This window comes from Brevibacillus sp. FIR094, from assembly GCF_050477165.1.
Lineage (GTDB): Bacteria > Bacillota > Bacilli > Brevibacillales > Brevibacillaceae > Brevibacillus.
In genome coordinates this window covers 1-43870 of record NZ_JBEAES010000042.1, presented here as the reverse complement: position 1 = coordinate 43870, position 43870 = coordinate 1, and the positions used below count along the sequence as shown (strand labels likewise).

At 46.8% G+C, this 43870-nt stretch carries 44 protein-coding genes; 5 read left to right on the top strand and 39 right to left on the bottom strand.

Annotated features, from left to right (window positions below):
• Positions 1–252: 252 nt before the first annotated feature.
• Entirely contained in the window at positions 253–933 is a 681-nt protein-coding gene (locus ACQ5DJ_RS26165) for an endonuclease/exonuclease/phosphatase family protein (RefSeq protein WP_429844991.1), read from the top strand.
• Here ACQ5DJ_RS26165 and ACQ5DJ_RS26160 read toward each other — a convergent pair.
• From ACQ5DJ_RS26160 to ACQ5DJ_RS26140, 5 genes are all read right to left on the bottom strand, one after another.
• The gene (locus tag ACQ5DJ_RS26160; RefSeq protein WP_429844990.1) at positions 887–2371 is read right to left on the bottom strand and encodes an alkaline phosphatase family protein; all 1485 of its coding nucleotides are present in this window, start codon (positions 2369–2371) and stop codon (positions 887–889) included. The genes ACQ5DJ_RS26165 and ACQ5DJ_RS26160 overlap by 47 nt on opposite strands.
• A 124-nt stretch (positions 2372–2495) precedes the next feature.
• Positions 2496–3992: a S41 family peptidase gene (locus ACQ5DJ_RS26155; protein WP_429844989.1), complete on the bottom strand. Its 1497-nt coding sequence runs from the start codon at positions 3990–3992 to the stop codon at positions 2496–2498.
• On the bottom strand, positions 3989–5989 hold the full coding sequence (locus tag ACQ5DJ_RS26150) for a tetratricopeptide repeat protein (RefSeq protein ID WP_429844988.1): 2001 nt from the start codon (positions 5987–5989) through the stop codon (positions 3989–3991). The genes ACQ5DJ_RS26155 and ACQ5DJ_RS26150 overlap by 4 nt, the downstream gene beginning before the upstream one ends.
• 56 nt (positions 5990–6045) lie before the next feature.
• Positions 6046–7161, bottom strand: a complete 1116-nt coding sequence (locus ACQ5DJ_RS26145) for a Nif3-like dinuclear metal center hexameric protein (RefSeq protein WP_429844987.1) — start codon at positions 7159–7161, stop codon at positions 6046–6048.
• A complete protein-coding gene (locus ACQ5DJ_RS26140) occupies positions 7137–7871 on the bottom strand; it encodes a tRNA (adenine(22)-N(1))-methyltransferase (protein ID WP_429844986.1) in 735 nt (244 codons plus the stop codon). Before ACQ5DJ_RS26140 ends, ACQ5DJ_RS26145 begins: the two co-directional genes overlap by 25 nt.
• 384 nt (positions 7872–8255) lie before the next feature.
• On the opposite strand from ACQ5DJ_RS26140, the gene ACQ5DJ_RS26135 reads away from it, so the two are divergent.
• The gene (locus ACQ5DJ_RS26135) at positions 8256–9542 is read left to right on the top strand and encodes a S8 family peptidase (RefSeq protein WP_429844985.1); all 1287 of its coding nucleotides are present in this window, start codon (positions 8256–8258) and stop codon (positions 9540–9542) included.
• Between the two features lie 79 nt (positions 9543–9621).
• Here ACQ5DJ_RS26135 and ACQ5DJ_RS26130 read toward each other — a convergent pair whose 3' ends face one another.
• The 25 genes from ACQ5DJ_RS26130 to ACQ5DJ_RS26010 all read right to left on the bottom strand — a co-directional run bounded on the left by ACQ5DJ_RS26130 (position 9622) and on the right by ACQ5DJ_RS26010 (position 30910).
• Complete coding sequence (locus tag ACQ5DJ_RS26130) at positions 9622–10761, bottom strand: acyl-CoA dehydrogenase family protein (protein ID WP_429844984.1); 1140 nt, start codon at positions 10759–10761, stop codon at positions 9622–9624.
• A 140-nt stretch (positions 10762–10901) separates the two neighbouring features.
• Positions 10902–11066 carry a hypothetical protein gene (locus tag ACQ5DJ_RS26125; RefSeq protein WP_017247756.1) on the bottom strand — a complete coding sequence of 55 codons (165 nt, stop codon included), beginning with the start codon at positions 11064–11066 and terminating at the stop codon, positions 10902–10904.
• A gap of 76 nt (positions 11067–11142) precedes the next feature.
• Positions 11143–12057, bottom strand: a complete 915-nt coding sequence (locus ACQ5DJ_RS26120; protein ID WP_429844983.1) for a hypothetical protein — start codon at positions 12055–12057, stop codon at positions 11143–11145.
• 93 nt (positions 12058–12150) lie between these two features.
• Positions 12151–13281: an RNA polymerase sigma factor RpoD gene (gene rpoD, locus ACQ5DJ_RS26115; RefSeq protein ID WP_007727582.1), complete on the bottom strand. Its 1131-nt coding sequence runs from the start codon at positions 13279–13281 to the stop codon at positions 12151–12153.
• Between the two features lie 34 nt (positions 13282–13315).
• Complete coding sequence (dnaG, locus tag ACQ5DJ_RS26110) at positions 13316–15190, bottom strand: DNA primase (RefSeq protein WP_429844982.1); 1875 nt, start codon at positions 15188–15190, stop codon at positions 13316–13318.
• A 203-nt stretch (positions 15191–15393) separates the two neighbouring features.
• A complete protein-coding gene (locus ACQ5DJ_RS26105; RefSeq protein WP_429844981.1) occupies positions 15394–16230 on the bottom strand; it encodes a pyruvate, water dikinase regulatory protein in 837 nt (278 codons plus the stop codon).
• Between the two features lie 11 nt (positions 16231–16241).
• Positions 16242–16886, bottom strand: coding sequence for a helix-turn-helix transcriptional regulator (locus ACQ5DJ_RS26100; protein ID WP_429844980.1), 645 nt, complete (start codon positions 16884–16886; stop codon positions 16242–16244).
• Between the two features lie 123 nt (positions 16887–17009).
• Positions 17010–19079, bottom strand: a complete 2070-nt coding sequence (glyS, locus tag ACQ5DJ_RS26095) for a glycine--tRNA ligase subunit beta (protein ID WP_429844979.1) — start codon at positions 19077–19079, stop codon at positions 17010–17012.
• Positions 19072–19998: a glycine--tRNA ligase subunit alpha gene (gene glyQ / locus ACQ5DJ_RS26090; RefSeq protein ID WP_012685775.1), complete on the bottom strand. Its 927-nt coding sequence runs from the start codon at positions 19996–19998 to the stop codon at positions 19072–19074. The genes glyS and glyQ overlap by 8 nt, the downstream gene beginning before the upstream one ends.
• 318 nt (positions 19999–20316) lie before the next feature.
• Positions 20317–21090, bottom strand: coding sequence for a DNA repair protein RecO (gene recO, locus ACQ5DJ_RS26085; protein WP_429844978.1), 774 nt, complete (start codon positions 21088–21090; stop codon positions 20317–20319).
• A complete protein-coding gene (locus ACQ5DJ_RS26080) occupies positions 21081–21236 on the bottom strand; it encodes a YqzL family protein (RefSeq protein ID WP_012685773.1) in 156 nt (51 codons plus the stop codon). Before ACQ5DJ_RS26080 ends, recO begins: the two co-directional genes overlap by 10 nt.
• Before the next feature lie 104 nt (positions 21237–21340).
• The gene (gene era / locus ACQ5DJ_RS26075; RefSeq protein WP_429844977.1) at positions 21341–22258 is read right to left on the bottom strand and encodes a GTPase Era; all 918 of its coding nucleotides are present in this window, start codon (positions 22256–22258) and stop codon (positions 21341–21343) included.
• Entirely contained in the window at positions 22251–22649 is a 399-nt protein-coding gene (locus ACQ5DJ_RS26070) for a cytidine deaminase (protein WP_144616572.1), read from the bottom strand. Before ACQ5DJ_RS26070 ends, era begins: the two co-directional genes overlap by 8 nt.
• 156 nt (positions 22650–22805) lie before the next feature.
• Positions 22806–23177 carry a diacylglycerol kinase family protein gene (locus tag ACQ5DJ_RS26065; RefSeq protein ID WP_429844976.1) on the bottom strand — a complete coding sequence of 124 codons (372 nt, stop codon included), beginning with the start codon at positions 23175–23177 and terminating at the stop codon, positions 22806–22808.
• A gap of 9 nt (positions 23178–23186) precedes the next feature.
• The gene (ybeY, locus tag ACQ5DJ_RS26060; protein ID WP_429844975.1) at positions 23187–23696 is read right to left on the bottom strand and encodes an rRNA maturation RNase YbeY; all 510 of its coding nucleotides are present in this window, start codon (positions 23694–23696) and stop codon (positions 23187–23189) included.
• Positions 23697–23699: 3 nt separating this feature from the next.
• The gene (locus ACQ5DJ_RS26055) at positions 23700–24671 is read right to left on the bottom strand and encodes a PhoH family protein (RefSeq protein WP_429844974.1); all 972 of its coding nucleotides are present in this window, start codon (positions 24669–24671) and stop codon (positions 23700–23702) included.
• 56 nt (positions 24672–24727) lie between these two features.
• Entirely contained in the window at positions 24728–25912 is a 1185-nt protein-coding gene (gene yqfD, locus ACQ5DJ_RS26050; RefSeq protein ID WP_429844973.1) for a sporulation protein YqfD, read from the bottom strand.
• 28 nt (positions 25913–25940) lie between these two features.
• Positions 25941–26237, bottom strand: a complete 297-nt coding sequence (gene yqfC, locus ACQ5DJ_RS26045; RefSeq protein WP_007727617.1) for a sporulation protein YqfC — start codon at positions 26235–26237, stop codon at positions 25941–25943.
• A 206-nt stretch (positions 26238–26443) separates the two neighbouring features.
• Positions 26444–26641: a sigma-70 family RNA polymerase sigma factor gene (locus ACQ5DJ_RS26040; RefSeq protein ID WP_429844972.1), complete on the bottom strand. Its 198-nt coding sequence runs from the start codon at positions 26639–26641 to the stop codon at positions 26444–26446.
• A gap of 168 nt (positions 26642–26809) precedes the next feature.
• The gene (locus tag ACQ5DJ_RS26035) at positions 26810–27301 is read right to left on the bottom strand and encodes a hypothetical protein (protein WP_429844971.1); all 492 of its coding nucleotides are present in this window, start codon (positions 27299–27301) and stop codon (positions 26810–26812) included.
• A gap of 11 nt (positions 27302–27312) precedes the next feature.
• Entirely contained in the window at positions 27313–28317 is a 1005-nt protein-coding gene (gene floA / locus ACQ5DJ_RS26030; RefSeq protein WP_429844970.1) for a flotillin-like protein FloA, read from the bottom strand.
• Positions 28318–28324: 7 nt separating this feature from the next.
• Positions 28325–29668, bottom strand: a complete 1344-nt coding sequence (locus ACQ5DJ_RS26025) for an NfeD family protein (RefSeq protein ID WP_429844969.1) — start codon at positions 29666–29668, stop codon at positions 28325–28327.
• Positions 29669–29835: 167 nt separating this feature from the next.
• On the bottom strand, positions 29836–30282 hold the full coding sequence (locus ACQ5DJ_RS26020; RefSeq protein WP_429844968.1) for a GatB/YqeY domain-containing protein: 447 nt from the start codon (positions 30280–30282) through the stop codon (positions 29836–29838).
• A 17-nt stretch (positions 30283–30299) separates the two neighbouring features.
• Entirely contained in the window at positions 30300–30473 is a 174-nt protein-coding gene (gene rpsU, locus ACQ5DJ_RS26015; RefSeq protein ID WP_007727630.1) for a 30S ribosomal protein S21, read from the bottom strand.
• Positions 30474–30586: 113 nt separating this feature from the next.
• Complete coding sequence (locus ACQ5DJ_RS26010; RefSeq protein WP_012685763.1) at positions 30587–30910, bottom strand: histidine triad nucleotide-binding protein; 324 nt, start codon at positions 30908–30910, stop codon at positions 30587–30589.
• A 150-nt stretch (positions 30911–31060) separates the two neighbouring features.
• Between ACQ5DJ_RS26010 and ACQ5DJ_RS26005 the strand changes: the two genes are divergently transcribed.
• The gene (locus tag ACQ5DJ_RS26005) at positions 31061–32443 is read left to right on the top strand and encodes a UDP-N-acetylmuramoyl-tripeptide--D-alanyl-D-alanine ligase (RefSeq protein WP_429844967.1); all 1383 of its coding nucleotides are present in this window, start codon (positions 31061–31063) and stop codon (positions 32441–32443) included.
• Positions 32444–32492: 49 nt separating this feature from the next.
• Here ACQ5DJ_RS26005 and ACQ5DJ_RS26000 read toward each other — a convergent pair whose 3' ends face one another.
• The 9 genes from ACQ5DJ_RS26000 to ACQ5DJ_RS25960 form a co-directional block, all read right to left on the bottom strand.
• Positions 32493–33053, bottom strand: coding sequence for a histidine phosphatase family protein (locus ACQ5DJ_RS26000; protein WP_429844993.1), 561 nt, complete (start codon positions 33051–33053; stop codon positions 32493–32495).
• Positions 33054–33092: 39 nt separating this feature from the next.
• Complete coding sequence (locus ACQ5DJ_RS25995; protein ID WP_429844966.1) at positions 33093–34223, bottom strand: TolB family protein; 1131 nt, start codon at positions 34221–34223, stop codon at positions 33093–33095.
• Between the two features lie 108 nt (positions 34224–34331).
• On the bottom strand, positions 34332–35171 hold the full coding sequence (locus ACQ5DJ_RS25990; RefSeq protein WP_429844965.1) for a sugar phosphate isomerase/epimerase family protein: 840 nt from the start codon (positions 35169–35171) through the stop codon (positions 34332–34334).
• Between the two features lie 7 nt (positions 35172–35178).
• Positions 35179–36162: a DUF6005 family protein gene (locus ACQ5DJ_RS25985; protein WP_429844964.1), complete on the bottom strand. Its 984-nt coding sequence runs from the start codon at positions 36160–36162 to the stop codon at positions 35179–35181.
• 32 nt (positions 36163–36194) lie between these two features.
• Positions 36195–36461 (bottom strand): petrobactin biosynthesis protein AsbD, encoded by a 267-nt coding sequence (asbD, locus tag ACQ5DJ_RS25980; RefSeq protein WP_429844963.1) that lies wholly within the window; start codon positions 36459–36461, stop codon positions 36195–36197.
• The gene (locus ACQ5DJ_RS25975) at positions 36458–37702 is read right to left on the bottom strand and encodes an AMP-binding protein (RefSeq protein WP_429844962.1); all 1245 of its coding nucleotides are present in this window, start codon (positions 37700–37702) and stop codon (positions 36458–36460) included. Before ACQ5DJ_RS25975 ends, asbD begins: the two co-directional genes overlap by 4 nt.
• A gap of 1 nt (position 37703) precedes the next feature.
• Positions 37704–39569, bottom strand: coding sequence for an IucA/IucC family protein (locus ACQ5DJ_RS25970; protein WP_429844961.1), 1866 nt, complete (start codon positions 39567–39569; stop codon positions 37704–37706).
• 40 nt (positions 39570–39609) lie between these two features.
• Positions 39610–41415: an IucA/IucC family protein gene (locus tag ACQ5DJ_RS25965; protein ID WP_429844960.1), complete on the bottom strand. Its 1806-nt coding sequence runs from the start codon at positions 41413–41415 to the stop codon at positions 39610–39612.
• Positions 41416–41631: 216 nt separating this feature from the next.
• Positions 41632–42759 (bottom strand): D-alanine--D-alanine ligase, encoded by a 1128-nt coding sequence (locus ACQ5DJ_RS25960; RefSeq protein WP_429844992.1) that lies wholly within the window; start codon positions 42757–42759, stop codon positions 41632–41634.
• Between the two features lie 235 nt (positions 42760–42994).
• Between ACQ5DJ_RS25960 and ACQ5DJ_RS25955 the strand changes: the two genes are divergently transcribed.
• Together ACQ5DJ_RS25955 and ACQ5DJ_RS25950 are read left to right on the top strand one after the other, a co-directional pair.
• Positions 42995–43486, top strand: a complete 492-nt coding sequence (locus ACQ5DJ_RS25955; RefSeq protein WP_429844959.1) for a hypothetical protein — start codon at positions 42995–42997, stop codon at positions 43484–43486.
• 102 nt (positions 43487–43588) lie between these two features.
• Positions 43589–43777 carry a DUF4177 domain-containing protein gene (locus ACQ5DJ_RS25950; protein ID WP_429844958.1) on the top strand — a complete coding sequence of 63 codons (189 nt, stop codon included), beginning with the start codon at positions 43589–43591 and terminating at the stop codon, positions 43775–43777.
• Positions 43778–43870 lie beyond the last annotated feature (93 nt).

The following is a 43870-nucleotide window of genomic DNA, read 5'->3' as shown; positions in this document are numbered from 1 at the left end:
AGGCACGCCGCCAGCGTTCGTCCTGAGCCAGGATCAAACTCTCCAATAAAGTTTGAAGATGAATCTGACTTCAAGTAAAACACAAGCTTATTTTCACAGATTAATTCTATTCCGGTTTTCAAGGAGCATTTTATTCCATCTGTGCCTCAAGCAGAGGCGACGTTTTTTAATATAGCATAGACTAAAACCTAATGCAATAGGGAAAACTAAATAAGTTTAAAAAATGACGTCTAGCAAAGGAAGTGAACGAGGGTGCGTGTAGTCAGCTACAACATTCATAGCGGCCGTGACCTCTGGTGGCGAAAACGTTTGAACGAAATGACTCTGACTTTAAAGAACTTGCAACCAGACATCATCGGTCTTCAGGAAGTCCACCAAAACGGGAAGTATGGGTATCAAGCGAGCTACATCGCCGATCAATTACAGTATCACCTAGCCTTCTCCCCTTCCATTGCGATAGGAGATGGATATTACGGCAATGCACTGTTATCGAAGTACGCGCTTGAAAATGTCGACGCCATCGTTTTGCCCGCCAGAAAAGAGCAACGGACCCTCCTGTATGCATCCTTTCAAGGGTACGGTCGTTCGATTACGCTTTGCGTTACACACTGTAGCTTAAATCAAGTAAGCAGATTGGCCCAGCTGCAGCTCATGTCGACATTGATACAGCAACACGCAAAAGCCCCATTACTCCTAATGGGGGATTTCAACGCGAGTAATGTGTCTTTTACTCCACATCTGATGGACTGTGCTCTTGTCTCAGGTCAGGAAAAAAGTCCAACACTTCCAGCCTTCCGCCGACGTCTGGACTATATTTTTGCTTCTCATCACTGGAATATTGAGCACTACGAGCTGCTACCTGTCAATTGGTCCGATCATGTCCCGGTCATTGCCGATTTGAGACTGACGGAATCCCCAGCTCTCGAAGAATAAAATCTTTGACATCAACCAGCCTTGCTGGGAGAGGGAACATCTCCGAAGCACCTGCAATCACTAACGGAATCAGCGAATCTTGCTTATGAAGTGAGCCGTGACTTCCTCCACCTAAATGCGTGGGTGCACATTCCGATAAAAATTCATAGCTCTTGGCAGCAGTAACGACTACCACGTCAACGGTCTGCGAGAACAGCGACCCGTATAGTCGAGAAAAAGCATCCGGGTATGTATCAAAAGAAAGACACTCTCCATCATATTGCACATCGAGCACGGAAACGTCCCCTTCAACGGACCAAGAAGAACCGTACGCATCTTGATACTCCCCATTGCGCCAAAAACACATTTCCTGTTGTGTTCCGCCCCGACGCACCTTTACCTTCCCCCCCTCCTTCCAAGCAATCAAATCAATTCTTTCTTCCACACTAACCGCTTCTACAATAGAAAGTTGATCTGTGCCATTCACTGGATACAAAAAAGTCATACGCTCATTATTACAAATGACCACTTCCACTTCTGGTGTCACGTCAGTACCAAGCGCATAGATCGAAAAATTCGCCAGGAGATGATTCAGCGGAATATTGTGGTCTTCACTTGCACCGATAACGGTTTGCCCATGATCACTAATCAAAATGCATACGTTTCTCTCCAGCATTTGCTCCCATGATACAAAACTATCCAGTAAACGAGCCAATTGCTTGTCCACATCCGCCAAGTGCTGTACGGCATCCTCCGGGGAATTGTGGAGCTTATGATCATTCTCTGGCAGATAGACCAGCGTAAAATGCGGCTGCTGACCACTACGTATCACTTCAATCATGACATCGATTGCATAGGCATCATTAATCCCGAAGCCTTCTAAAGCGGATTGGGCGAAATCCCATGGGACAGAACGAAACAGTGCAGGACGGACCAGAGTCCCCATGCTCATGATCGTTGGACCACTCACCTTTTCTCGCAGGGAAAAAGATGTGATTGTATCAAGTAAGGTCGGCATTTTCACTTTATGTTGCTTATGTCCGCGATGGGCAATAACATTGATGGAACCCGATACGAGATTGTTTTCTTCTAGTACCTCATGAATGGTTTTGACATCCTTGCTAAGATGACGTTCATTCAAGTCAAAAAGAACATTTCCGGCACAGCTCGAAAGGCCTATTTTTCGGATAGAAGCGGCCCCATTAATATAATTCACCATCTTTTTTTGCTCTGCATCATACCAAACTAACCCCGGTACTTTGTGCTGATCGGGGTAAACTCCCGTAATGAGGGAACAATCTATCGAAGCCGTCATGGTAGGGAAAACAGTCACACAATCTGGTATGTACTGGCTATGCTCCATGAAAAACCGAAGTGCCGGTGCTTTATTGGCAGCAATGCATCGCTCCAGAACATCAGGCATCATGGAGTCGATCAGGAAAAGTATGACCTTTTTCATTCGGCTGCCACCCTTCTTGTCGTAGTAGTCATAGTCGCACCTGATAGTGTTCGATTTTCCATTACCGAGTATACGCCTGAAAAAGAAAAAGCCCCTGCTCGCCAAAAGCGACAGGGGATCTTGCTCACGAAGTAAATGTGAGGGTGTTGATACCATTTTTCGTTTGCAGTATGAGTGCAGGGTACTTCTTCAAATACGGAGTAAGTACCACATAATCTTTTTCGCCAATGGACGGATCACCCAGTAAATGCGAAAGTACAGCAGCTCGGATTTGCAGCCCTTGAGGCGTTTGTTTAAAGAGAGGGTCGACTGTCGGGAAAGGGATTCCATTGATGACTGTGTCGCCTTCTGCGTCACTCAGTTCCCACGTATTGACCTTCAAGGAATGGAGAGCTTCTACTACTTGTGCTCCATAATCCTCCACAACCATATCCGGTTGAAGCCCTACGTGATTTACCACGGTATGCTTAGGAGTAAAATATTCATTCAGTGTAAGCTTGAGTGCGTCACCGTCCGACAACGGAATAACTTGTTGGGCACTCCCTTTTCCAAATGTTTTGGTACCCACAAGTTTGGCGATGCCATGATCACGCAGGGCACCTGACAACAGCTCAGATGCAGAAGCTGTACCGCCGTTTACCAAAATTCGCACTGGAATACCGATATCCTGCCCATTTCGTACCCACGTCTCTACCTCTACCCCATTGCGATTCGTGGTGTACATTAGCAAGCCTTCTTCCATAAAGAGGCTAGCGATGTCCCGCGCTGTGGACAAGTATCCCCCGCCATTATCCCGCAGGTCTAACACCAATCCGGACAATGGTTTTTGCACACGGGAAAGTTCTGCAAGCTTATCCCTTACCTGGATGGCTCCATCTGATCCGAATGTTTCAAGGCTGATATAGCCAATCGCGCCTTTCGTAAACATCTGTCCTTCCGCTTCCGGCAAGGTCATGAAGGCACGCTTCAGCTTCACCTGGTGCTCCCGTTTGTCGGATGGACGATACACAGTAAGAACGGCTTCAGTCCCTTCGTTGCCCTTCAAATACGCATACGCTTCTTCAAAAGTCTTTCCAACCAACGAGGTCTCATTAACTTTGATCAATTGATCGCCTCGTTGCAAGGGAGATGCTGCTGCTGGAGAATTCGGAACGATTTCCCGGATGATAATATGATCATTTTGCAGCCGCAGACGAAAGCCAAATCCAACGAATTGATTTTCAACGTCAGATTGGAACAGACGCAATTCATCTTGGGTAAAAAATACGCTGTGCGGGTCATCGAGCGTGGAGAGCATTCCATCAATCGCCCAAATGTTCATCGTTGGCGTATCAAAACCGCCTTTCTTCTGCCATTCTGCAAGCCTCAATTCCAACTCGTCCCACGTGTCATCTTCTTCTGAAAACTCGAACTGAAGCTGTTTTTTCTGTTTGGCCTGCTGGCTGACCACCTCTAGTGCCCCTTTTACCAATTGTTTGGCTGCCGGCTTGCTCAAGTGGCTTTCCATGACGTGCAGGAACACTTCTTCTGTTTCTTCGTACGGATACTCTGCCGCTTGCACGGGAAGAACAGTTGTGAATAACAGGACAATTGCTACTGCCCATTGACTAATCCGCTTCATGGCGCCACCCCTTTTCGAACATCATCAGGTATCGAGAATTCTACATTGCTTGTAAAGTCGTAATTGTCGGTACCCGAATAGGCTACATATCCGTCGCCCTCATAAATTTCTTCATAACGCCACGTATGTTTAACAATTTGGTCGCTAGCCCGATCAATATAATACTTGTTCATGAACAAGGGAACGTCTTTCACTTTTCCTTGTCCGAGCGTAACCTTGTTTGATTTCTCTACCAGCATAGAGCCTGGAATCCACTCCGTAATGACATCGTACTTCCCGTAAGATTGCTTGTAGTAACGAGCATGAAGCTCCTTGGCACGATCGACCACCTTAACAGCACCAACCCACTCGTGCAAAAAGTCAACTTTGTCCGTTCTATTCTTGTCCCATGCCTGCCGATCCGTATCGTACGAGTATTGTATATTTGTTTTCCCGTCTGTGTAGGAGAGCAGCTTGTCTGATATTAGTTTTTGCGGAGATTGATAGAAGCCGGATATTCTGCTTATTTGTTTTTCCTTGTTAATATCCTGCGTGTATGAGAACGTCAATCCACTCAATACCGCTTCACCCTTCACTTGGTAGGTGTCGGCATTGTCCAACTGGCGCAACGAGTATCCCAAATCAGAAATAATAGCTGGCTGATCTTTTAAAGAGGCAAATTCTTGACGCAACATTTTATGCAGCTGATTCATTCTGCTGTCTGACGCTTTCGGTTTCATCCCAGCAAGAGCTGCTTCTGCTTCCTGCATACGTCCTTCCTGTAAATAATAATAGGAAGTATTCAACAATGCCTCTGGGCTCCTGTCGGCAAATCGCTGGAAACGTGCCAACGCTAGGTCTACCTGACCACTCCTGATTTCCAGTGCCCCCAAATACATGGCGAGCGATTCCCATTCTTTGGAATCCCGCTTCACTTTTTGCTCATAAGCACTGAGTCGGTCGAGCGCTTTTTTGTATTGGCTTTGGTCCTTGTTCCCTAGCTGCAAGGCAATATCATACACATTGGCACTCAATAGCCCCAGTGTATCCGGGAGAATGATTTTGTCTTCGAAGTAAGCGTCGATAGATAGAAAAGCTTCCTCCAAATTGGTTTCAATCGGTGTTTCAGGATTCCAGCTCAATAAATAGTGAACACCAACTTGATTAGGAAAAGAGGAATCGGCCAGCTTGCGTAACTGTTCAAATGTCTCCTCACTATCATTTCTACTGCGAATAGCGGCAGCCGCATCTACATAAATCTGTTCTTCTGTTGTTTTGGGATCTGTATAGGTTGCAAATAACGGCAATACCTCTTCGATATCCGGGACCATCGGGAACTTTTTCCCATCATAATCCAACAGAGGCATGATTCCATCCTGAAGGAAATAATTCACCATGCGATCAGCTGCGACTGCAGCATCTCCCCGCTTCACCCGATCCGTTTTTTCTCCCTCTAGCCATCCCCAGGAACGCACTTCTTCCCAAGCATTTTTACTATCTGGAGACATCGTGAACATTTGCAATATCTTGGCAGCTTCTTCGTTGGTGATCGGCTGATTCGGCTTCATCATCTCACCAGGAAAAATGTACTGAATCGCATTAGGGCCGTACAGTCTATCCAAGATTGTGGAAATGCGCATCGTTGGTTTGTACATCCAGGTCAGGCGATCAACATCTTTATACGGCAAATACGGTTCCTGAAAACCTTCTGCTCGCGCCCACTCCGAATGCTCGGATAAGAAAGTAAGCGGATAGATATGATACTGCCCACCGTAATAAAGACGATCGATCATGACGAGAAATTCCGCACGTGTCATGTCACGATTTGGGTAAAACTTGGGAACATTTGGACCAGCCTCAAACAAGCCGATCTGCACACCTTGAATGATTGCGTTTCGCGCCCAGTGCTTGTTGATGTCATTGTATGGCAATAAGCCCCCAGCCGCTGATGCGACGCCGGGGGTGAGTAAGCTTAACGTTAATAATCCACAAGAAATCGTCCGGATTAGTTTTTGCACATAATATCCTCCTACACTTCATCTGGCAGGCAACCAAAGGTTGATCCTGCTACGTCTTATACAAACTGGAACGGATCTGTGTGCACGCGCGAAGGAATAACCTCTGTTTCGTAACCATTTGCCTGCAATTGTTCAAGCAAGATGGTCGCCAGCTTTTCCTTCATGATTTTTTCGATATTGTGACCAGCATCTACGATCGACAAGCCTTCTGCTTGTGCATCGTGTGCGGTGTGATACCCAATGTCTCCGGTTAAATAAACATCCGCGCCTTTAAAAATGGCTTTGGAAACAAAAGAGCTACCGTCTCCACCTACTACCGCTACTTTCTTGACTGTCGCATCCAAGTCACCAACTACGCGAAGACCCTGGAGGGAAAAGCGTTCTTTGACGAGCAAAGCAAACTCACGCAGCGTCAGTGGTGCAGGCAGAGTGCCGATACGTCCAATTCCGTATGCAGTACCGGACTGCTCCAAAGGAATAATGTCATAGGCGACTTCTTCGTAGGGATGGGCAGCAAGCATTGCTTTGACCACAGCCGATTGCCTAGAAGCAGGAACAATCATCTCGATGCGAACTTCCTCTGCTTTTTCCAATCGGCCTGTCGAACCGATATGGGGATTCGTTCCTTCTCCTGGTAAAAAGGTTCCAGTCCCTTCTGTCTGAAAAGAACAGTGGCTATAGTTGCCAACATGCCCTGCACCCGCTTCAGCAAGAGCGGAAAATACTGCTTCCTTATGGGTAGCGGGTACGAATACAACGAGCTTTTTCCAAGCTTCTCGTGAAAGAACATCCAGTACATCTACGTCAGTGAGTCCAACGGCTTCTGCAAGCCAATCGTTCATTCCCCCATACGCAACATCCAAATTGGTATGGGCTGTGTATACAGCAATGTCGTGCTTGATCAGCTTTTCGAACACGCGTCCTGCGGCGAGATCCGTCCGGAGGTGTTTGAGTGGTCGATAAATGACGGCATGGTGAGCCACGATTAGGTCTACACCCTCTGCAATTGCTTCATCCACCACAGATTCCAGCACGTCTAGGGCGATCATTACTTTTTTCACCTTTTTTTGCAAGGTGCCTACATGAAGGCCAATCTTGTCGCCTTCCATCGCCAACGATTTTGGCGCCAGACGTTCTACATACTGGATTACGGTTTGTCCGTGCGCAAGCATGCAATCACCTCATCGATCCATTTTACTTCTGCTTCGATTTCTTTAATTCGTTCAGCTGTTTCCGGCTTGTCCGAACGCTTTAATTGAACGATGACCTTTTGCCATTTTTCTTGCTCGTTCAGCCACTTCTCTTGTAAAACCTCTGATTTTTCCACCCAAAGAAATGGACCAATGCGCAGGAGCTCTTGTTGTGTACGATCTTTGCCCTCGTAAAGCAAAGTAGGATTGCCTCGTTCTGCGACGAGAATCTCATAAATCACGCCGTCCTCCTGCAAAATGGACTCCGCGATTAACTGCCAACCATTCTCTATCATCCACAGGCGAACCGCTTCTTCCCCTACGTTTGGTTGCAGAATCAGGCGTTGCACACCTTCCAGTTTGTCTTTCCCTGCTTCCAAAATAGAAACGATCAATTGACCGCCCATCCCCGCAATGCAGATCACATCTGCTTCGCCAGGCTGTAATACAGCGAGTCCGTTTCCTTTACGCACCGAAGCGCGATCTTTTACCTGCAATGTATGTATTTGTTTTTGTGCCGCTTGAAAAGGCCCTTCATTCAATTCACCTGCGATCACGAAAGAAGCAATTCCTTTTACAAGCAAATAAGAAGCCAACAACGCATGATCCGACCCGATGTCGGCGACGCGGGCTCCTTCTGGACAATAGCGGGCAATCGTTTGTAGCCGCTTGGATATTGATACTGATGTCATCTGTATATTCACCTTCCGTTGCCTCTATTCTACCCTATTTGGCAGCAATTGCGAAATGCTAATTCCCTAACAGATGATCAGCAAAGAACGACAAAATCCTCACTGTTGCACCCAGTAGGGACAAGGCAACTAAGGGGGAGGCTTGGGAAGTAGTCGGGAGGCTTACAGGTAGGCCATTCTGTTGGATGTAATGTTCGGAATAACAAGGAAAGTTTTTAAACATGCCGATATTTTTGTTAATTTATGTAATTTAACTTAATTTTTACCAAATTATGAACTTTATTTTAATAAATAAATATTTACAAATTTTTTACAGATATGTATATTAACGCCATGCACATCATGAACTACACAGACTAAATATCTTTCAAGGAGGAGAACAGTTTGAAAAAAAGAACCGGCAAGTGGTGGGCAATGGGTTTACTCTCTTCGGCGCTAGTGATGAGTGTCTTCACAGGTGTGGGGGCAGCTAGTAATGATTCAACCAGTGAATTCAGTGAACTTGGTACTGCACGTGTATTGATTCAGTCAGATTCAGATGTGAGAACTGGTTATTTTGCTGAACCATTGGACGTACGCCATGATTTTGGTGAAGAAGGCTTCTCCCTCGATGTAAATAGTGATCAACTTAACCAGCTGAAAAGCGATCCCAATGTAAAAATTACCGTGTTGAAAAAATTAAAGATCGCTGAATATATAGAAGAAGATCAAGCAAGCGAGCCAGAGTTCTCTCCTGCGGCAGTCGTTCCGTGGGGAATTAAAGCGATCTATAAGAACCAGTCCCTCTCTGCTACGACTGGAGGTACAGATGTTCGTGTTGCAGTCCTTGATACTGGCGTGTTTACGCAGCACCCGGACCTAACCGCTAATGCAGAGCAGTGCAACGATTTCACGCAAGCTTCTCCTGTTGTTACCGGTGCTTGCAATGATGCGCATGGTCATGGAACACACGTCGCTGGAACTGTTCTCGCTGACGGCGGCAGTGGCGCAGGTGTTTATGGTGTAGCACCAGAAGCAAAGCTATGGGCATATAAAGTATTGGATGACTCAGGCTCCGGCTATGAGGATGACATTGCCTATGCAATTCGTTACGCTGCTGACCAATCCGCTCAATTAGGCGTGAAAACGATCGTCTCTATGTCCCTTGGCTCCAGCAGAAAGAGTACCCTTATGGAAAGTGCCATTCAGTATGCAAACCAAAACGGTGTATTAGTCGTCGCTGCAGCCGGTAACTCTGGACCGACAGTGAATAGCATTGGCTACCCTGGGGCATTAGTGGATGCAGTAGCCGTAGCAGCGTTAGAGAATGTTCAACAAAACGGTACCTACCGTGTGGCTGACTTCTCTTCTCGTGGCAAGAGCGGGCAAGCGGGAGACTACGTGATTCAAGAGCGCGATGTGGAAGTATCAGCACCAGGACGCGCTATTCAGTCTACATGGAATAACGGAGGCTATAACTCCATTAGCGGAACCTCCATGGCAACACCACACATTTCAGGTTTGGCTGCAAAAATCTGGGCATCCAATCCATCTTGGAGCAATCAAGATGTTCGCGTAGAATTGCAAAAACGTGCGACAGGAAATGACATCAAAGGTGGCTCAAACGCTGCTGTAGGTGACGATATCGCTAGTGGATTTGGATTCCCAACTGTGCAACCTGGCGATCAATAAAAAAATAAGAAACAAAAAAAGAGCCATGGCTGTCAGTTTTCGCTGGCAGTCATGCTCTTTCATTGTAAACACGGAAAGGCTAGCACCCGATTTCTCTTGCGATGACATTACGTAAAATCTCTGAAGTCCCCTCGCCGATCTCTAACAGCCGGGCATCGCGGAAAAATCGTTCCACCTGATACTCCCGCATATACCCATAGCCACCGTGAATCTGAATGGCCTGATGAGTAGCAGACATGGCAATCTCTGAAGCATACAATTTTGCCATTGCTGCTTCTTTCGTAAATTTGCGACCATGATCCTTCAGCCAAGCTGCTTTATACACCATCGTTCTCGCCAGCTCTATTTGCATCGCCATATCCGCCAGCTTGTGCTGGATCGCTTGAAAATGACTTAAGGAATTACCAAATGCCGTACGCTGCTTGGAGTATTGCAGCGCTTTGTCGTAGGCAGCCTGTGCAATTCCTACTGCCATAGCGCCGATTCCGATTCGCCCACCATCAAGTGTTATGAGGAACTGCTTGAAGCCTTCGCCCCTTTTCCCAAGGACGTCTTCCTCTGGCACCCGGACATTTTCAAGAACGAGCTCGGTCGTATTGGAGCTGTGTAAGCCGAGCTTTTCATAGTTCGCCAGCACTTGAAAACCAGGTGCATCTGTCGGAACGATAAATGCAGTAATACCGCGTGAGCCCTGCTCTTTGTCGGTTACAGCTGTCAAGGCGAGAAACGAAGCATAGGAGGCATTGGTAATGAAGCATTTGGAACCGTTAATTGTCCACTCTCCATCAGCCAAGACCGCATTCGTCCTCGTACCACCCGCGTCAGACCCTGCATTCGGTTCTGTCAAGCCAAACGCACCAAAGCTTTCGCCCGAACAGATTTTGCTTAAATAGTTCACCTTCTGCTCTTCCGTTCCAAACAAAGCCAACGGTGCGCCACCTAACGAAATATGCGCCGAATAGGTGATCCCTGTAGAGCCGCATACACGACTAAGCTCTTCTACTACGATCGCAAAACTCGTGGAATCAGCTCCCGCCCCCCCGTATTTTTCAGAGAAAGGGAGACCCATCAAGTTCAGTTCGCTCATCTGCTTGAATATTTCGACAGGAAATTGTTTGGTTTTATCGCGTTCATCTGCTCCTGGTGCCACTACCTCATCAGCAAATTCACGTATCATTTTTTTCAACATTTGCTGTTCTGAAGTCAAATCGAAGTTCATAATCGTCGCCCCCTTGAAAACGCTTTAGTAAAGAACCAGAAAGAAACACACAATTTTGACTGAGCGTTTGTTCAGAATACTCTTACCATTATACACTACGATTTGGATTCATGTGGTAATTTCTTCGAAAAAAAACACGCCTATGATCGGCGTGCTCCTAATAAAATCGCTCCCAAAAAAGATACAGAGGCTGCTATGAATCCGAGACTGTATGTATTTACACCCATAAACTTGGCTACAGTTTCTCCACCCAGAAAAATAGCCGCCAGCAAAATACCGATTAAGACTTTCCACTTGTTGTTCATCTATTCACCCCGTTTTTTCTCTTCTGAAATTGTAACAGATAAGTAGGAAGAGGAAAACGAGAAGTCACCCAGAGTCTTACAGTCGCAACCACGCATACCAATATCCTCGCGTGAAGAAGAACAAAGTTGACGCGATGAACACCTTAATGAACAACAGTAATTGAATCATATCCCGCTTCGCTTCTGGAATATACAGAGCCTGTATCTCTGCACCAAAGAAAAAGGCAAGTCCACATACAGCAAATACTCCCGCCCATTTTCCATTGGCCTTATTCATCAAGAAGCCCATACCTGTGAGCAAGCACGCAAGCGGTACCCAGTACAACTCCGATGTCCACCATGTATAGTCCATCCCTACCCGATGAACGGTTGTAATGCCATACAAGATGGCCAAACCCAGTAACCCTGCATAGAGCAAATAAGCGTAGCCGAAAACAATTGCGCTGATGCACAGTAACAGGCAAACGAAGCCTAGATAGAACAGGACAAACGGCATGCTACCATCCAATTTTTGGATGCAATAAACGCCTCCTGCGATCAAGATCAAGAATGACAAAGCCAGGAATAAATGCGTTAATGGCGGGGCTGACCTTCGATAAACGAGTCCCAGAATATAGAAAACAAGAGCGAAACAGGCAAAGATGGTAATTTGCATTGGGGTTTGAAAACGGTTAAAATGAAAAGCAAGTAAGATCAAACCAGCAATGACAAAGGCACCAAGGAGCCATGCCACTACCATTTTCCCCGTCACTGGAGAGACAGTTCTAGGTGCATATGTATTTGTGACAGATGATGTTGAATTGACTTTTCCTGACAGCACACCCGGTGCCGTTCCCATTCGCTCATTCCCGCCTGCGGACGCCGGTGTATTTGGCCGATCCCCTTCTGTATACAGATTTAACAAGAAGATGCAGTAATGTTCAGGCAGTAAATGGTTGCGCCGCCAGTTTTCAATTTCGGCGATGATCGTGCGCTTGCGCTGGTCGTCCAACGCGGCCCCTCCTAACTAAGACAAAAAGTGTTTACTTTCATGAATAAGAAAAGCCTACGTCGGCTAACGTAGGCCACATACTTCTTATATCGGTTATTCCAAGAAATCTTTTAAGCGTTTACTTCTACTCGGATGACGCAATTTGCGAAGCGCTTTTGCTTCGATCTGACGAATCCGTTCACGGGTTACGCCAAACACTTTCCCTACTTCTTCTAACGTCCGAGTACGACCGTCATCTAATCCAAAACGCAGACGCAGTACGTTTTCTTCCCGGTCTGTTAATGTATCCAAAACGTCTTCCAACTGTTCTTTCAAAAGTTCATAAGCAGCTGCATCAGATGGCTCCAATGCATCCTGATCCTCAATGAAATCACCTAAGTGGGAATCGTCTTCTTCCCCAATTGGAGTCTCGAGGGATACTGGTTCTTGAGCAATCTTCATGATTTCCCGAACTTTTTCCGGAGTGAGATCCATTTTTTCAGCGATTTCTTCTGGCATAGGTTCACGACCTAGCTCTTGCAGAAGCTGACGGGAAACGCGGATTAATTTATTGATCGTTTCCACCATATGAACCGGAATACGGATCGTTCTAGCCTGGTCTGCAATCGCACGGGTAATCGCTTGGCGAATCCACCAGGTCGCATACGTACTGAACTTGTAGCCTTTGCGATAGTCAAACTTTTCCACCGCTTTAATCAGACCCATGTTCCCTTCTTGAATCAAGTCAAGGAATAACATGCCGCGTCCTACATAACGCTTCGCAATCGATACAACCAATCGCAAGTTCGCCTCAGCCAGACGTCTTTTGGCTTCCTCATCACCTTGTTCAATTCGCTGTGCCAGTTTAATCTCCTCTTCTGCGGAGAGCAGAGGAACTCGACCAATTTCCTTCAGATACATCCGTACAGGGTCATTGATCTTGATTCCAGGCGGAACGGAGAGATCGTCATAATCGAATTCTTCGTTGTCCTCGTCCTTGATGATCATCTGATCGACTTCATCGTCATCATCTTCATTCTCATTGTTGTTAATCTCAATGCCTTGATCACCAAGATATTCAAAAAACTCATCCATTTGATCAGAATCCTGTTCGAAACCTGCCAGGCGAGCAGTAATCTCCTTATACGACAGTGCGCCGCGTTTCTTACCTAATTCGACCAGCTGTTCCTTCACTTGTTCGATGGACGTTGCTTCCATGTCGGAAGTGATATTTTGCTTGTTCATCTACTTTCCCTCCTTCCCCGGGAATGATCTGAAGCTACCCTTCTTTTAAAGCATTTTCCAATTCAAGAATCTTCATCCCTGTAACGGCTGCTTGAAGTTCAAGTTGTTTGCGCGCATCCTCGCTGTCCGCTGCGGCCGCTTGGAGGTGTAAGCTCCGCTGCTCATCGCGCAATCGTTCCAACTCGGCACGCTTCGGGTAGTTATTCACTTGTTTGATGTAGTCACCGATCTCTAATTCAGATACATCGTTGTTGCACTCCATCATGGCCAATCCCGAGGCTAATTGCTTTAACAAATCGTCTTGCACGTAATGTATAAACTTTCCAGGGTCTTCCGGGTTTCCCTCTGCATAGTAGGCGTACAGGTAGGCAGCCAGCGCATCGTGTTCATCCACCTGAAAGTGGGCGCTGCATTCCTGTTGGACGCGGGCAGCTATTTCTTCGTTCCGCATCATGTAGTAAAGCAGCATGCGCTCAGCCGTGTGATAAGCGGGTGGCAGTGTTTTCGCGAGCGTAACTTTGCCATTATTTATACTATTATTCCATGCTGGCGTCACTTTATCCCTTTGGCGCTCACTTTTTTGCTGATTGTACGCGCGTTTGGACTCCCATTTGAGATCACCGAGAGTAAGGGAGTATTCTTCTGCCAATTGCCGTTGATACATGTCCCGTTCCACCGGGCTGTTGAGCTCGTTGATGATTTCGACCGCCTTCGCGATTAAGCGAGCTTTGTCCGTCTCATCTTTTATTACGAACTGACTGCGTAAATGTTTCAGACGGAAAGCCGTAATTGGCATCGCCTGTAACAATACCTGCTGGGAAAATGCTTCAGCCCCATGCTGGCGGATGTAATCATCCGGGTCCACTCCTTGTGGAAGTGGAGCAACTCGAACGATCAAACCGGCTTGCTGCAAAACGTGAATCGCTTTGCTCGTTGCTTCTTGTCCTGCAGCATCTCCGTCATAACAGAGTACGACTGACTCTGTATTACGACGAAGAATTCTGGCCTGCTGCTCCGTCAAGGCTGTTCCCAAAGTGGCAATGCCTTGCATAAAACCCGCCTGCCATGCCGATATGACATCGACATATCCTTCAAACAACAGCGCCTCTTTTCTCTTTCTAATAATGGGGCGCGCACGATGAAGATTAAACAGCGTAGCGCTTTTGTTGAACAAAAGGCTTTCCGGGCTATTCAGATACTTGGGTTGAGACTTCTGGTTGGAATTGGGCTTCGATCCTTGCAGTAAGCGTCCACCAAATCCGATGAAGTTACCTTGAGAATCCTGGATCGGAAACATGATACGACCTCGAAAGCGATCAAAGATTTTTCCTGCATCGCTTCTGGCCAAAAGCCCTGCTTCCACCATCAATTCCTGTGAAAATCCCCGCTTTGTCAACTGCTGCGTTACGAAATCCCAGGAATCCGGAGCAAATCCGATTTGATATTCGGCTATTGTCGCCTCAGACATTCCGCGCTTTGCGAGATACTTCATCGCTTCTGCGCCATAAGGGGTTTTCGTAAGCACGTAGTGGTAGAGGCGTGAAACGAACGTATGCGCTTCCTGCATCGCATGTTTCATCCGTTTTTCAGGTGATTCCTCTACTTGCTGCGGCTGGGGCACAGCTATCCCGGCACGCTCCGCCAATTTGTGCAGTGCCTCTGGAAAAGTCAATTGCTCCAGTTTCATTAAAAAGGAAAAGATATCCCCACCTGCTCCACAGCCAAAGCAATGAAAAAACTGTCGCTCTGCATTTACATTGAAGGAAGGGCTCTTTTCAGAGTGAAACGGACATAGACCGAGAAAGGCACGACCGCTTTTTCTCAGTTGAACGTACTCTCCTACAACGTCTACGATGTCGACAGCGGCACGCACTTGATTTACAAATTCATCTGAAGTGGGACCAGTCATGTCTTTCCACCTTTATTAGGAGAATCGCACGTGAGAATATTTAGTTCGTCAAAATTCGTCAATTTCCTTCTTTGCATCAAACTTCTTTTCTTCTTTTATTACTTTTCCACATTTCTAAGTGCAATAAACGCTGAGAAACTCACGTATAAAAGTACCTCGGCTAATTGATTTTCTACAAAAAACGTCAAAATCCTTCTTTCGGCCTATTTCCTTTCATTACGGAGATTGTTTTTTCTAATCATCTCCAAAATGATGTTTGCCGTTTCTTCCACTGCCTTGTTGGATACATCGATAACGGTACATCCAAGGCGCTCAATAATGCGCTTGGAATAAGCCAGTTCTTCGGCAATCCGTTCGAGATTGGCGTAATTTGCTTGTGAAGTCAACCCTAGTGCCTTCAGACGTTCTGTCCGAATGCCGTTCAGTTGCTCCGGATTGATGGTAAGCCCAATACAACGTTCTATTGGCAGTTGGAACAATTCTTCTGGTGGCTCTACCTCCGGGACAAGCGGAACATTGGCAACCTTAAGTCGCTTGTTAGCCAAATACATGGAAAGAGGCGTCTTGGAAGTACGCGAAACGCCAATCAAAACCACATCTGCGCGCAACAGGCCGCGTGGGTCCCGACCGTCGTCGTATTTGACGGCAAACTCGATGGCGTCTACTTTGCGGAAATACTCTTCATCCAGCCGGCGAACCAAGCCCGGTTTTCCTGTTGGTGGCTCTTTCAACATGCCCTGCAATGTATTCATCAGAGGCCCCATGACATCAAGAGCTGGAATTCCGTGAAGAGCAGCTTGTTGTGTAATATACGCATTCAGCTCCGGAATGACCAGAGTGAACACGATCATTGCCCGCGATTCTTTTGCGGAAGCAATAATTTCGTCAATCGATTCCTTGTCTTCTATATACGGATACTTTTGTACATCAAACAAAAAACGATCAAACTGACTAGCTCCTGCGCGAACGACAAGTTCGGCCGTTTCGCCGATGGAGTCTGAGACTACATAGATGAGCTGTCCTCGCTGATTACCCTGCATCGCTTCTCCTCCTACACTTTCGGTTCGCTGCCCAATTCTACAAATGCTTTCGCGATCGTCGTCTTGGTGACGCGCCCCAACAGCTCCATGTGCTTCGGATCTTCCTCACTCGGCCTTACGACAGGCAGAGAATCGATCTGAAAATCAATCAGCTTTTTGGCGGCTGCGTACAAGGACTCATCAGGTGCACATGTAATGATATTCGGCATCCTAGACATGATAATGCTGACCGGCACATCCTCCAACGTCTTATTGCCTAAAGAAGCCCGCAGGAGGTCTTTTCGTGAGATCACGCCAGCCAAATATCCTTTTTGATTGACGACGAATAACGTGCCAACATCCTCCAAAAAGAGGGTAACGATGGCGTCGTAAGCCGAGGCGGATTCGGAAACCACGATCGGTACCGCCTTGTAGTCATTGACGAGAAGCTTGTGAAGCCGTTCACTTATGACTGAGCTTGCGGGTCTGCCGGCATAAAAATACCCGACCCGAGGTCTGGCTTCTAGATATCCTGACATTGTGAGGATGGATAAATCAGGGCGTAGCGTCGCGCGAGTCAAATTCAGTCGCTCCGCGATATGCTCTCCTGTTATCGGTCCGTCATCCTTCACTATCTGTAAGATGTGCTCTTGTCGTTTGGTAAGCTCGATGACCAATCACCCCGGTTCTGTCTTTACCTCTTCCTAGTATTACTCTATTCGACGGGATATTCCTTCTTTCACGCGGAAAAAAGGTGCCCCCGCCTGATTTTCAGACGAAGGCACCGGTTTTTATTTTGTTTAAGCGAATACCACTTTGGAAAAGTCTGCGTAGCGATAAAGCACACGAGAAAGCTGCAAGAGAAGCCCCAGACGATTCGCACGAACAACCTGATCTTCTGCCATGACCATTACTTTATCAAAGAATGCATTGATCGGCTGGCGCAAGGTTGACAAGGTTGCGAGCACCTTCTCTTGATCCTTCAGACCTTCTACATCCTTCTGAACAGCTTGGAATGCCTGATACAAGGCACGTTCCACATCTTCTGCGAACAGAGCTTCGCTGACTTGGTCTGCTTCCGCTTTTTGTGCCAGATTGTTCACCCGGTTAAATTGCTCCACAATCAGCTTGAATTCCTCTGTTTGTACAGCTCCCATCAGTGCTTTTGCTTTTGCCAGCACCTCTGGAACCAGTGTCAGGTCTGCAGCAAGAACAGCGTCGATGACATCGTAGCGAACGCCATGATCCTGCAAGGCGTTTTTCAGACGAAGTGCGAAGAAGTCTACGAGGTCTTTTTTCACGTCTTCTGCCGCTCTCTTGTTTACGCCTTGTGCGACATAGCCTTCCAGCGCAGCATTCCACAGATCAGCAAGAGAAATTTGCCAGTCGCGCTCCACTAAAATCGCAACGATCCCCGCTGCCATACGGCGCAATCCATACGGGTCCTGTGAGCCAGTAGGCACAATACCGATCGAGAAGCAGCCTACGATCGTGTCCATCTTGTCAGCCAGGCTGGCTATTGCGCCTTGGGCAGAAGCAGGCATTTTGTCCCCTGCAAAACGTGGGAGGTAATGCTCGAATACACCACTTGCGACGAGGTCGGACTCACCCGCTTTGCGCGCGTAATCTTCACCCATAATCCCTTGCAGTTCAGGGAATTCACCTACCATGTTGGTAACGAGGTCAAATTTTGCGATTTCTGCAATGCGGTCTACTTGTTTCGTCTCTTCCGCACTCACACCCAGCTTGCTTGCAATTTGCGTAGCTGTTTTGCGTACGCGACGAACTTTATCACCGATTGTTCCCAGCTCTTCATGGTAAACGATTGTTTCCAAGCGTTTCAGGCAGCTCTCAATGGACAGCTTTTGGTCTTCCACGTAGAAGAAACGAGCATCAGACAGGCGTGCGCGAAGAACTTTTTCATTCCCTTTCGCAACGTTTTCCAGAGCGCGGCTGTCTCCGTTACGTACTGTCACAAAATGATTCAGCAATTGACCCTCTGCGTTTTCAACAGGGAAATAACGCTGGTGCTCACGCATGGAGGTAACCAAAACCTCACGTGGAATGGAAAGGAATTCTTGCTCAAACGTACCGTAAAGAGCGGTTGGATATTCTACAAGATGGACTACCTCATCCAGAAGTCCTTCGTCCATTGGAATCGTCCAGCCATTTTCCTTCTCCAAACGATGAATCTGTTCTACAATGGCTGCTCTGCGCTCGTCGGGATTCACCATGACATATTGCAGAGCCAGCTTGCTCACGTATTCGCTTGGGTGATTCAACGTAACCTCTGTTCCCAAGAAGCGGTGTCCACGAGAAACGCGTCCGCTTTTTACGCTTGCAATCTCCAGATCGATCAATTCATCGCCAAACAAAGCAACCAGCCAACGAATCGGACGAACGTATTTCAAATCGCGTGCGCCCCAGCGCATGTTTTTAGGGAAGCTCATACCGGTGATCACTTCAGCCAGTTGCGGCAACAGCTCGGTAGTTGGTTTTCCTGCTTCAGATTTGCGAGCATGAACATACTCGATGCCGTTTACTTCTTTATAATACAGTTGGTCAGGCTCAACATTGTTGCTTCGTGCAAATCCGAGTGCTGCCTTGGACCAGTTCCCCGCTTCATCTTGTGCGATTTTGCGTGCAGGGCCTTTCGCTTCATCATTGCGATCAGGCTGCTTTTCTGCCAATCCATTGATCAACAGGGCAAAACGACGAGGTGTCTCCAATGCCGTAATTTGATCAAACGGCACGCGCTCAGCAGTCAGCCACTTTTCTACTTTTTCCTTGAATTGTGCCGCTGCCTGTGCGACAAAACGAGCAGGCATTTCTTCCAAACCAACCTCTACAAGTAGATCGCGCTTACTCATTCGTATCCTCTCCCTTCACCTGATTCACTTGATCGGCAGCGTCTGCGTTGCCTTTTTGCAAGAGCGGGAAACCGAGGCGCTCACGCTCTTTATAGTAGGTTTGTGCTACTTCACGAGACAGATTACGTACACGAGCGATGTAGCCAGTACGCTCCGTCACACTAATGGCTCCACGCGCATCAAGCAAGTTAAAGGTGTGCGAGCATTTCAGTACGTAGTCATAAGCTGGGTAAACCAGTCGCTCCGCCATCAGTCTCTTTGCTTCTGCCTCATACGTATTGTAGAGAGAGAACAGCATGTCGACATCAGACAGCTCGAATGTGTATTTGGAATGCTCGTATTCTGGTTGCAAGAATACATCTCCGTACGTATACCCGTTGCACCATTCCAGATCGAACACATTTTCTTTCTCCTGAATATAGGAAGCCAAACGCTCCAGTCCGTAAGTCAGCTCGACTGCTACTGGTTTACATTCCAGACCGCCCACTTGCTGGAAGTACGTGAATTGTGTGATCTCCATTCCGTCCAGCCAAACTTCCCAGCCTAAGCCCCATGCGCCGAGACCAGGGTGCTCCCAGTTGTCCTCTACAAATCGGATATCATGCTCTAGTGGCTCGATTCCGAGTTCGCGCAAGCTCTCCAGGTACAGCTCCTGAATGTTGTCTGGCGATGGTTTCATGATGACTTGGAACTGGTGATGCTGATACAAACGGTTCGGGTTTTCCCCATAGCGTCCGTCAGCCGGGCGACGGGAAGGCTCTACATATGCCACATTCCACGGCTCAGGTCCAATGGAACGAAGGAAGGTCATTGGGTTTAGCGTACCTGCCCCTTTTTCAACGTCATACGGCTGGACAATGAGACAATTTTGCTTTGCCCAAAAGTTTTGCAGCGTCAAAATGATGTCTTGAAATGTCATTTTCATGCTTTTTCCTCCTCTAAAACTTATTAGAACTTGGCTTTAAGTCAAAACTAAAAAAACTCCCGCCTCTACACTGCCTGATGCGACAGTGTAGGGACGAGAGGATTCTCGCGGTTCCACCCTACTTGGCGAATGACTTCTTCGCCCACCTTACAATCAAATTGCTCCAGAACGCCCTTCATCAGCATGGTGACCGGGCTCCCACTATCCCCGATTCGCTATTCACAGCCAGTGGCCGATTACTCTTTTCCTTCATGGCAACATTCGGTATACAAGTTTGGTACTTATCATAACGAAAACAAATTCGTATGTCAATTAGTCCTGATCGGATTGCGTCATTCTTTCCATACGCTCCAGTTGTTCCAGAAATGCTCGACTTTTCAGCCTGATATCCAGATACTCGTCCATAAAACTCCGCAGCACATGCTTGAGCTGGTTGCGTGTAGCCGGTTTTACTTCAATGTCACCAAGCCGCTCCAAATCAAATACCTGGAACAGCCGTAGCAGCTTCCAGGTAGAGGGTGTAACTGCCATCGCATACGGATCGGAAGGCTGGCAAACTGGGCACAACAGGCCGCCCTGTCCTACACTGATTGCATAGGGCTCGCGCTGTTCGCCACAGTTTACACACGCCGTGAGCTGCGGGGAGATCCCCGCTACAATTAGCATCTTGGTCTCAAAAATACGACAGAGGATCTCAGCATCTCGTCCTTCATCCAAATAGCGGAACGTATGAAGGAGTAGCTGAAACAAGTAGGGATTCGGCTCCCTTTCCTGCGTCAGTCGATCCAAAAGTTCTGCTATGTATGCAGCATAAGCCGTAGCAGTCAGGCTTTGCCGCATATCCCGGAACGAATCCAACATATCTCCCTGAGAGAGATCAGGCATTCCCGTACCGGGTCCTGCCTTGCATAGATAATAACTATGCGAAAACAACTGGGAGACGGCGGCAATGCGGCTTTTGGTCTTTTTGGCACCACGGGCCATCACGCCTAATTTGCCGTTCTCCCGGGTAAACAATGTCACCACTTTACTGGACTCACCATAGTCCACACTGCGAATGACAATCCCTTCCCACTTTACAAGCATGCCTGCGTGTCACCCAATTCTTCCTGGGCGAGATCAAACGAGGTTTCCTCGCTGGAAACATCCGTTTGATGGTGATCACGGTAGAGAAGGTAAGCATGGATGTCACCGGTTGAAGCGAAAACTCTCCAAGAAAAGTCACGAAGCATGGAGCATCATCCTTTCCTATATCGGGTCTATCCACTTCCTTCTTAGAATCACCTTTGCCCGTTATTCTATGCCTTGGAAAAATTAACACATCGCGATGGGAATATTATTGCTCGTCGTAGAAACCGAAGTTACGCAGCATCCGCTCTTGGTTACGCCAATCCTTTTTCACTTTGATCCATAGCTCCAAAAATACTTGGTCCCCCATCAGCCGCTCGATATCCTTGCGCGCACGTTGACCGATTTCTTTGAGCATCTGACCTTTTTGTCCGATCAAAATACCGCGCTGGGAATCCCGCTCTACGTAAATGGCCGCGTAAATGTAAAGCGTTTTACCATTTTCGCCTCGTTTCATCTCTTCAATCACGACAGCGATGGAGTGAGGTACTTCTTCTCTCGTCAAATGCAGAACTTTTTCCCGAATCAACTCGGCTGCAACAAAGCGTTCAGGATGATCCGTCACCTGATCCGCAGGATAATACATTGGGCCTTCTTCCATTTCGCCCAAAATAGCCTCCTGCAATGAAGCTGTGTTGTTTCCTGCTAGCGCAGAGATTGGAACGATCTGCTTGAAATCATACAATTTGCGGTAATCGTCAATAATCGGCAGCAGTGCTTCCGGGTGCACCTTGTCAATTTTGTTGATGACCAAAAATACTGGCGTTTTGACCTGCTTCAGACGCTCGATGATGTAGTCGTCCCCTGCTCCGCGTTTCTCTGTTGCGTCGACAACAAACAGAACAAGGTCTACTTCGTTCAATGTATTTTCAGCAACGGAAACCATGTAATTTCCGAGTTTGGACTGCGGCTTATGGATACCAGGTGTATCCAAGAAAATGATCTGACCTTCTTCTGTCGTATGAACAGCCGTAATTTTGTTGCGTGTCGTTTGCGGCTTATTCGACATGATGGCGATTTTATGTCCTACAATATGATTCAACAGTGTTGATTTTCCAACATTTGGCCGTCCCACAATGGAAACAAAGCCCGATTTAAACGATTGCTTGGTCTTGCGATTATCCACGTAAATCCTCCTTGGTGAATGCGCCTGGCAGCAGGGCAGATACTGTCGTTTCCAAAATGTCGCCTTTGAGATTCGTCAAAAATACAGGCATGTCCGGCGGGCACAGCTCTGCCATGACTTGTCGGCACGCTCCGCACGGTGATACAGCTTGCGGCGTATCGGCAGCGACTGCTAGTGCCTTGTAAGTCCGATCGCCTTCCGAGAACGCTTTAAAAAGAGCCGTACGTTCTGCGCAGTTGCACAGGGAGTACGCTGCATTTTCAATATTGCCTCCCAAATAAACCTTGCCACTCTCAGCTAAAAGAGCTGCTCCTACCTGAAACTTGGAGTACGGTACATAAGCGAGCTTTCTGGCTTCGATTGCTTGTGCTAATAATGCTTGTTTATCCATTTTCATCATTCCTCATATGATTGATCTTTAACATCATTTCACAACAGAATGTGTCCAATGAGACACGAAGAAACCAGACTGAAAGGTCAACTAGAATGACCCGTCCGGTAACTCATTTGGCTATGAAAAATTTTCTTCTCTCCCTACTAGTAAAAACTATCCCCATACTTTTTGCAACAGTGGCTGTCCAAATACGAGGACTCCAATGAGAATGGTCAGGATAGCCGCCACAAGCACAGCTCCTGCTCCGACATCTTTGGCAATCTTCGCCTTGGCGTGCCATTCCGGGGAAGCCAAATCAACGACTGCTTCAATCGCGGTATTTACCAGCTCAAGGGAGAAGACCAGACCGATAGAAAAAAGGACCAGCAAAACATCGCTGCGGGGTATCTGCAGCCACCACGCTGCCGCCAGCACTACAATGGCTGCGGCTACGTGGATTTGCATGTTTCGCTGTGTCCGTACGGTATAGGAAATTCCTTGCAGAGCGTAGGCGAAGCTGCGAGTCAATCGTCGCCATTCCTTCAACGTAATCTCCTACCTCGTCAAGCCGATTTCTTCCAGCACCTTTTCTTGACGTGAAAACATTTCCTTCTCTTCTTCTGGCGTCCCATGATCATAGCCCAGAAGGTGAAGAAAACCATGAACCGTGAGAAATCCGAGTTCACGTTCGAATGAATGACCATAGTCTTCGGCCTGCTCATGTGCTTTGGGCACGGAGATGATGATATCTCCAAGCATATTCGGAAACTCGCTGGCCTCATCCTCATCGATGAAGATTTCCATTTCCCCTTCACCCGGCTCGTTCATCGCAAAGGACAGAACATCCGTAGGCCGATCAACGCCTCGATAGTCGCGATTCAGCTCGTGGATGCGCTCGTTGTTCACAAGCGTTACAACGACTTCTCCTTGTACGTCTTCCAGCTTTGCCGCTGCTTCCAAACAACGGACAAGCAGGTTTTGCAAATTCTCATCGATCGGTTCGATTTCTTCATGAAGGATTTCTACAGAAAACACAGATAAACGATCTCCTTTTTGTGACGCCATTTATTAATAGCCGTGATCTACTTCTTCCTTGGCATAAGCAGCGATGATTTTTTGTACCAGACTGTGACGAACGACGTCTCCCTCTTGGAAATGAATAAAGGCTACATCGGAAATCGGATTTAAGATGCGCTGTGCTTCGCGCAATCCGGATTTCTTGCCTTTTGGCAAATCCACCTGGGTCACATCACCTGTAATGACCATTTTGGAACCAAAGCCAAGCCTGGTCAAAAACATTTTCATTTGCTCGGGAGTTGTGTTCTGGGCTTCATCCAAAATGACAAAGGAATCTTCGAGCGTTCGACCACGCATGTACGCTAAAGGTGCAACCTCAATGAGTCCACGTTCCATCATTTTGGCGACTTGTTCATTGCCCAGCATGTCGTACAAGGCATCATAGAGCGGACGCAGATAAGGGTCTACTTTTTCCTGTAAATCTCCTGGCAAAAATCCAAGGCTTTCCCCTGCTTCTACGGCCGGTCTGGTAAGAACGATCCGTTTGACACGCGCATTTTTCAACGCATTTACTGCTGTGACAACAGCCAAATACGTTTTTCCGGTACCAGCTGGTCCAATTCCAAACACAATGTCATGCTTCTTGATCGCAGACAAGTAATGACGCTGGCCCAAAGTCTTTGCCCTGATTACTTTGCCACGTTGGGTACGAGCGACTTCTTCATCATACACATCGAGCAGTTGGGCACCTTCTCCCCGTTCAATCAACGACATCGCATAAGAGATGTCTCGTTCGGACAGGGCAATCCCTCTGCGAATCAACTGTAGCAGAATTTCAATCAACTCTGTCAGTTTGTCCACTTCCGGCTTATCCCCGCTAATAACCAGTTCGCCTTCACGGGTCATAATTTTGGCGGTACTTCTTTGCTCGATCAGTGTTAGGTACGCGTCATGTGGTCCGAACAACAGCAAGGCCTCAGATGCGTCTGAAAACGGGATTCTTACCTCATCTTGTACGTGCAACAGGCTTCCATCTCCTTGCAACGGTAATCAGCAATGCGTCATTTGTTTGCCATCCCTCACTGCCCCACAAAAGGCTGTTCAATGGCAATATCTTCAATGACGGAAAAATGAATGCTTACGTAAACTTTACCATTCTCTGTTGTGACGTGCAAAACTTTTTCGTCCTGAATGAACGCATCTTTTCCAGCTTTTTGCAAGATATCCTCCCTGGCGAATTTTTTAGCCAGTTCCGTCGCTTCCTCTACGCTCATTTCTGTTTGAACGGGTTCTGATTGCGCGTACGTTACTGTCTTCCAGCCAAGTGGTGAGGTATATCCCGCATACGAGGGCAAAAACCGTTGTTCTGCCATTTCGGCTTGTGCAAAGGACTGTTTTTCAAATGGCCACACGTATATCGCATAGGGGCCTACAAGCAGGTATTGATGTTCCAGCTTTTCCCCCGTCAGACGGTGCATCGTTTGTTTTAGCGGGACCGATGTGTTACTCATATACCACACTTCCCCTTGCACCTTGCCTCTCGCTGATACAGCTTGTTGACGGGCGTCATTGCCAATGATCCCAGAAATGAGCACTTGGCCTTTTTCTACCAATTGATTGCTCACAACCTGACTACGACCAACCTCTGGGAGAATTTTATGGACGACAGCCCTCTTTTTCGCTACAAGATGACGGGGACCTGTTGCAAGCGGCTTTACGGGAGCCTCTTTTTCAACCACTTGAAGCATGACCTTGGTTCCTTGAATCTCGATTCCAACCCAGGACGCTTCAGGTAGCAGACTCAACAGCTCTTTTTGCAAAACCAACGGTTCTTTTAGTTTGACCTTCCATGCCCCTTCTTTAATCCCCACTTGTTCAGCGGCTTGAATCACTCGTCGCGGATCAACCATTTTTGTCCCACTTACTTCGACACTCCAAACGAAGGAGGAGAGCATGTACAATCCGATGAAAAAAAGAGCAGCCCCAATTGCCAATCCAGATCGTCTTCGTAACCGCAGCAGCCAGAAAGGCAGTCCGTCTCTTGCCTCAACGTGACTTCGACAGCCTGTCTCTTTTAAAAGCGGCCGTAAACGAAAATAATCACGAATCAAAATATCGCAACGAGTCACCTCTTCTCCTACCCTGCGAATATTCCAGATTCGAATTCCATCCCGTACGGCCATATTCAGCATCCGCTCAAATCGCTTTCCCCGAACGGTAATGGTTACATGTCCATCCACCCACTCCTTGATTCCATTCCGCATAAGTGCCGCCCCCTCCTTCTAGCAAAGATTACGAGCTCTGTGGTCCCGTCTCCAAAAATTTCACGCCACCGATCCTGCCTTCTAACAAAACCTCCTCGGGCAAAATCGCCCGGATGACAAGCTGTTCACCTGAAACAATCATTTGACCGTTCGTCAACAGCAAGCGAAGCTCTTTTTCGCTAAAATGCAAGACTCCTCGATGATTCTCTATATACATTTGCAAATGACCGATCATTGTGATGCGCGGGACTTCCAGGACTACATCTTGCGGCAGATCCAACACCCCTCCGGCCAGCTGGCGCAGACGGCGGCTCCAACGCTTCATGGATTAGCCCCCCTTCTCGTTCTGTATATTGGCGAATATGACGATCTCATCTGTTTGCAGGTGCAAAACCATTCTTATCTATGCGTATGCGCGAGCATAAAGAGGCATTCATCAAAAACAGCCACAAAAAAAGAGCCCTCGTCGCTCACGGATTAGCAAGCAGTTGAGAACTCAGTCTTTGGAATACTTTCAGCAAAACACATCGATTATTTGCTTTCTTTTGTAGCAGAAACCAGCTCTTTTCCTTTTGTAAGCGCCTTCCATTTTTTCATGACTCGTTTTACTTTTTCAGCTGTACAACCGCAGGCGATCGCCGTTTCATATATCGATTTGTTTTCGAAGATGGCAAGCCGAATCACTTTTTGACGAAACCGCCCCATTTGTTCAAAAATTTGTTGATTCATCGCTTGACCTCTACCCCTTCTTCTATCGGGAGAATTTTCTATACATTCAGGATAGTAAACAAGGATACGAGAAACAAGACAAGTTATTCGATATATTTCGACATAAGACGTTGCTTATCAATAAAAAACAGGCGAACCGAGGTTCACCTGCTTGACTAGTTGCTATTATTATATTTTTCTTTGCCGAACCTGCTGGGCGTATGGAGCTTTTGAGCGCGGCTCTCCAAAAATGAGTGCCCACTTCATCCCATCACGCGGATTGCCGTGTTTCGATGGGAGTGTTCCCATTCGTTCCGAATCAGTAGCCTTCATCGTTTCCGCTTGCTTCACTGTGATAGTTGGACCCGTTGAGGCACGAGCTGTACTGGAGAATGCCCATTCCTGCTCGACTCCAATCCCTTCCATCGATTCTTGCTGAAGTGGCTCGTATTTGGAGGATGCCCGCACCGTCTCTCTGCCATAATCCTCCGTTTCCATAGGGATATCCGACGTTGTGGCCGGGGTAAGCGGAGGCATTTTTTTGCCTTGAGACATCTTTTTCTTTCCGGCTTTTCCAAGAGCTTTATATCCTAAGTAACCAAGGATAACAAACCAGAACTTGCCGATGAGCGGGATGATCCAACCCAATAAATCTACGACGAGATCCATGAGATCTTCCATGGCAATCGCCCTTATTCTTTCTCGTCTGGCAGAGCAGGATCTTGTTTATCACCTGCATGCCCGAAGGATTGACGCATTTGTGTATCCGCAGCAATGTTTTGCATGTTGTAATAATCCATTACGCCCATTTTGCCACTTTTCAATGCTTCGGACAAAGCCAGTGGTACTTGTGCTTCGGCTTCTACTACTTTTGCTTTCATTTCTTGTACGCGCGCAATCATTTCTTGCTCTTGGGCTACCGCCATGGCGCGACGCTCTTCCGCTTTCGCTTGGGCAATACGCTTATCTGCTTCCGCTTGGTCGGTTTGCAATTGTGCCCCGATGTTCTTCCCTACATCCACGTCCGCAATATCAATCGAGAGAATTTCAAAAGCAGTTCCGGCATCCAGACCTTTGTTCAATACCGTTTTAGAGATCAGATCCGGATTTTCCAATACGTCCTTATGTCCTTTTGATGAACCAATTGTCGATACGATCCCCTCACCTACGCGGGCGATAATTGTTTCTTCACCAGCACCACCGACCAAGCGATCGATGTTGGCACGAACCGTTACTTTTGCACGAGTGCGCAGCTCGATACCGTCTTTTGCCATTGCTGCTACTACAGGTGTTTCAATCACTTTTGGGTTAACGCTCATTTGTACCGCTTCCAATACATCACGACCAGCCAGATCAATTGCTGCTGCTCGTTCGAAGCCGAGTGGAATATCTGCGCGTTGTGCTGCTACGAGCGCATCTACTACACGGTCTACGTTACCGCCTGCAAGATAATGGCTCTCCAATTGGTTTGTATCCAACTGCAAGCCCGCTTTACGCGCTTTAATCAACGGATTCACGATACGAGATGGTACGACGCGACGCAAGCGCATAGCGACGAGGGTAATAATCCCGATATTCACACCGGAAGCCAGTGCAGAAATCCAGAGCATAACTGGTACGAACGAGAAGAAAACAGAAAGTACGACAATGGCTACTGCCACCATAAAAATAAGGGGAATCAAACCACTTTCAAACATGAAGAGCTCACTCCTTTTGTTCTAATTCGGCAACGACGATACGCGTGCCTTCTACTTGCAAAACGGTGATGGCGGTACCCGCTTCAATGAAACCACCTACCGATACTGCATCCACACGTTTTCCTTCCACCTTGACGACCCCTGCCGGGCGCAATGTTGTAAGGGCAATGCCTGATTTTCCTTGCAGCTCACGCTGATCGCGCGGTGCTACGTAGCCTTCTTCATTGCGCTGCGTGTCACCCAAGATAAACTTGTTGAATAGACCTTTGACCCCGTATTTCTTCACTAACATGAACGTTACAATTGCCGTGATCAAAGCAGCTACACCTAGAGATGCAAGCCCTTGCTGTGTGTCGTAGGCTGCCATTACGAGGCCTGTTACAATGCTCACGAAGCCAATCCCTCCGACAATGCCACCCGGAAGAAAAATTTCCAGAAGCATCAGTAAGATTCCGATGGCAAACAGTCCGATGTGCAACCAGTTGGCAAATCCCGCTACATAATGCCCGAAGAAATACAGACTGAACGAGACGAGCGAAATCGTCCCCGCAACACCAAAGCCCGGGGCAAACAGTTCTACAACAATTCCTCCCAGTCCAATGATGAGCAGAAGACTCATCACAATGGGACTCGTCACCCATCTAGCGACTAGCTCTCCACCTGTTGGCTCAATCGTTTGAAGGGAATCTGGCTGAATGCCAAGCTTTTTGAGCAGCGCTTCCTCATTGGACACCACATCATCTGCATAACCCAACTGCTTCGCTTGTTGGGCATCGAGAGAAAGCACGGTTCCTTTTGGCTTTAATCCTGGGAATTCTGTATCGATTTCCACCATCGCGCGGGCAACGTCAGGATTGCGATTGTTCAACTCAGCTGCCGCCTTCATTTTATTGCTCCAACCGGAAATGAACTTGATATCTGCTGCATTCCCTGCCAAGTCAATCGGTGCGGCTGCCCCCATGCTACTGCCTGGAGTCATAATAATTTCATTTGCATTCAGGGCGATGTACGTTCCCGCTGAAAAAGCCTGGTTATCAATATAGGCTATCACATGCATGGGAGCCTGACGGATCAACTGACCAATCTGGTCGGCAGCATTCACTTCTCCACCTGGCGTATTGATGTGCAAGATAACAAGGTCTGCCTGCTGCTCCTGTGCGTCAGCAAATGCTCTTTCTAAAAAGCTCTCCAGCCCTCGCTCGATCGTGCTATCTACTGGAATCCAGACAGCTTTTTGATAGGTCTGCGCTGTTGTGGATGCGGGAGCAAGAAGCATCGTCATTCCCATAATCAGGCAAAGAAGTGAAAAAAGCAATCGCACGCGGCTTTTTACTAGCCTTGCTGCACTCATTGCATGTACCTCCTTTCCTTCTATCAGCTTCAACGTATGTGCAATAAGGTATACGAAAGAGTAGGGCAATTGTTTCATATTTATTTCACATCTTGGAAAAAAAGAAAAAACCCAACCTTTACAGGTTGAGTTTTTCTGTTCGTATCTATATGAGGTGTTACTCGCGTCTACGATGGTAGTTCCTCAGATACAATCTTTTGCACGAGGTTTCCGTCTGCTCTGCCTTTCACTTTCGGCATGATCGCACCCATCACTTTGCCCATCTCCTTTTTGGAGGAGGCATTGGTAGCTACGATACCTTCCCGAACGATATCACGAATTTCTTCTTCGCTAAGCTGAGCGGGTAAGTAAGCGGAGAGCACGTCGATCTCTTCGCGCGTTTTCGAGGCAAGTTCCACGCGGCCTGCCTTCTCAAATTCGTGGAGGGATTCACGGCGTTGTTTTAACTCACGAGTCAAGATGGTCAGCACTTCGTCTTCAGACAAAAGTCTGCCCTTGTTAATCTCTTCGTTCTTTAATGCGGCTTTCACCATGCGAATAACAGAGAGTTTTAGAGCAGCTCTGTCCTTCATTGCTTGCTTCATATCTTGATCGAGTCGCTCCATTACACTCATGATGAGCCCTCCGTCAATTAAAACTTGCGTTTGCGAGCTGCTTCGGATTTCTTCTTGCGCTTAATGCTAGGCTTCTCAAAGTGGCGACGTTTACGCAGTTCCGCCATCACCCCGGATTTTGCGCTTTCACGCTTGAAGCGGCGAAGTGCGCTATCCAAAGACTCGTTTTTCTTGACTCGAATTTCTGCCATTTGTCTTCCCTCCCTCCGCTAAAACCGTGGGACGCCTGAGTCGAACGTACGAACAGACTGTCACACTTCATTATAGGATAGATGACTAAAGAAGGTCAACCTTTAGTTCAATTTTATTCGTAAAAACCGGACAACAGGTGATAATGAATGTGGAAAACCTCTTGTCCACCCTCTTTGCCGCAGTTGTTAATCAGGCGAAAACCTGGCAACTCCAGCTTTTTCGCCAAGAGTTGTGCTACATGGTGGATATGCCCGATCAGCGGCAGGTCCTCGGCGCTTACATCCATGAGCGTGGGAATTGGCTTACGCGGGATGATCAACAAGTGAACGCGTGCTTTTGGTGCAATATCGTGGATGACAATGACGTGCTCATCCTCATACTCGATACGAGCAGGAATTTCACCGTCCATGATTTTGGTAAAAATACTTTTTTCCATGGGAGTCTCCTTTCTTCCTCTGTATGTGGATCGTTATGTATGTAAGAATTGATCGTATCACATTCCCTTACTTTTGTCTTGCGGCGCTACCTAACGCATGGTAGCATGACTTCGAGGTTGAAACTGGATTACAAAAAGGAGTTCGTGCAGATGAAACCAATTGCACTGGATCAGGCAGCACTCAACGCAGAAGGGATTTTGCTCACTGGTTCCCCAGGGCTTGCCTTGTCATCCGTTCACTTTGATACCCGCGAGCTGACTGCGGGATCTTTGTTTGTAGCGCTGACAGGTGGCGCACGGGATGGACATGATTTTTTGTTACAAGCAGCTGAACAAGGAGCTGTAGCTGCAATCGTTTCGAATCAGGAGAAGATTCCTGCGAACTTGCCAAATGATTTTGGGTTAATTCTCGTCAATGATACACTGCGTGGCTTTCAAAAGCTGGCTGCCGCTTATCGGAAAAGCTTTTCGTTCCCTCGCATCGCCATTACAGGAAGTATCGGGAAAACAACCGTGAAGGACATCGTGGCACATGTACTTGCGAGCCGTTCGCCCGTATACAAGACGTATAAAAACTTCAACAACCACATCGGTGTGCCTTTGTCGTTATTGCAGATGGAAGAAAAACATCAAGCTGCTGTACTGGAGCTCGGGATGAACCACGCCGGAGAAATCGATCTGCTCGCTTCGCTGGTCCAGCCAGATATTAGCGTGATTACATTTATCGGAGAGTCCCATATTGAGTATTTTGGCACGCGTGAAAAAATTGCTCTCGCAAAGGCAGAGTTGCTTCCTCATACCGCTCTTGACGGACTCGTACTGCTCAACAAAGATTCCGAATATCTGCGATTAATAGCCCATCTGTATCCGGGTGAAATCATGTTCTACTCTGTTAATGAGAAGGCGGATATTTGGGCGGAACAAATCGAAACGGTTGAGGGTGGGACCCGCTTCAACGTGTGCTTTGCTTCCGGGGAGCATTTCGAGGCATACCTGCCGTTGCATGGCCGCCACAGTGTCCTAAATGCACTGCCTGCTGTCGCGATTGCCAAGAGGCTCGGAATGGATACGGAGCAAATCGCTTACGCCTTGTCCACCGTTCAGCTCTCCGCCATGCGGTTTGAGCAAATTACCTCCAAGCACGGTACTGTGTATATCAGTGATGCGTACAATGCCAGCCCTGTCTCCATGGAGGCTGCCGTACGGACGTTTGCTGAGCTGTACCCTGAGCGCGCAAGAGTCGTCGTGTTAGGTGACATGTTTGAGCTCGGTCCAGAAAGTACGGCGATGCACGCGGGCGTCGGAGCCTCGATTCAAGACATCGCTGAGCGCTTCGAGCTGCTCGTGACAGTCGGTGAGGATACACGCCATCTCCATGATGCTTACACGGGGAATAAGCTGCATTTCGCCACAAAAGCAGAGGCAATGGCTGCTCTACTGCCGCTGCGGGATGAAAAACATGCATTTTTGTTCAAGGCTTCCAAAGGTATGTCATTATGGACGCTTATTACTGATCTGGAAGGTCACGAATAAACGAAAGAAAACAGCCGCCTCTCGTATGAAACGGGAGACGGCTTCTTTTTTAATGCTTGTCCTTATCATTCCACAGACGTTCTACCTGGATCAATTGATCTTCCTCAAAGCTTAGTTTATAAATATCGGGCATCGAGGTCTTTTTCCAAAAGGAGAAATCGTACGATGGATCGTAGAGATTCATGATGATCGTCATGATGTTTCCGTGGATGCCAATCGCGACTTTTTTGCCTCGATGGTGATCCAAAACTTCCTGCAAGGCAGCGAGTCCTCTTTCTCCCACTACTGCATTCGATTCTCCCCCTGCGTAAGCGAACTCACGGTTTCCAAATACATGCTCGACAGCCTGAACAAAATGCTCAAAACACTCTACCCAAGCACCTAAATCGCGCTCGCGAAAATCCGGTTCCAGTTTGATTTCCCGATTCGCTTGCTTCGCAGCAGTTTCAATTGTCTGGACGGCTCTTGCATAAGGACTGGAGACAAACACGTCAATTTGTTCCGCTTGCAAGATTTCTGCTACACATTGCGCATCTTTCCATCCCTTTTCAGACAATCCGCGCTTTTTCTCCTGATCCTGAATGTACGGCGATTCTGCGTGGCGTATCATGTACACATGTGTGATCACCCTTGCACCTCGATTGAGAAATCATCGCAGTTCAATGACATTGTTGGAAGGACCCAGCTTTTCAGGCGAAAAATCGCTATAGTGGATCGATGCGAGATCAGCTACGTAGTACGACTTCCCGTCCTTCGCCCAGCCAATGATACGATGATTGTCACTTAAATTGTAGTAGCCAGGCATTCCCTTGTCAGGAGAACCAAATGGATAGCCGCATTTTGTGATTTGTTTGCACGATTGAATGTACATATACGAATCTTGAGAATTGGAAGTACGAGAGTGCTGTTCTACTGCCATCTGATGTCCTGATGGCGCCCAAACAATCTTGTCCAAGTGTCTCTCAGTGAACACAGGATCCTTCAAATTGACCTTTTTCCCTGTCTGCAAATCCAGCATGTATTCTTCTGTAGTGGTTCGCATATAACGGTAATTCATATCGTTGGAGTAAGAAGGGAATGTGGTCATATTGTGATCGTATTTCAGACCAGTCGGTAAGTCCAACTCCTTGTATGCGCTTTGTGTTTTGTAAAACAGCTTTTTCGAATTGGGCACCCAGTAATACATTTCTTCTTCTGATCCACTCGGCCATTCATACTGGTCATTCTTTTTCATTTTGAGTGTTGGTAGGTGCTGCAAGATCAGGTGACCGCTTACTTTGGAATTGGAAGAAAGCATGTCCATCCGGGTGAACACCATGTACTGTTCATCCGGTGAAACGGAAAAATCAAGGACGGGATACTGAGCTGCTGCCGGGACGAGTACCGTTTTTTTGCCGTCTGGCAGACTGAGCTTTACGATACCGCCATTTTCACGAACGTAGAGTGAGTCTTGCTTCGGCGACCATTTGCCATAGCTGGATAACTGCGTCATCCTTTTTGTTTGCATATCGTACAAGTACGGTATGGTTCGGTCTGTCTTCCCGTATCCGATCCGTTCACCGTATACAAACCTGCCCGATGGCGACAAGCTAGCCCGGTGAATCAAGGGCATGTTCGTCACGGTTTTTGTCACTTTTCCATCTACCGTTACTTTATAAATGACGACTGGCTCTGGCTTACGAGGGTCTGCCTTCACAGGAGCAGAAGCATTGATTTGTCCAGGGACAAGGATGCCAAGCAAGGAAATTAGCAAGCATGAGAGCAATAAACGTTTTTTCATCAAGGGTCCTCCTAAAAAGTGATCAATACGTTGACGCTCACTGGAGGCACTTGGTTTCTTTTGGAATAAAAAAGATCGGAAGCAATCCCCTCGCTTCCGATCTTACTTTCACTTACGGACTAACAGCATACCCTTCCTCAGCCATTCTACCTCTTCAGCTAACACAAGCTTCGGATTTTGACCAAACCATTCGATAGAACCAAAATAATCCGTATCTGCAATCTTCTCTAAAATAGGACCATAATCTACAGCACCCTCACCGAGTGGTACCATTCCCTCACGATCGCCGTTAGGGGCATATACATTATGCGGAGCAAAAACCGGCAAATGATTCGATGAAGAGATATTTTTCAAATGATAATGAGCTACCCACGGCTTCAATTGTTCGTAGCTGTCGATTGGATCAGCACCTGATTCCCAAACGTGCAGAAAATCAAGATTAACTTTTAGTGCAGGATGATTGACTTCCTGCAACAGAGCAAGTGTAGAACTCATAGAATCCGTGAGCGTATTCGGATGTGTTTCAACCAAAAGCTGAATTCCGTGCTCCTGACACATCTGACATAAGATGTACAAATGATGTATATAACGTGCACGCTCTTCTGGCCCAACTTCTTTACTCGCCTTCTGTCCAGCGAACGTCCTGATTTGCTTCACATGTAGCCAATTCGCCAGTGAAATGAGTCTTTTGGCTTTTTCCAGTGTACGTTGAAATCCAGATGAAGTAGCAATATCCAGATAATCGCTAAGCATGGAGATACTCATGCCTTGATCCCTGAGCACTCGTAGCTGTTCCTCCATCTCTAATCGATCATGTTCGTACAGATCATGAGCGTGGGTTCCCCACAATTCAATTCCATCAAAATGATGACGATGAGCAAACCGAACAATTTCCGCAAACGAAATCAACTGGTGGCGAAAAGTGATTGTGCACAATGAGAGTTTCATTTGACCTTTACCTCCACCCTTTTTCGTCTACAGTGACGAGGTTTTTATCCATTTGGGTCCACAGAATAAACTGACGTTCTAACTCTTTTTTCACTTCAAGTTCAATCAGATCAATCTCTTCTAGCACCTCGATAATCGGAGGTAACAACGCCATATTCTTGGTCATCGCCATTTTGACAGACAAGTACTGCGCTGTCGTAAACCCCTGGTAGATGTCCTCCACTTTATAGGCAATGCGCAAAAACTCATCACGATGGTATTGCAGGTAATCTTGCAGATATAGGAATGCATACTCGTAGCTGTATTTACGGATCGCAATCACCTTCACCTGAGTCACTGCTGGGAGTAACATGTCCAAGTTGTATTCATTGCGCCCTTCTGCCATGTCTGTAATCAATTGCTTCAACTCAAGGGTAAAAGGATTATGATCAAGTTTGAGTGCTGCGTAGAAATAATCGTGAATCATTTCATAGGTTGGTTCCTTAATTTCACTCGCATCCACCATAAAGCCGCCACCAAACGGATTTTCCAAGAAGGCTTTGATCACCGTTTCCTTCTTCACATTGCCTTCCCAACGAAAATCCGGGTCAAACATAAACCACTCGTCTTCATTCTCCGTCTTTGAAATCATCAAAAAATGCGGGAATGGCTTCAACGCAAATTTATTATCTCGTTCTGGAACCAGCGACATGTCTATCTGAACAAGGATAAACTGATCCTCCGTACGCTTATCAATTAACGTTAAGAACATGTCCAGATTGGAGGCTTTATCTTTGGAATGATCGTACCATTCCGTTACGTTCGCTCGAAAAAGTCGTTCATATCCCTTGATAATCTCCTCATGGTTATCAATGTAGTACGTTACCACACCTTGATCTGTTATGGAGTACTCGGCATCCCATATGCCAAAGTAATAGGGACGATAATCAATCTTTGTGCGGCGCTTAATCACTTCGCATAGGCATGAAATAATGCAATGAACCTTAACCATTCTGTATCCCCCACTCGATGTTTGTGTAGACGCTAATTCGTTACATGCTGCGGTTCCAGTTGTTCAACAAAGGTAAGCAGTGATCCGACAGTTTGGAAGATTCGTGGATCTAACTCATGAGCAGGTACTACCAATTTCAAATCTTCCTCGATATAAACAATCAGTTGTAACAGCATAATCGAATCAATATGTAGATCCTCATTCAATCGCATAGACTCCTCTAGCGAGAGGATATGCGATAATTTTAATTTTTCGGTCATGATCGTATGGATTTGCTCGATTCTCTCTGTTCGTGTCATTTGCTGATCGTCTCCATTTCTACTAATCGACGGCTGATTTTTCCTGTGGCTGTCTTCGGAATGCTCGTCACACATTGGATTTCGAATGGGACTTTATAGCCTGGCAAACGATCTTGGCACCATTCCCTGATTTGTTCAGGAGTAATTCCTCCCTCTGTAATAACCTGCGCCTTCACAATCTCTCCCATGACCGGATGACGTCCACGATACACAACCACTTCTTTTGTCCCACTCATTTTCAAAATGACGTCCTCAACCTCTAAAGGAAATACCTTTAAGCCAGAGACATTTATCACATCATCCATCCTTGACAGAAATTGAATATGTCCTTCTCCTGTCCAGAAACCTAAATCCTGACTCGCTATTTCGTTCTGCCCAATCCGAATGACTATTTCCGCAGGCTGTTCTTCATTTTCACCTGTTGTCATGGTCACATGAGAAAGGGGAACCCCCAGATCTGTATGTGTCCGCATCTGTTTACTCATACTGACGCATCCCGCCTCGGAGCATCCATATTGTTGCATCAAGATGTCGCTCATGCCTTGCAGCTGTAAAAACAAGCCTTCTGGCATTGGAGCGCCAGATGTCATTAACCGGTGAAAACGTACCTGCTCTCGCGTAAAGCTTGATAAGATGTGATAAAAGACTGGCAGACCATAGACAATATGCTGGGGAGTATCTTGAATCACTTGCAACGCAAACTTGGGATTTTTGTGCGTCACAATCGAAGGCTTACTTCCCCGTTCCAGTGCTGCCAAAACTCCACATATCAATCCATACGAATGTGTCACTGATGCCAGAACGATCGGGGTTAACGCTTCCTCTCCCCGAAACAACTCGTTGTAGGCTTGAATTTCTGTTTGGATATCATCCCAACTTCTCCCGATTAGCTTCGCGTCCCCCGTAGTACCTGAGCTATATTGATAGAGCGATGGTTTTTCGCTCTGTTGTTTATCCGCGATGGACAAGAAGTGCTTCGTTTCCTGATAAACAAGCCCATAACATCTTGCCTTCACTGCCATTTGATAGGCGGTTTCCATTGGGGTCTCCCCATGAATTAATAACACCGAAGCGTCATGCTCACGTAAATATTGAACAAGACTAATTACGTCAAGTGGGTCAGCAATGCAGACTGCGTACCGCTTTCCTTCCGGCTGTCGAAAATGATCCATGCTTTCGAACCCTTGCTTATGTCTCTCCATTTCATGCACAGAAATCTCATTTTGATTCACAATGATCACGTTAGTAACCTCCAGCCATGGAATGAAGCCTTTTCCTTACCTCGAATAAGGGATTGGGCACTTCATGTAAATGATAGTTCTCGTTTGTTGTATACAGCTTTTTCTTGGTCAATTTCTCTACCTGCACGCTTGGAACAAACAGATCAAATCTCTTAAATCTCTCCGCCAATTCCGGGAATCGTTGTTGGTGACCCTCCAATACCTTTACGGTCATCTCCCAGAAGTGCTCTTCGGCATATCCGTAATGCTCCTCTAACAGCCGGGCGAGTTGCCCCAGATTGATCAAAAATAAAGTCTCTAACGTCAAATCTCTGACTGTTGATGTTTCATTCATGTGGAACATGACATCATCTGGCTTCGTTGCGTAATATTCATGCACTTCGGCGAAGTTCGGGCATTGGTCTGGCTCACTCAAGAACGGTTGGCAAAATATCAAATCTTCATGAAAATCCTTCAATGCTACTCGAGTAGGGACACCATCCCGATGCACCAAGATCATATTCTGCGCATGGGTTTCCATCGCAATTCCGTGTTTCACCAATATATGAACGACCGGCAACACACTGTTTTCCAATAATCGCGCAAGCCAATTTTCTAACCCTTGCTCACGAATCCAAGGATCAATGAATGGCACCCCATCCACCTCTACTGCCGCTAGCGCGTTATAAGGAACCGCATCTTCTCCCGCTTCGAGATGAGGGATGAGACTTTCTCTCCACATGCATCCAATTACCCCGAATGTAACCATCTCCACCAAGTCAGAAGCAGGGGGAGGATCGTATGCCACTGCGGCAAACTCTTGGAGCATGATTACCTTTTGCACGTCTCGTAAATACGAATCTACGTCCGTAATCCCCTTGAGCCATCTCGAAACAATGGGGGCACTTGCCAGTGAATGAGGAGTGAGATGACGTGGCGCTGATGTATTCACCACGTTGATCGAGAGTTTCAGATACGGTTTATGCGGATTACTTTTGTTAGCAAATGTTCGGATGGATTGTTGTGGACGATGAGCGTCAGAGCCTACTCCTAGCACAATAATCTCTTTGCGATGGAAATCGTCTAGGAATCCAGGCACGACATGATTTCGCCACTGCCAAGGATGGACAGGCACGAAGGCATACTGATCAGGATCGCATCCATGATTGATGATGATTTGCTGAAAGACCTCTTTTTGTTCACGCCCTATTTCACCCAAAAGAAGGTCATCGAAATTTCTCCCTTGATCAATGGATACTTGAGAATATTGTTTTTTTATCGCTAACCAAAGAAAACGAACTTCCTGCTTAAATTCAGGACCATAGGCAAAATGATCTACGTAGGTAAATCCAACACGTGATTTATAGCTAGGATGGTAAGGGTGACCATCCATCAGATCACCTTCCAGCTCATCGTACGATTTGCCCTGCATTCGAACATCATTTTGTACCCGATAGTATTGGGACAATGTATCCTTTAACAACGTTTGTTCCAAATCATTGGCAAATAGCTTCAGTCTTTGTTCATCTACAGTATTCATTCGGAAGACTTCCACTAAAAAACGAGTGAGGGATATCGCCTCAGATTCTTGCTGGGCAACTCCGCTTTGATCGTAAACAACACGAGTAACGGGGTCTTTCCCTAAACGAACAAGCCCAAAACTAGCGCTCCTCCGCCCTCGGCAACGATAGCGAACTGCCAAATCACCCTCATCAAGCCCATGTAGGGTGTAAATCGTCTCTTCACCCTCTTGCAGAGTCTCAGGAATTACAATTCCCTCATATAACAAAGACTCTATACATTGTCGAAACACCCTTCTTCTCACCTGCACGTACTGTGTCGAGTGAAGTGCTTCTTCAATCGAGAAATCCACTAAAGTTAACTCCATACCTTATCCTCCAAATCTCTTCAAGCTAGATGCTAGTAAGCTATCCAAAAGCATGCAACCCTTCCTTTTCGGTCTGCTTTACTTTTGTTAAAGGATTATCTATGTAAACAAAAACAGATGATCTCTCTTCCGGTTGGGTTAATTCATCCAGATCATAGAAGCGCGTGAGCAGATTCGCCTTACACGGAAGCTGTTCGCGAGTAAGTAGATTCTCTAGAAACTTCGACGCCTCACGATTCATAGGTAAAAATTCCGTCAAAACCTCATGCATCTCTGCCAATAAAATTTGTTCATCAATTAATCCTTCCGTTCCAAATCCATTAATGAGTCCAAACATATGGTTAAAAATCATGTAGTACGTGATTCGCTCATCTACAAGATGGTCTTTGTAGATGTTTCTACTCACCTTGCCAATCCCAGGCAATTCTGCCTCTAACACTTCTTGCATTGATTCTGAGAAATAGTAGCCTTGATTATCACGATAATAGAACTGATCGGGGTATCCGTCTTTCAGAGTGACAACACTATTCTGTTGATGGGCTTCCAAGCCGATTCCGTATTTTAGATAGAGCCATACCATTGGCTTCAAAGAAATATCTACATACCGCTTAAACCATTCCAAACTAACTACTTCCAGTGTCTTTCCTTCTTTTTGTGCCAGATAGTGAATGATCGTTGCCAACCTACTCTTGTACCCAGGAAGTGGATCTTGCACGAGGGCAGCAATTTGCGTGACTTGCCGAGCATGACTATCCATAAAGGGATTATCACGCAGGATTACTTCAAATCCCGTTTCTTCCGCCTGATCCAACATGATCGTGATGTAAGCCGGATCAGAGATAAAACCAAAGCCTGGGTATTTGCGACTTACCTCACCAATCCCTGTTTCAAAAAGTTGCTTCGCCTCTAAACCAATCTCCATCTCACTTAACTTATTGATCCGTAAAGAATTCGTAACTTTGATTGGGACGGACAGCTTGAGCATGTAATTCTTCTCAGGATGATAAACCGTTCTGAGAGAAGAGGTTACCATATACTCCTCACCCACTGGCCCCAGGTAAAGAAGCAACCCGTTCTCGATTAAGGATTGAACGGCTACCTGCTCAAGCAACCATTCTGCTTGAAGCGGATGAATCGGGACGATTGAAAATGATGGATCGACATCAGATATCGAAGGAAACTCACCCTTCAGTAATTGCGTAGCGGATTCTGTTAGCCCAGATTTTTCGTGAACAATCGACGGATGGGCAGCAAACAAGTGGAGTTGAAACTTCCCGCAACACTCCGGTGCATACAACGCTTGCTTGGCCTCAGGAATTCCTTGCTGACTCTTCGGTGTTGGATGGAACAAGTGTCCGAACAAAAGGGCCTGCTCTGCTTCGATGAAGCTTTGTTCCACTCCATATAAAATCTCCGCATTACTTTGGCGAGTTCGAACAAATTTCTCAATGCTTTGGCAGCTCTGAATCATGCGCAAGACTAATTCATCTGGAACTGCATTTTCCCCATGCTGAAGCGTTAGTTCTTTAATCAAAAGAACCGCTAATGTCAAATAGTCCGCCTGAACGAAACGTGTACAGTCACCACTTCGATAGCAAGCTGGATAATGAAACAAATGCCTGCCTGTCACCGAATGATAGTTGACACCGACATAGAGGGAAATCCCCTGATGCGGGAGTTCGCAATGAAGGTACTTTCCTGTTGTACTCGGCTGTATGATTTTCGTTAGCTGCTTAGTAATCTCGTCTTTCCGATCGATCCACTCGCCCCTACCTGTTTCTCGGAGATAACAATTGAGAAAGCTCTGCATCGTTGCATGCTCTGCGATATGCTTGACTACGAACATGTTACCTCTCCTCTTGCTTGATCCAATTTTTTATCCAAGCATTATGACTTACATAACTGGTAAAACGTCCCATAAATAATGTAAACGATTATCATTCTCATTTCAAGCAATAATATTCATCTTGTACAGTTAGAAGAGATAGGCTGACCAAAATTCGTTCCTCCCTCCTACATAAAAAGAAAAAAGATGCCGATTCATCAGCATCTTTTTTCTTGATTAGTCCAACTCTTCCGCATCTACGACATTGCGACCTTTATCCGCATGTCGCTCGATACCGAGTTGCACCAGACGATCGATCAACTCGCTGTAGCTCACACCCGCAGCTTGGAAAAGCATTGGATACATGCTAAACGGCGTAAAGCCTGGCATCGTATTCACTTCGTTGATATAGAGCTTGTCGTTTTTCTCATCCCAGAAAAAGTCTATACGGGAAAGGCCAGAGCCATCGAGTGCTTGGAAGGCCTGCTTGGCTATATCCGCGATTTGTTCGGATACATGCTCGGGAACGATCGCAGGAATGGAAAGCTCTGTTCCCGCCCCTTTGTACTTGGCTTCGTAATCGTAGAATTCTTTAGCGGCAATGACTTCCCCAACGACAGATGTCATCAGCTCTTCATTCCCCAAAACGCCAATCTCCAACTCACGTACTTGAACGAACTCTTCCACAATCAATCTGCGGTCGAATTTGGCAGCTACCTCTAATGCGTGTTTGAGCTCTTCACGATTTTTCGCTTTATTAATCCCTACGCTAGAACCCATATTTGCCGGTTTGACGAAACACGGATAACCGAGTTCACGCTCGATCCGATCCATGACAGCGTCCTGGCCTTTTTCCCATTGCGAGCGTAGAAAACCTACATATTTCACTTGCGGAAGTCCAGCTTGTGCAAAGACGGTCTTCATCATCCATTTATCCATTCCGATAGCAGAAGCCATTACTCCGGTTCCTACGTACGGGATATTCGCCAATTCCAACAATCCCTGGATCGTCCCATCTTCGCCAAATGGTCCGTGAACCACAGGGAAAACAACATCTAATTGCTCATTCATAGCAAACAGCGGCCCTGGCTTGCTTGTGACTGCCAGCTCTTTCCCTGTCTTTGTTGCCTCGGTAATGGCTGGCGTTTTTGCCGATAAGCGCAACGCTTCGATCGTATCCGGCAGTTGACCTGCCAGTGTTTCTCCAGTCACCCACGAGCCATCCAATTGAACGTACACAGGGGTTACCTCATATTTATTTGCATCCACAGCCTTCATAATGGACATGGCCGTACGCAATGAAACTTCGTGCTCTGAGGATTTTCCTCCATAAATAATGCCCAGTCGAATCTTTTGATTTCCCATCTGTGTCATGCTCCTTTCCCCTCCGTGCGAAACCGGAGAGTCTACCCAGTTTCTACTCTCTCCTATGCTATGCAAAAGCCCAACATCTGCTCTATTTTACCGGGCCGAGCCCGTCATTTAGCATACACAAACCAAACGCCAAAAACAAGAGAAGCAAGTATCACCTGCTCACGTTTTTTCTCATACCATATAAATAAAATTCCTGTCATGGAGCTATTTTTCTGGAGGGATTTCCATGAGAGATTATTTGTTGTACTGCACATATTGCTCTTCTTACACATTATTGCACAGCTATGATAAGGAAAGCGGATCATTCTTAGGGGAATACTCCCTTCTGCATAACAACTACACCCGAGACGCAATCGTCTTGAACAAATTTCTCCTCGCCCATCTCGGTCACACCATCCGTACCATTCCCTCTAAGACGGATGACTACCGCCATATCATCTGCAATGCCTCCCATTTTTTAGAGAATGATATTGACAAGTACGTGGAGGAAAGTCAGCAGCGGGCTAAGTTCAAGGAGCGTGATCGGAAAAGCGAACGGGAAATTGGTCAGGTACAGCTATTTTTGGTCGAGCATCTCTTGACCCACGAGCTTCAGAACTTAAGCCAGGCCCGCGCTTCTACCCCCGCCGAAGGACAAGTCTTTTTAGGCAAGGAGTTGGGATTCAAGCAGGCTCTCGATCTCGTCAGGCGTGTAAAAAATGACAAGCAATTGTCATGAGCACTTATTTCTTTATTCGAAATGATTCACATTCTTTTGCAACTCTTTCCGCTCGTCGCGCGTATAAAAAGAGAGACGATGATACAAGCGGGGGGAAAGAACATGTTTGAATACAAATTCGTCCGAGTTGAGCTGTCCTCTTTTCGACGCCAACCAAAAGAAGATTATCAGACCGTTATCCACGAGCACGCCAAGGAAGGCTGGCGTTTGGTGCAAATCTTTGCTCCAAGCATCGGTGGCGACGGTATGGCCAAATACTTCGAATTGATTTTTGAAAAACCAGAGTCTTAAATCAAACTAAAGCCGAAAAGAAAAACAGCGCCGTATGAATGAAGTGCACCCCTTAAAGTAGACATTGGAAAAACCCCTACGGTTTACCGATGA

Coding starts and splice junctions, on each gene's coding strand:
- ACQ5DJ_RS26010 (WP_012685763.1), bottom strand. CDS start 30,910: ATGGAAAAAAGTATTTTTACCAAAATCATGGACGGTGAAATTCCTGCT.
- ACQ5DJ_RS26005 (WP_429844967.1), top strand. CDS start 31,061: ATGAAACCAATTGCACTGGATCAGGCAGCACTCAACGCAGAAGGGATT.
- glyQ (WP_012685775.1), bottom strand. CDS start 19,998: ATGACATTTCAAGACATCATTTTGACGCTGCAAAACTTTTGGGCAAAG.
- ACQ5DJ_RS25950 (WP_429844958.1), top strand. CDS start 43,589: ATGTTTGAATACAAATTCGTCCGAGTTGAGCTGTCCTCTTTTCGACGC.
- glyS (WP_429844979.1), bottom strand. CDS start 19,079: ATGAGTAAGCGCGATCTACTTGTAGAGGTTGGTTTGGAAGAAATGCCT.
- rpsU (WP_007727630.1), bottom strand. CDS start 30,473: ATGGCAGAAATTCGAGTCAAGAAAAACGAGTCTTTGGATAGCGCACTT.
- ACQ5DJ_RS25965 (WP_429844960.1), bottom strand. CDS start 41,415: ATGTTCGTAGTCAAGCATATCGCAGAGCATGCAACGATGCAGAGCTTT.
- ACQ5DJ_RS25960 (WP_429844992.1), bottom strand. CDS start 42,759: ATGGGAAATCAAAAGATTCGACTGGGCATTATTTATGGAGGAAAATCC.
- ACQ5DJ_RS26070 (WP_144616572.1), bottom strand. CDS start 22,649: ATGGATAAACAAGCATTATTAGCACAAGCAATCGAAGCCAGAAAGCTC.
- ACQ5DJ_RS26040 (WP_429844972.1), bottom strand. CDS start 26,641: ATGAATCAACAAATTTTTGAACAAATGGGGCGGTTTCGTCAAAAAGTG.
- ACQ5DJ_RS26140 (WP_429844986.1), bottom strand. CDS start 7,871: ATGACATCAGTATCAATATCCAAGCGGCTACAAACGATTGCCCGCTAT.
- ACQ5DJ_RS26105 (WP_429844981.1), bottom strand. CDS start 16,230: ATGCAGGGTAATCAGCGAGGACAGCTCATCTATGTAGTCTCAGACTCC.
- ACQ5DJ_RS25995 (WP_429844966.1), bottom strand. CDS start 34,223: ATGAAAAAACGTTTATTGCTCTCATGCTTGCTAATTTCCTTGCTTGGC.
- asbD (WP_429844963.1), bottom strand. CDS start 36,461: ATGACACGAACAGAGAGAATCGAGCAAATCCATACGATCATGACCGAA.
- ACQ5DJ_RS26145 (WP_429844987.1), bottom strand. CDS start 7,161: ATGCTTGCGCACGGACAAACCGTAATCCAGTATGTAGAACGTCTGGCG.
- ACQ5DJ_RS26000 (WP_429844993.1), bottom strand. CDS start 33,053: ATGATACGCCACGCAGAATCGCCGTACATTCAGGATCAGGAGAAAAAG.
- ACQ5DJ_RS25985 (WP_429844964.1), bottom strand. CDS start 36,162: ATGGTTAAGGTTCATTGCATTATTTCATGCCTATGCGAAGTGATTAAG.
- ACQ5DJ_RS25970 (WP_429844961.1), bottom strand. CDS start 39,569: ATGGAGTTAACTTTAGTGGATTTCTCGATTGAAGAAGCACTTCACTCG.
- ACQ5DJ_RS25955 (WP_429844959.1), top strand. CDS start 42,995: ATGAGAGATTATTTGTTGTACTGCACATATTGCTCTTCTTACACATTA.
- ACQ5DJ_RS26020 (WP_429844968.1), bottom strand. CDS start 30,282: ATGAGTGTAATGGAGCGACTCGATCAAGATATGAAGCAAGCAATGAAG.
- ACQ5DJ_RS26155 (WP_429844989.1), bottom strand. CDS start 3,992: ATGAAGCGGATTAGTCAATGGGCAGTAGCAATTGTCCTGTTATTCACA.
- ACQ5DJ_RS26035 (WP_429844971.1), bottom strand. CDS start 27,301: ATGGAAGATCTCATGGATCTCGTCGTAGATTTATTGGGTTGGATCATC.
- ACQ5DJ_RS26025 (WP_429844969.1), bottom strand. CDS start 29,668: ATGAGTGCAGCAAGGCTAGTAAAAAGCCGCGTGCGATTGCTTTTTTCA.
- ACQ5DJ_RS26080 (WP_012685773.1), bottom strand. CDS start 21,236: ATGCTTCGTGACTTTTCTTGGAGAGTTTTCGCTTCAACCGGTGACATC.
- dnaG (WP_429844982.1), bottom strand. CDS start 15,190: ATGACTGGTCCCACTTCAGATGAATTTGTAAATCAAGTGCGTGCCGCT.
- ACQ5DJ_RS25990 (WP_429844965.1), bottom strand. CDS start 35,171: ATGAAACTCTCATTGTGCACAATCACTTTTCGCCACCAGTTGATTTCG.
- recO (WP_429844978.1), bottom strand. CDS start 21,090: ATGCTTGTAAAGTGGGAAGGGATTGTCATTCGCAGTGTGGACTATGGT.
- yqfC (WP_007727617.1), bottom strand. CDS start 26,237: ATGAAGCGTTGGAGCCGCCGTCTGCGCCAGCTGGCCGGAGGGGTGTTG.
- ybeY (WP_429844975.1), bottom strand. CDS start 23,696: ATGGCGTCACAAAAAGGAGATCGTTTATCTGTGTTTTCTGTAGAAATC.
- floA (WP_429844970.1), bottom strand. CDS start 28,317: ATGTTTGAAAGTGGTTTGATTCCCCTTATTTTTATGGTGGCAGTAGCC.
- yqfD (WP_429844973.1), bottom strand. CDS start 25,912: ATGCGGAATGGAATCAAGGAGTGGGTGGATGGACATGTAACCATTACC.
- ACQ5DJ_RS26160 (WP_429844990.1), bottom strand. CDS start 2,371: ATGAAAAAGGTCATACTTTTCCTGATCGACTCCATGATGCCTGATGTT.
- ACQ5DJ_RS26125 (WP_017247756.1), bottom strand. CDS start 11,066: ATGAACAACAAGTGGAAAGTCTTAATCGGTATTTTGCTGGCGGCTATT.
- ACQ5DJ_RS26130 (WP_429844984.1), bottom strand. CDS start 10,761: ATGAACTTCGATTTGACTTCAGAACAGCAAATGTTGAAAAAAATGATA.
- rpoD (WP_007727582.1), bottom strand. CDS start 13,281: ATGAACAAGCAAAATATCACTTCCGACATGGAAGCAACGTCCATCGAA.